Here is a 56,542-nt window from a genome sequence, read left to right as displayed (position 1 = left end):
ACATCGCCCCACGCCAGAACCGACGCCGCCGGGCGCACAACCAACGGCCCCCGGCAGCTTAAAAGCGCCCGAGACCGCGAATGATAAGCTCACCGCCCTCGACGCCTTTCGTAAAGGCAGCGAAAATTATGCGCTGACCACCAATCAGGGCGTGCGCATCGCCGACGATCAAAATTCTCTTCGCGCCGGCAGCCGCGGCCCTACGCTGTTGGAAGATTTTATCCTGCGCGAGAAAATTACCCACTTTGACCATGAGCGTATCCCGGAGAGGATCGTTCACGCCCGCGGATCTGCAGCGCACGGCTATTTTCAGCCATATAAGGATCTGAGCGACATCACGAAAGCCGCGTTTCTGTGCGATCCACAGAAAATTACCCCGGTCTTTGTTCGCTTTTCGACAGTACAGGGCGGCGCGGGGTCTGCTGATACCGTACGTGATATCCGCGGTTTTGCGACCAAATTTTATACCGAAGAGGGAATTTTCGATCTCGTCGGTAATAACACGCCGATCTTTTTTATCCAGGATGCGCATAAGTTTCCGGATTTTGTGCACGCCGTTAAGCCCGAACCTCATTGGGCTATTCCGCAAGGACAGAGCGCGCACGACACCTTCTGGGACTATGTTTCCTTACAGCCTGAGACGCTGCACAACGTCATGTGGGCAATGTCGGATCGCGGTATTCCACGGAGTTATCGGACGATGGAAGGGTTCGGCATTCACACCTTCCGTCTGATCAATGCACAAGGGAAAGCGACCTTTGTCCGTTTCCACTGGAAACCGTTGGCAGGTAAAGCCTCGCTGGTGTGGGATGAGTCACAAAAACTGACCGGTCGCGATCCGGATTTTCACCGCCGGGATCTGTGGGAGGCCATCGAAGCGGGCGATTTCCCGGAATACGAGCTGGGCCTACAACTCATTGCCGAAGAGGATGAATTTAAATTCGATTTTGATCTGCTCGATCCGACCAAACTGATTCCGGAAGAGTTGGTGCCAGTACAACGCGTCGGCAAAATGGTGTTAAACCGTAATCCGGATAACTTTTTCGCTGAAAACGAACAGGCGGCATTTCATCCAGGGCATATTGTTCCCGGCATTGATTTTACCAACGATCCGCTGTTACAGGGGCGTCTGTTCTCTTATACCGACACGCAAATCAGCCGTCTGGGCGGGCCAAACTTCCACGAAATTCCGATTAACCGCCCTACCTGCCCCTACCATAACTTCCAGCGTGACGGTATGCACCGGATGGATATCGACACCAATCCGGCGAACTATGAACCGAACTCCATTAATGACAACTGGCCGCGCGAAACGCCGCCAGCGCCAAAACGCGGCGGCTTCGAATCATACCAGGAACGCGTGGATGGCAATAAAATCCGCGAACGCAGCCCCTCTTTCGGTGAATATTACGCGCATCCTCGCCTGTTCTGGCTCAGTCAGACGCCGATAGAACAGCAGCATATTATTGACGCGTTCAGCTTTGAACTGGGTAAAGTCGCCCGCGCGTATATTCGGGAGCGGGTGGTCGATCAGTTAGCGCATATTGATGTCACGCTGGCTCAGGGCGTCGCGCATAATCTCGGTTTTGCACTCACCCATGAGCAAACGCAAATTGCCCCGCCTCCTGATGTCAACGGTCTGAAAAAAGATCCGGCGCTCAGCCTGTATGCGGTGCCAGACGGCGATGTTAAAGGCCGCGTGGTCGCTATCCTGCTGAACGACAAGGTTAACGCCGCCGATCTGCTGACCATTTTGCAGGCTTTAAAAGCTAAAGGCGTCCACGCAAAACTGCTCTATTCACGGATGGGTGAAGTAACGGCTGATGACGGTTCAACATTAACTATTGCGGCAACCTTTGCCGGCGCGCCGTCGCTAACAGTCGATGCGGTAATAGTACCGTGCGGCAATATTGCCGATATCGAGAGTTGTGGCGATGCCCGTTACTACCTTCTGGAAGCCTACAAACATCTGAAGCCCATCGCACTGGCAGGCGACGCCCGACGGTTTAAGGCGCTTTTAAACATTGATAGCCAGGGGGAAGAAGGACTTGTTGAGGCAGATAACGTTGACCACCACTTTATGGACACTCTATTGACGTTGATGGCGGCACACCGTGTCTGGTCGCGTGCGGGGAAAATTAACGCGATTCCTGCATAAACGGCAAAAAATGCGGCGCATTCTTGCGCCGCAAACTCAGGAGCTAAATATCAAGAAAACTGCCAGGACGATATCCACGTTCCGCAATCGCTGCCTTGAGTGACGCAGACGTCAACACCTCCAGTTCAGTTAAGCGGGGGTAACAATAGGCGCTCTGGCGAATAATGTTGTCCACAAACGCCGGATGACACATCACCTCCAGAGAGGCCTCTCCTCGATGCGCCGAGGCATCCAGAATGCGTAAAAAGCACGCTTCGGTGATCTCCTCGCCGTAAAATTCACTACTAAATCCTTGAGTACTGCGCAAATCCGACGGCAGATCGTCTGCGTTCAACACCGTCTGGCGGTCAATACGTAACGCAATCCCGCGCTGCGCCGCAAAGCGGGCGACGATGGGGAAAATTTGCGGGAACATATGCACATGATGGTGACTGTCGAGATGCGTTGGCTCGCGGCCAAATACGTCGATGAAACGCTGATACTGACACGCCAGCTCATGCGCAATTTCATCCAGCGGAAGCGTATCCTCCTCCGCCATTTGCCAGATCCATTTCCCCAACAGGCCGTCTCGCGTCAGGCCCGGCATCTCTGACACCGGTTTGCCTAACGTCAAAACAAAATGCATTCCCACCCCAAGCGCAGGCAGCTCGCGGCTAAGCTGCGCCGCATGGCCAATAGCCTCGCCATTGACCAGCGCCGTCGTGGAGGTCACAACGCCGTTGCGATATGCTTCAACAATGCCGTAATTTTGCCCTTTACTCAGGCCAAAATCATCGGCATTCACAATCAACACGCGTTCCATAGCCTACCTCTGTCAGTGGTGCTTACCTTTAAGCGCTTCGATGCAAGCGGCAAAATTAGGCAGCCATTTTTCATGCGCCAGAATGAGCTCACGCGCCAGGACTTCTGCGTCGCGGTCGGAATGCACCAGCGGACTCAGGTTAAGCGCCAGCAGCACATCATTAAAGTTTCCGCTCAGCGCCGCATTGCTGGCCGCGACCTCAAATCCTTTAATAGTGTGGATAAGCCCCAGCACTTTTTCGTCAAAACGTGTGATACGCGGGTGCGGCGTCGCGCCATTGCGTCCCAGAATGCAGGTCATTTCCACCGCCCAGTCCGCCGGGATATTCTCGACATGCCCATGATGTGGAATATTAACGTAATGCTCAGTCTGCTTGTCATTATAAATAGCGTTAATGACTTCACAAGCGGCATCGGAATAATAAGCGCCGCCGCGTTGTTCAAGCTCTTTCGGCTTCACGTTTAGCTCAGGATTTTTGTACAAGTCGAAGAGTTGTTTCTCCACTTTCTGTACGACCTGAGCGCGCGCGCCGCCTTTGTAATATTCGCCCATTTCAATCGCCAGCATCTCTTTTTGCTTGAAGTAATACAACAAATAAGAGCACGGCAGCATGTTCAGCGAGCGAATCAATCCTTCACTAAACGGCAGATCAAAGATATTTTTTACGGTTGACGCTTTCAACTGACCGGACGCCACGCCATCCAGTAATTCTGCGAACCGTGAGGTGCCATTCACCAGCACATCTTTAATAAAGACCATATGGTTTAGACCAAACAGGTCAATGGAAAGATCGTCATTCTCATTCAGCGCCAGCACGTCATGAATAAACATTTTCATGCCGACAGGAATATTACATACGCCGATGAATTTTTTAAAGTTGGTATGGCGATAAACCGCTTCCGTCACCATCCCCGCCGGATTAGTAAAGTTAATGACCCACGCATTCGGACATAATTCCTCAACATCCTTAATGATGTCAAAAATAACCGGAATGGTGCGCAACCCTTTAAATAAACCACCAGCGCCGTTGGTTTCTTGCCCCAGATAGCCGTGGCTAAGCGGGATACGCTCGTCCAGTTCACGGGCTTTGAGTTGACCAACGCGCAGCTGGGTAGTAACAAAATTAGCATCTTTCAGCGCTTCCCGACGATCCAGCGTTTTATACAATTTTAGCGGAACGCCTGCTTTATCAATCATTCGCTGGCAGAGATCATAAATAATGTCCAGCTTCTCTTTCCCGTCTTCAACGTCAACCAGCCATAATTCAGTGACAGGTAATTCATGGTAGCGTTTAATAAAGCCTTCAAGTAATTCAGGGGTGTAGCTGCTCCCGCCACCAATAGTGACGACTTTTAATTTCTGGCTCATAATATCTCCCTTCAGTGTATGACACTGATATGTATTACGCTATGCCCGCTCGTAAGAAATAGCGTGACGTTCCCCGCGCTATTGGGGCAAGCGTGAAATGTAATTAATCGAGCAATGCAAACCGTTACTCATTAATTTCCGTCAATCGCTTCCGATAACTATTCGGCGTGAATGAGGTCATCTTCTTAAACGTTTTAATAAACAGACTTGGACTGCTATACCCGGCTTCATAAGCAATATCCGTAACCGAATAGTTGGTCATTTCCAACTGTTTCTTGGCAAAATTAATGCGAATCTCATTAATGATTTGCATCGGCGTTTTGCTGTAATAACGTCGGGTGGCGCGCGTCAGATACTCCTGGGATTTTGCCGACAGGCGCACCATATTTTCCAGCGCATGTTCGCCAAACTGCGTTTTATCATGCATTATCTCCACGGTTGCTTTCAGCCATTGTGGAATATCATCATAAACCTGCTCTTCGCGGTAATGACGTAAGCGGTTTATAATATAAAATGTCACCACTTCAATAAATTCGTCGAGCCCATTACCGCGAAAGTTCAACGACGCAATCACCGTTTCAATATAGGTAAGGAAGGTGCTATTCGCCCTGTATACCTGCGATGCCACAAAACAAAACGGCAGTAACGGAAGATAATGCTGTTCAAAAAAACGTTTACTAATTCCTACGTTCAGAATACGCGTTGCGCCAAACTCATAGAAACTTTGGTGGTTCGACCCCACCGGGATAAAAACAAAATCTCCACGTTCCAGCAGCACACGCTTCCCGTTGATCTCCTGGTAATAACGTCCGGTTAATACCAGGGTAAATTCATAGTAGTCGTGCTGATGCAGCCCGGTGACGCTTTCCGTCTTGTTATAGATAAACACATGGAAATTTTTGCCATTGAAGAGCTGCTGCTCATAAACCGTTTTGATTTCCGTTGCGTTAACCTGTAGCTGCATCATCCGCCCCCTGTTATTTCAGTTTCTCATGGAGCTCAATCAACTCAGCGATCAGTTCACGAGCCAGCATTGAGGTCATCAAATGATCCTGAGCGTGAACCAGGACCAGACTGACTTTCATTTTGCCTTCGCCCTGATCGCCTTCGATGAGTTTTGTCTGCACAAGATGCGCTTCATTGAGCGCTATGCGCGACTGATCCATCATCGCTTTCGCCGCCTCAAAATCGCCTTCTTTCGCTTTTCTGAGCGCGCCATATGCCAGGCTGCGCGCCTGACCAGAATTGATGATAAGCCCCATAACGACTTCTTCGAGTTCCTCAGCCGCTGTCTGGTTATCTACAACATTTTCAAGATCAAACATAGTCTTTCCTCTGATTCAGCCCGGCATGGCATCCCATGCCGGCGCGGAGTTTAGAATTTCAGTGCGTTAGCGATATCTTCTTCGCTTTCTTCCTGCTCGATGGCGTTCTGCGCTTTGTTAGCCACCACCACGAAGGGGAGATAAATCAGGGTAGCGACCGCCAGGTTAAATAGCGCAACCAGCAACGCGGCGACACTGCCGTTGGTGTTAAAGAACGCCCCCAACCCGGTTGGCATGGTCCACGGCGCAATATTGGTAATCGGCGGAATAATACCCAAATAGTAAGCCACCAGCGTAATCGCCGCCAGAATCGGCTGAACCAGAATGAAGGGGATAAACATCACCGGGTTCATAATAATCGGCAGGCCAAACAGGATGGGTTCGTTAATCTGGAAGATACCTGACGGCAGCGCCAGTTTTGCCACCTGGCGATAGTCCGCGCGACGGGATGCCAGGAAGATAGCGATGATCAGACCCAGCGTTGCGCCGCTACCACCGAGGAAGATATAAGAATCCAGCATCGGTTTCGCCCAGATATGGAACGTTTTACCGGCTTCCAGTGCCGCATCGACGGAGCCATACTGCTGGTAAATAGAGATGTTTTCCAGCGCCCAGGGCGTCATGATGCCGCTGTCCAGCGCGGTCAGCGCCAGCGAACCATGAATACCAAAGAACCATAGCAGCGGTACAAAAATGACATATGCCCACCCTACCACGCTACCCAGCGATGCCAGCGGCGTAGAGATAGTGTCCATAATAATCTGATGGAAGTTAGAACCGTAATTAGACAGCGCCCAGGCAATAATCCCCATAATAGAGAGAATAATAAAGCCGGGAATTAATGCTGAGAATGAACGAGACACCGAAGCCGGTACGCTGTCCGGTAGTTTAATCACCCAGTTGCGCCGGACAATAAATGTAAACATCTCCGCGACCACCAGGCCAATAATAATACCGGAGATAATATTCGCGCCGCCCAGCCAGTTAGCGCCTACGGCATAGGCCTCGCCGACACTATACGGCGTTACGGTCATAAATGCCGCCACGGAGAGCAGTCCGGCGGCCAGCGCATCAACCTTGCGCTCTTCCGCCAGCGCCATACCGATAAAAAATGGCGCCATGAGCGACATAATGCCCAATGTGCCGTTATAGACGTTCCCGCCGATGCCTTTCAATCCATTAAGTGTTTCAATGGTTGAGGCATCAAGCCGAATGCCCATGGAATAAAAAAACGACCCCTCCCCAAAGCTCAGGAAAACGTTATTAATTAATACAAACATCGCCCCCGCAAGGGTTAATGGCATTAAACGAATAAAGCCGTTCTTGATTGCATTAACGTGTGGCTGCTTTCCTATTTTTACAGCAAAAGGAAGGAGTACCTTTTCAAGTGAAGCAATGACGTTACTCATAGAAAAATACCCTTAAATACCGCAATAAAATATTGCGGTTAGTGTATGAAATAACTCTTTGACGGGAAAAATTAAAAAATAATTAATTCGCGGCGGCTTTTTTAATTGCCGCTACCGCAGCTTTAAGCACGCCTAAACCATCTACCTTGCCGTACAACATTGAATCAATGACTTCTACCGGTTTACCGGGTAATAAACGCTGAATTTCGGGGAGCATATAAGCAATTTGCGGGCCTAATAACACGACGTCCGCTGCCGGGCCTTTTTCACCGGCCAGGGTTTCAGGGAATGCTTCAATAATCACCGGCACTTCATATTTTTCAGCCTGAGCGCGCATTTTTGATACCAGTAACGATGTTGACATGCCCGCAGAACAAAACAGATAAATGTGTTTCTTTTCCATAAAAACCTTCCTCATGTGCGATTATCTGTCAACCAGATACGCCGCAAGCCTCAACCTGCATCCATACTCTGGGCGACTTGCGTAACCGGATTTACTTTTTTAGGTGGCTGAAATGAGTATACGGGATCGGACCGCCGGATGGTATTTCCTTGACCCACTAAATTGTCTCTCATTGACCTGGCGTTATGACCCCCCTCACATTTCGGGCAAATAATTCGCGATAATAAATAAGGTTATTGCAGGCACAAAAAAACCGGCTCGCAGGCCGGTTTCCTTGAATGTTCAGGCAATGTACAGTTGTTACTGCTTCGGCGCCTGTGGGTCAGTGTCGTACTCCGCACAGGTCTGGTAGCCGGAGTTAATCACGTGCCCGGTATCATCCAGCGCAACAAAGTAGGTTTCCGCTTTACCATCACGTTGACCCAGGATGTAGGTCTGACAGGTACCGCGCGCATGAATCATGCTCACTTCAGATGACGGTTTGCCCGCAATCTGCGCAACCTGTGCCCTGCTCATTCCTTTTTTAACATCTTTAACGACAGGCTCAACAAATTGGTCTTTTGTACGATCATACGCCGTACAGCCTGCCAGCATAGTCATTACCGCCGCTGCGCTTAAAATTCCTGCTACGTTCTTGTTCATTTTCCGTCCTCTTGTTTATCAGCGTGTTATGTAAGCCTGGAATACATCAGAATATTTTTCAAGCCGCGACCCGCCACAAAAAGTCTTTCGGAAAATTCTCTAACGCAGCGACATGTTGTTTTAAACACCGCTTAGCCCGCCAAACCTTGTCGTTTCAGCGGCGAAGGGTTAGCTTTAACAGGGTAAAGATTCATTTTTTTAATGTCGAAGGGGGTTAAATGACTCTGCAGCAAGAGATAATCCAGGCGCTTGGCGCGAAACCGCATATCAACCCTGAAGAAGAAATTCGCCGCAGCGTGGATTTTCTTAAAGCGTACCTGAAAACCTATCCCTTTTTGAAATCGCTGGTGTTAGGCATCAGCGGCGGGCAGGATTCGACGCTGGCCGGGAAACTCAGCCAGATGGCTATCGCCGAATTGCGGGAAGAGACCGGTGATAATGCGCTGCAGTTTATCGCCGTTCGTCTGCCTTATGGCGTGCAGGCCGATGAACAGGATTGCCAGGACGCCATTGCTTTTATTCAGCCGGACAGAGTACTCACCGTCAATATTAAAGGCGCCGTCCTCGCCAGCGAGCAGGCGCTGCGCGAAGCGGGAATTGAGCTGAGCGATTTTGTTCGCGGCAATGAAAAAGCGCGTGAGCGAATGAAAGCGCAATATAGCATCGCTGGTATGACTCACGGCGTCGTGGTGGGCACCGACCATGCGGCGGAAGCGATAACCGGGTTCTTCACCAAATATGGCGATGGCGGCACCGATATTAACCCGCTTCATCGCCTTAACAAACGCCAGGGCAAACAGCTTCTCGCAGCACTGGGCTGTCCTGAGCATCTGTATAAAAAAGTCCCCACCGCCGATTTGGAAGACGACCGCCCTTCACTGCCTGATGAAGCCGCGCTGGGCGTAACGTATGACAATATTGACGATTACCTGGAAGGCAAAACGCTGGACTCCGCCATCGCTAAAACTATCGAAGGCTGGTATGTAAAAACTGAACATAAGCGCCGTTTGCCGATTACGGTATTCGACGACTTTTGGAAAAAGTAATCGTACTTCTACTGTTGTGCCGGATATCGCTCGTCTATCCGGCCTCCTCTCTTCCCAGCCTCTTTTTTAATCACCCACCCGCTGTTATACTGGATGAATAACCAGTTAACGGAGATCACTGTGGTACGGCGTCAATCAGCCCCCCGCCTTGAGTTTGAAGCGGCGGCCATTTACGAATATCCAGAACATTTACGTCCTTTCCTCAGCGAATTGCCAGCCTTACCGGGCGTCTATGTATTTCATAGCGAAAGCGATACGCTGCCGCTTTATATCGGTAAAAGCGTGAATATTCGCAGCCGGGTGCTTTCACATCTGCGAACGCCTGACGAGGCCGCTATGCTGCGACAGGCGCGGCGGATAAGCTGGATCTGCACCGCTGGGGAAATGGGCGCGTTGCTGCTGGAGGCACGGCTGATCAAAGAACAACAGCCGCTGTTTAACAAGCGGTTACGTCGTAATCGCCAGCTTTGCTCGCTACAGTTGAGCGAACAAAAGATTGAGGTCGTTTCCGCCCGCAGCGTCGATTTTTCCCATGAGCCAAACCTGTTTGGCCTCTTCGCCAACCGTCGGGCGGCGCTGCAAAGCTTACAGAACCTCGCCGACGAACAAAAATTGTGTTATGGCCTGCTGGGGCTTGAACCGGTAAGCCGTGGGCGCGCCTGTTTTCGTTTCGCTCTGAAGCGCTGCGCTGGCGCGTGCTGTGGGCAAGAAACCCCGCAGGCGCATTTTCTTCGTCTGCAGGCCTCGCTGGAACGGTTACGTGTGGTTTGCTGGCCCTGGAAAGGCGCTATCGCGTTAAAAGAGAGCCGCCCACAAATGACCCAGTTCCACATTATCAACAACTGGTTATGGTTGGGGGCGGTCCCCTCGCTGGATGAGGCCGCCACCCTGGTGCGCACCCCTGCGGGCTTTGATCAGGATGGCTATAAAATTCTCTGTAAGCCACTAATGTCAGGTCAATATGAGATCATTGAACTGCACACCGACTGTCGCCAGTCATAAAGAAAACCGCCGATCCTGTCCACCTCAACGATTGTGTTGTCGACAAGACCGGCGGTCTTAAATTATGCGGAAAGTTATTCTGCCGCAGCAGGCATTTTACCTTCTTGCGCCGGGCGTTCTGTCAGACGCTTCTCAAAATTAGCGTTATATTGCTTTTTCTGCTCCGGCGTCAGAACGTTATAAATTTTATTCTGGGTTTCCATATGCGCCAGCATATTGGCCTTGCGCTGCGCTTCCATTTTCGTAATTTGCGCTTCGGCTTTGGCTTTATCGAAGGTATCGCTGGCGATAATATCATGCATGGCGCGACGCTCTTCCAGCGGCGGACGTTTCATTTGCTCGCGCTGCGCTTTCATAATGTCGCGAATTTGTTGCTTCTGTGCGTCCGTCAGGTTCAGGTTTTTAAACATCATATCGTGATGTGGGCCAAATTTACCTTTATGCTGCATCATTGGCTTCGCATCCGCTGGCGCGGCGGTGGTAGTCTCAGCGGCATGAGCCAGATTCGCAGCACCCATCGCCAGGGTAGAGGCAACAAATAGAGCAGTCAGTTTACGCATATTTCCATCCTTCCTTTCAGTTATTTTTACGGCATATTTAAAACAGCGCCGTGTTGTCGTGATTAACTTTAACCGTCTTAGCGTCAATTAGTCAGAACAACGGTAAAACAATGAAAGTATAAAAAACACTTTTTCGCCAATTGTGAAGAAAAAAAGAATAAATTGCGCAGAGTTGAAAGAGAAATATACAACAGCATGATATAGCAGAAATTATGCAGAACTATAACGCAGCAACGCTTATTAATAAAGCAATTCTCCAGGAATAATCCGTAATAGCATGAAACTGTGTCCCAAATCATCCCTGTAATCCTAACGTGAGCTTACAGGGACGTTTATCAGGGAAGTCTTTCCAGCATTAATCCAGCCCGCAATCCGCAGGCGACAGAGGGATTAGGAAAGAGAACATATTCAACGTCATGCGTCACCGTCACACGCTTATCCCCCTCCTCGGCCAGCAACGTTCCCTTCGCAAAGGCAGTAAAATTCAGCGTTTGCGCATCCATATAAAGCGCGAACTTGTCGCTGTGACGCGTGATTTGCGACACCACCCGATAGCGTAGCGGCGGCGAAAACGAGGTTGACGTTTCGACACCGCTCAGCAGCGCCGACAACGCCTGCGAGGTTACACTGAACTGCGTCAGATCGTTTTGCCCAAACGGCAACGCCTTTCCCAACTCCAGCGTACAGGAAAGCGCGCCGAAATGTTCAGAGCTAAAGTGCGTAAACGTACCGCCGGGCGCCTGATGAAATACCAACGCCTCCAGTCCTGCCGCGCCCAGCCACGCCAGAAAATCTGTCTCCCACGGGCGGTCGCGCTGCGGCAATACGCCAAAACGCAAATGATGCGAGCCACGAATGGCGGTATGCAGATCCAGATGCCAGCGTACCCGCGCCTGGCCAGATGAAAATAAGGTCTCCAGACTGAGCTCCAGCTCACGCGCCCGCCGCGTTTCATCGCTTTCGGCAAAGGACTGCCAACGCCCGCCAAACATACGGTTCATATCGCTGTGACAATAGCGTATTCCCGCCGCCAGCGCCTGCGGATTGCCGAGTACCACCAGCACTCGCCACGTTAACGTCAAGCTGCCTGAAAACAGCGCCGACAGCAGCCTATCCAGCATCTCGACCGGCGCGGTTTCATTGCCGTGTATCCCCGCAGAAAGAATTAACGCGCGGTCGACCGGCGCATCGGGCGTGAGTTCAAGCAGACCATGGCCTAACCAGCGCCAGCGAAAACCCGCGCTCTTCCCCTGCGTCACCCGTGGTGTCGTGCCGCTTAGCGTCAACGCCAGAAAGTTATCCATCAGCCGCCCCCGTTTGCTGGAAAGGATAAACCGACCCCAAATCCAGCAGACGCGTTAACATATCCAGCGCCTCCCGGCCTTCTCGCAATAATAACGGATCGGCCAGATCGGCGGCGGTCAGGCGATCGCGATAATAACGATCCGCCCACGCGTTAAGGGCCGTAAACAGAGCGTCATTCATCATTACCGCTGGATTCACCGCCCGTCGTTCTTCTTCTGTTAACACCACGCGTAATCGCAGACAGGCCGGGCCGCCGCCGTTGGCCATACTTTCTCGCAAATCAAATACCTGCATCGCGCTGATGGGGTTATCCTCCGCCACCAGCTTATTCAGATAGCGCCAGACGCCGACATGGTCCTGACATTCCCGCGGCAACACTAACAGCATTGAGCCGTCGTCACGGCTTAGCAACTGACTATTAAACAGGTAGGTCGCCACAGCATCTGATACAGAAACCTCGCCGGCGGGCACCTCTATCGCCATAAAACCGTCAACGCGCGTACGCAACTGATTAATGAGCACTTTCTGCCGGGCAAACGCCGCTTCGTGACAAAACAATACCTGTCGATTCGAAACGGCGATGACATCATTATGGAATACGCCTTGATCGATGACCTCCGGGTTCTGCTGAGCGAAGATAACCTGTTGCGGATTCACCTGATTAAGACGCGCCACGGCCTCGCTGGCTTCGCGGCTCTGGCGCGCCGGATAACGAGCGGGTCGTATTTCATTCTCCTCTTCGCGCCCATAGACAAAAAGCTGCACGCCTGCCGAACCATACTCGCCGCCAAGACGGTTATGATTCGCCGCGCCTTCATCTCCCAATAATGCGACCTGCGGTAACGCGCTATGCACTGAAAACTGACTTTCATCGCGAAATATGGCGCGTAGCAGCGCTTCGGTAACAGGCGCCTCAAGAGCGCGATGAAATTTATTGTTTAAATTCGCCACCGTCAGGTGAACTTTCCCGTCCAGCGCGTCTGCCGATGGGCAAACCGTCGCCGCATTCGCAACCCACATTGGCGACGCGGAACTCACACTGGAAAGCCAGCGTGGCGCCTGACGCGCAACCTTATCCAGAATCTGCTCATCGCTACCCGTGAAGCCGAGCTGACGCAACGCCGGAATAAAAGGCCGCTCATGCGGCGGGATCACCGCCTGGGGAAAGCCGGCATCCGCCAAAGCCTTCATCTTTAGCAGCCCCTGCTTTACCGCCAGACGAGGATTCGACACCTGAAAACGGTGGCGGGTCGATGCCTCATTGCCGAAGGATAGCCCGGCATAATGGTGCGTAAGCCCCACCAGACCGTCAAAATTAACTTCATGCGCCGTCATACCGCCTCCCTGCGAGAAAAGTCGAGGCCGGGGCTTAATGTCGCAGGCAACGTCAGTTCGGGAGATTCCAGACTGGCCATCGGCCAGGCGCAATAATCGGCGGCATACCAGGCGCTGGGCCGATGGTTGCCAGACGCGCCGATACCACCAAACGGCGCAGTACTCGCTGCCCCGGTGAGCGGTTTATTCCAGTTAACGATCCCTGCCCGCGCCTCCAGCAAGAGCTGTTCGAACTGCGCGCGATCCGTCGACACCAGCCCACACGACAGACCAAAACGGGTATTATTCGCCAGACGAATCGCCTCATCGAAATGCGCATAACGCCAGACGCTCAGCAGCGGACCAAACACCTCTTCATCCGGCACATCCGCGACGCCCGTCAGCTCAATGATGCCAGGCGTCAGCAGAGAGGTTCCCTCTTTGACCTTCCGCGGCGCCAGTAGCGTGCGACCGCCTAATGCCTCTCGTTGACGCCAGGCCTCCATCACATGCTGTGCCGCCTGCGCTGAAATCAGTCCGCCGATAAACGGCTGCGGATCATCGTCCCATCTGCCGGGCTGCAGACGTCCGGCGACGTCAACCAGCCGCGCCAGAAATGCATCTCCCTGCGCACCCTGTTTTACCAGAAGGCGTCGCGCGCAGGTACAGCGCTGTCCGGCGGTAATAAACGCCGATTGCAGCGTCAGATGTACCGCCGCATCTATATTTGCCACATCCTCAATAATGAGCGGGTTGTTTCCGCCCATTTCAAGAGCCAGGATTTTTTCCGGCTGGCCGGATAGCTGGCGATGAAGCTGATATCCGGTACTGGCGCTGCCGGTAAACAGCAGTCCGTCGAGATCGTCGAGCGAACTCAGCGCTTGTCCGGTCTCCCGGCCGCCCTGCACCAGATTAAGAACGCCTGCCGGTAGCCCCGCCTGTTCCCAGAGTTTTATTACCGTTTCCCCGGTCCATGGCGTTAGCTCGCTAGGTTTGAAAATCAGCGTATTGCCTGCCAGCAACGCGGGCACAATATGGCCATTCGGTAAATGGCCGGGAAAGTTATAAGGGCCGAATACCGCCAGCACACCGTGAGGACGATGGCGCAACGTCGCGGCGCCATCGACAAGTTCGCTTTTTTGTTCGCCTGTTCTGGCATGGTAAGCCTTAATCGAGATGGCAATCTTATTGATCATCGCCGTCACTTCGGTTGCCGCCTCCCAGCGCGGTTTACCGGTTTCACGCGCGATGACCTCCGTGAGCTCGGCTTTATGCGCCTCCAGCAGGGCGGCAAATTTCTCTACGATAGCCTGTCGTGCCGCAAAAGGCTCTCTGGCCCAACGAGGAAACGCCGCGCGCGCCGCCTGACAGGCCTCGGCGACCTGTGCCGCATTAGCGTCATTCCCCTGCCAAAGTATCTCCGCGCTCACCGGGTTCGTTTTGCGGCGGCGTTCGCCCTGACCGGTTATCCAGTCGCCGTTTATCCATAGCGTCATACGGTTTTCTCCTCAGCGCAAAGGCGTACCAGCCGAACGTGGTCGCCCGCGCGACATTTCAGCGCATCCAACTGCGCGGCGGTAAGTACAAGTCGTGAAGTCTGCGGATCGGCACGCACCAGCGCGGCCCGAAAGTGGTGATAGTTTTCATTGGCGACCAGACATGCCGGATAGTCGCCAGGCGCGGGTTGCCCTTCCGCGACTTCCACCAGTCGGCTTTTACGAATGGCCCGCACGCGGTCAATATCACACTCCAGCGTCGGCCCGCCGTCGAAGATGTCGATATAGTGGCGATAGCGAAAGCCTTCCTTTTCCAGCACCGCGCGGGCTGGCGCCGTTTGCGGGTGGACTTCGCCAATTACGGCCTGTGCCTCTTCAGATAAGAAGTGGGTATAAATAGGATGTTTGGGCATCAGCTCGGCGATAAACGCTTTTTGCCCGGTACCGCATAAAAAATCCGCCCGGCTGAAATCCATAGAAAAAAAGCGTTTGCCGAGACTTTGCCAGAAGGGAGAATAACCGTGCTCGTCAATGACGCCGCGCATTTCCGCCACCACTTTCTCATTGAATTTATCGCGAAACGCGGCCATAAACATAAAGCGCGATTTTGACAACAGGTAGCCGTTACCCTCTTTACGCCATTCGGGATCGAGAAACAGCGTGCAAAGCTCACTGCTGCCGGTATGATCATTACTCAGGAATAATGTTGGCAACGCGTTATATACATTCAGCTCTTTGGAGGCATGAACCAGCGTACCGACACGATAGTTATACCAGGGGTCGTTAAGACCGACCGCGACCTCAATGGCGCAGATCCCGCCGACCTCACCCGTTTCACTGTCCTCGAGAACGAATACATACCCTTGTTCGCCTTTTGGCAGCTCGTCGGACCAGGTTTTTAGCGCGCGTTCAATGCGGGCCGCCAGCGTCGCTTCATTTGCCGGTAGCGAGGTTAAGCCGCCGCCCGTTTTGCCTGCAAGCTGCATCAGCGCGGCGATATCCGCATGTTCGACAGGACGAATCACCCGCATGATGCGCCTCCCGTCTGAAGGCGTTCGCACGCCAGGGCAAAACGATCAAGCCCGGTGACTATCTCCTCGTCGCTCACATTTAACGCTGGCGCAAAACGCACCACGTCGCCACCGGCAATGAGCACCATCACGCCTGCTTTTGCCGCTTCTTGGGCGATGAGTTTGGCTTTTCCGGCAAACTCCGTCTGTAGCACACAGCCAAGCAGTAGCCCCAGCCCGCGAATTTCACTGAACATGCCAAAACGCACATTAAGGGTATTTAGACGTTCAATAAACGCATCGTGGCGCTGTCTGACGCCGTTTTGCATCTCCGGCGTATTGATGATATCCAGTACTTTTCCGGCAACTGCCGTCGCCAGCGGATTACCGCCGTAGGTGGTGCCATGCGTGCCTGGCGTCATGACGCTGGCATAGTCTTGCGTGGTCAGCATCGCGCCGATCGGGAAGCCGCCGCCCAACGCTTTAGCGGTCGTCAGGATATCGGGCGTAACGCCATAATGCATATATGCATACAGTTCGCCGGTACGTCCGACGCCCGTCTGCACCTCATCAAAAATCAGTAACGCCTGATGCCGGTCGCACAATTCACGCAGCCCCTGCAAAAAAGCTTTCGTGGCGGGGATCACGCCGCCCTCGCCCTGCACAGGCTCTACGATCACGGCGCAGGTATTGTCATCAATTAGCGCACTGGCGGAATTCAGATCGTTATAGGCTGCATGACGAATATCCGGCGGCAGCGGCGCAAAGTCCTGTGAATAGGTGGGTTGACCGCCAGCGCTGACGGTAAAGAGCGTGCGACCATGGAACGCGTTTTTAAAGGCCACAATGCCGCTTTTATGATTGCCGGCACGATCGTGGGCATATTTGCGCGCCAGTTTTAATGCTGCTTCATTTGCTTCAGCGCCTGAATTACAAAAGAAAACGCGTTCGGCGAAGGTAGCGTCGATCAGTTTTTTCGCCAGTCGCAGCGCCGGTTCATTGGTGTAACCGTTCCCGGTATGCCAGAAGCGATTCGCCTGTTCATTTAACGCCTCGCGCAGCGCCGGATGCGCATGTCCCAATGCGTTGACCGCGATCCCGCCAGCAAAATCAATGTACTCTTTCCCCTGCTGATCCCACAGGCGTGAGCCTTCTCCACGTACAGGAATAAAAGGCGCGGGAACATATACCGGCACCATCCATTCATCAAAGTTTTCACGCGTAACTGACAGAGACATAGCGACCTCTTTTGGTAAAAATAAAGTTATTTATATGTTAATTAATATGAGTGTTTGCGCTGTAAATGTAGATTGCAGCATTCGTGCCAGCCAGCGTTAACATTGCATAAACAGAAGTGATAAACGGTAAATCAATGGGTTACAGCGTAGCGATATTCACTTTTACTGCATGAAAAGTGAATATTTCCGCATAATCGGTGGCTAAAAAGAGGAAAAAGCGAAATATTATTCAGTTGCCAAATATAATTCTGGAATTGTGATCTTATACGAAATTTACTGGAAATTACCGCCCCGTTCTGGCGCATCTGCACGCAAACCGTGCCATTTTCGCGCTATAGAAAACATCATACGCTTCCATTGGCCGAATCTGACGATGAGTGGCAGTCACCCGGTAAAATTTCTGTTACCATCCCAACACGATTCACCTTGCAAAGTGGCAGTGACTATGAAATTTGTCTCTTTTAATATCAACGGCCTGCGCGCCCGTCCCCATCAGCTTGAAGCGATTGTCGAAAAACACCAGCCCGATGTGATCGGTCTACAGGAGACAAAAGTCCACGACGAAATGTTCCCGCTCGAAGAGGTCGCGAAGCTGGGCTATAACGTTTTCTATCATGGACAAAAAGGCCATTACGGCGTCGCGCTGCTAACAAAAGCCACGCCCATTTCCGTCAGACGCGGTTTCCCGGATGATGGCGAAGAGGCGCAACGCCGCATTATCATGGCGGAAATCCCCTCGCCGCTGGGGAATATCACCGTCATTAACGGCTATTTCCCACAGGGGGAAAGCCGGGATCATCCGTTGAAGTTCCCCGCGAAAGCGCAGTTTTATCAGAACTTGCAAAACTATCTTGAAACGGAACTCAAGTGCGATAATCCGGTATTAATTATGGGCGACATGAATATCAGCCCGACCGATCTGGATATTGGCATCGGCGAAGAGAACCGCAAACGCTGGCTGCGTACCGGTAAATGCTCCTTCCTGCCGGAGGAGCGTGAATGGATGTCGCGGTTACTGAAGTGGGGATTAGTGGACACGTTCCGTCAGGCGAATCCGCAAACGATGGATAAATTTTCGTGGTTTGATTACCGCTCAAAAGGTTTCGTGGATAATCGCGGGCTGCGTATCGACCTCTTGCTGGCAAGCGCTCCGCTGGCGGAACGTTGCGCAGAAACCGGTATAGACTACGACATTCGCAGTATGGAAAAACCCTCCGACCATGCGCCGGTCTGGGCGACGTTTCGTGTTTGATTTCGCTTTCTGATTAACCGTAAGTCCGGGATAGCGCGACGCTTCCCGGCAGGAATAACGACCTTAACGACAATGATAAAAAAACTCGATGTTGTTGCCGCCATCATTGAACGCGACGGCAAAATTCTGCTGGCCCAGCGCCCAGATCATGCGGATCAAGCCGGTTTATGGGAGTTTGCCGGCGGTAAAGTCGAGCCCGGCGAAACCCAGCCGCAGGCGCTTATCCGCGAGCTACGCGAAGAGTTAGGGATTGACGCCACGCCCGGCATCTATATCGCCAGCCATCAACGCGACGTGTCTGGCCGACGGATTCATTTGCACGCCTGGCATGTGCCTGCGTTTAACGGTCTGATACGTGCGCTGGAACATCAGGCATTAGCCTGGTGTACGCCGGAAGAGGCGCTGGAGTACCCCCTCGCCCCGGCGGATATTCCGCTATTGCAGGCGTTTATGGCTTTACGCGACGCCAGACTAACGGATTCGTGCTGATGGTTTTTTCGTCACGCTGGCACTGGAGCAAGACGCCTTCCACTTTGATTACCGCGCCTTCGGAGTAATTCTGATCCTGGTAAACGCAGCACTGAATGCAGGGCTGGGATGACTGACCGCGCGTGCTGAAAACTTCCGGCGGGACATTCACCTGAATATCAGGACGACTGTTCTGGTTTGCCAGCCCGACCATTGGCATTATCGCCATCACGGCGACCACGAGGCTTCGGCGCATAGGATTTCCTTATTTTTCTAAGTATATTCTCAGTATAACGGTAAGCCGCCGTGAAAACTTTAATCCTCTTTTGTCATCGCTTTTAGTTATGACCCTCGCCCCGTTATGAATTTACTTAGCAGCGTCATTTTTTTCTTGCTTACCGTCACATTGCTGATGGTATAGTCGAAAACTGCAAATACATATTCTGATAAAACGCAAATACAACCACATTAATATATAAGAGGTTTTTATATCTATGGATCAGACATGTTCTCTGGAATCGTTCCTCAACCATGTACAAAAGCGCGACCCGCATCAAACCGAGTTCGCGCAAGCCGTCCGTGAAGTCATGACCACCCTGTGGCCGTTTCTTGAACAAAACCCCCGTTACCGCCACATGTCTTTACTGGAACGTTTGGTTGAACCAGAGCGCGTAATTCAGTTTCGCGTAGTGTGGCTGGACGACAAAAACCAGGTGCAGGTAAATCGCGCCTGGCGCGTGCAGTTCAACTCTGCTATCGGCCCCTATAAAGGCGGTATGCGCTTTCATCCTTCGGTAAACCTTTCCATCCTTAAGTTCCTCGGCTTTGAGCAAACCTTTAAAAATGCCCTCACCACGTTGCCGATGGGCGGCGGTAAAGGCGGCAGCGATTTCGATCCGAAAGGGAAAAGCGAAGGCGAAGTGATGCGTTTCTGCCAGGCGCTGATGACTGAACTGTATCGCCATTTAGGGCCGGATACCGATGTGCCTGCCGGGGATATCGGCGTGGGCGGGCGCGAAGTGGGCTTTATGGCGGGGATGATGCGCAAGCTTTCCAATAACAGCGCCTGCGTCTTCACCGGCAAAGGGCTTTCCTTCGGCGGCAGTCTGATTCGCCCGGAGGCGACGGGTTATGGCCTGGTCTACTTCACCGAAGCGATGCTTAAACGTCATGGTCTTGGTTTCGAAGGGATGCGCGTCGCCGTGTCCGGCTCCGGCAACGTAGCGCAATACGCCATTGAGAAAGCGATGGCCTTTGGCGCGCGCGTGGTTACCGCGTCGGATTCGAGCGGGACAGTGGTCGATGAAAGTGGCTTCACGCCAGAGAAGCTGGCGCGTCTGTGTGAAATTAAAGCCAGCCGTGACGGTCGCGTCGCTGACTACGCCCGTGAGTTTGGCTTAACCTATCTGGAAGGCCAGCAGCCCTGGAGCGTACCGGTGGATATCGCCCTGCCATGCGCGACGCAGAACGAACTGGACGTTGACGCCGCGCGCGTACTGATTGCCAATGGCGTAAAAGCCGTGGCGGAAGGGGCAAATATGCCAACCACGATTGAAGCGACCGATCTCTTCCTTGAAGCGGGCGTACTGTTTGCGCCGGGTAAAGCCGCCAACGCGGGCGGCGTGGCGACATCAGGGCTGGAAATGGCGCAGAACGCCGCGCGGTTGAGCTGGAAAGCCGAGAAAGTGGATGCCCGTCTGCATCACATTATGCTGGATATCCACCACGCCTGTGTCGAGTACGGCGGCGATAATAAGCATACCAACTACGTTCAGGGCGCCAACATCGCCGGTTTCGTGAAAGTCGCCGACGCCATGCTGGCGCAGGGCGTCATTTAATCCCGTCGTCAGGCCAGATGGCTTTACGCTTATTCGGTCTGACGGCCTGTCTCCTCAGCAGGCGGGCTTTTTTTGCCCGCTCGCTTACGCGGCGCGCTCTTTTTCTTTTCTCCACCGCCTGGCGCGACTATCCCTCTGAAGCGCTTCACCGGCGTGCGCTTAGCCTGATCGATCAGCTGATATAACGTGCCGACCAGCGGTTGCATAAAATCCTGATAACGGCACTGCTTTTCGCTGATTTGCGTCAAAACAGATTCCCAGTGCGCGGTCATATCTGGACGGGCCGCCATTTCCGGCAGCGAATGTATTAACGCTTTGCCAGCATCGGTAGAATGAATGTAGCGCCCTTTTTTGGTCAGGAAGCTACGTTTGAACAGCAGTTCGATAATCCCGGCGCGCGTGGCTTCCGTCCCCAGCCCATCGGTCGCGCGCAGGATCTTTTTCAGATCTTTATCCTGCACGAAGCGGGCAATTCCGGTCATCGCGGAAAGCAATGTCGCATCGGTGAAATGACGCGGCGGCTGGGTTTGGCGCTCGACCACTTCCCCCTTTTCACACAGCAACTCATCACCTTTGGCGACAACCGGCAGCGGCGTACCGTCGTTTTCCTCGTCGCGCTCTTTACTGCCCAGTAACGTCCGCCAACCGGCCTCCGCCAGAAAACGCGCTTTGGCGACAAATTTTCCTTTGGCGATTTCCAGTTCAATAACGCATTTACGAAACACCGCGTCCGGGCAGAACTGCATCAGATACTGACGCGCAATCAGGGTGTACACTTTCGCTTCGTTTTCCGTCAGATGGACAGAAGAACTGCGCGCCGTCGGGATAATCGCGTGGTGCGCATCCACTTTTTTGTCATCCCAGCAGCGATTGCGCGTATCAGGATTAACCACAGGCTGCGGCAGTAAATCCGGGGCGTGGACGCTAATCGCGTTCATGACCGCCTGCCGTCCGGCAAAGTGTTCTTCCGGCAGATAACGGCAGTCGGAACGCGGATAGGTAATCAGTTTGTGGGTTTCATATAGCTTCTGACAAATATCAAGCACGTTTTGCGCGCTCAGGCCAAAACGTTTAGCGGCTTCAATCTGTAGCGTCGAGAGCGAAAACGGCAGCGGCGCGGATTCTGATTCCCGTTTATCATTATAACTGGTTACCAGCGCGGGCTGACCGTTGATTCGGTTCACTACATGCTCCGCCAGCGGACGATGCAGCAAGCGCCCCTCTTCATCCTGATAAGGTTCGCACGCCTCGCTCGGCTGCCAGATAGCGGTAAAACGCTCGTCGGCAGGCGTAACGATGTGCGCCTTTACTTCAAAGAAGTCTTTGGCGACGAAGTTCTCAATCTCTTCGTCTCGCCGCACCACCAGCCCCAGTACCGGCGTCTGCACGCGTCCCACGGATAACACGCCCTGATAGCCGGCATTCCGGCCCAGGATCGTGTAAGCGCGGGTCATATTAATGCCATACAGCCAGTCCGCTCGCGCTCGCGCCAGCGCGGAGACGCACAGCGGCACGAAGTCGCTGTTCGCCCGCAGCCTGTCGATAGCACGCTCGACCGCCTGCGGGTTAAGGTCGTTTATCAGACAACGCCGCACCTGCTGGCGCTTTTCGGCAGGAAGCTGGAGATAATCCAGCACTTCATCAACCAGAAGCTGCCCTTCGCGATCCGGGTCGCCGGCGTGAATAATTTCACCGGCTTGATGCAAAAAGCGCTTAATCACATTGAGCTGTTTGGTGACGGAAGGACGAGGCTGAAGCTGCCATTTTTCCGGCACGATAGGCAGGTCAGCCAGATTCCAGCGCGCATAACGGCTGTCATACGCATCCGGCTGCGCCTGTTCCAGCAAATGACCAATACACCAGGTGACGACCTGCCCGTTTCCGCACTCAATAAAACCATCGCCTTTACGGTGCGGTTTTGGCAGCACATCCGCAATGGCGCGCCCCAGACTCGGTTTTTCGGCAATAAACAACCGCATCAGGTTAACGAATCTCAACCATAGCGCGACCGCCGCGGGCCTCGACCAGTTCGCCAATCGCGGTCAGATCGATACCAAATTCCGCCGCGGTGGCTTTAACATCGTCTTCGGCGTCCGGCGTTACCGCCAACAACAGACCGCCTGACGTTTGCGGATCGCACAGCAGGCTACGAACTTCACGCGACATGTCGCCCATCAAATGACCATAGCTGGCGAAGTTGCGCTCTGTGCCGCCCGGTACGGCGCCCAGAGCAATATACTCTTCCACACCCGGCAGTTTAGGGATGTCCTGATAGCAAAGCAGCGCCTGCACACCTGCGCCCTGGCACATCTCGCTCAGGTGCCCCAGCAGGCCAAAACCGGTAACGTCAGTCATAGCTTTTACGCCGTCGATATTGGCAAACGCCGCGCCAGCAATGTTCATCCGACACATGACTTCCGTCGCCAGCCCCTGATGTTCAGGTTTAAGCAGCGATTTTTTCTCGGCGGTGGTCAACACGCCAATCCCCAACGGTTTGGTCAGAAAGAGCTTGCATCCCGCCTGCGCGGTACTGTTTTTCTTCACCCGTTCGGTCGGCACTACGCCTGTGACCGCGAGACCAAAGATCGGCTCCGGGGCGTCAATCGAGTGTCCGCCCGCCAGCGCGATACCGGCCTGACGGCAGGCAAAGCGCCCCCCCTCGGTCACTTCACGCGCAATATCGGGCGACAGGGTATTAATCGGCCAGCCAAGGATCGCGATCGCCATAATCGGTTTGCCGCCCATCGCAAAAATATCGCTGATGGCGTTTGTTGCCGCAATGCGGCCAAAATCGAACGGGTTGTCGACTATCGGCATAAAGAAGTCGGTGGTGCTGATAATACTGGTGCCATTACCCAGATCGTAAACCGCCGCATCATCGCGGGTTTCATTACCCACCAGCAGGTTCGGGTCGACGAACTTCGCCTGCTCGCTATGCAGGATAGTCTCCAGCACTTTAGGGGAAATTTTACAACCGCAACCAGCGCCGTGGCTGTATTGCGTTAAACGAATGGCTTGCTCGCTCATGGACATCTCCTGTCATTGCATTCGCGCTATGGTAGCGCTCATTCCCTGATGTGGTAAGTATCACTGTCTGAATTACCGCGCCTTTGCTCAGAATCCAGACAGTTTTATCCCTCAGCGTCAGAAATAACGCACAAACGGCGTGGGGTCGGGGGTACTGATCGTCGTTGACGCTTTGAGCTGCGGCGTGCCGAGATAGAGAAAACCAACAATTTTATCCTGCGGGCGACACTCAAAGGCTTCCCGCACGATAGCGCTCTCCGTTAATGCGCCGCTACGCCAGATACCATTAAACCCTTGCGCAATCGCCGCCATTTGCATCGCCATCACCGCGCATCCGGCAGACATCTCCTGTTCCCACACCGGAACCTTATGGTTTTCTTCGCATTTCGCCACCACGGTAATGATCAGCGGCGCGCGAAACGGCGCATTACGCGCTTTTTCGTTCGCTTTCTCATCGCCCCCGGCAGCGGCAGCGCCTCGTTCAAGCACGGCGCTGAAGCGGTCGCGCCCCTCTCCTTCAATCACAAAAAAACGCCATGGCTGTAGAGATTTATGATCGGGAACACGCATTCCCGCCCGCAGAATGTTCTGTAATTGCTCTCCGACAGGCGCCGGTTCTGCGAGACGAGAGGCGCTACGACGGTTGACCAGCAGTTCTAGTGCATCCATTTGATTAACTCCAGCAATGATATTTATTCACAAAATTAACACGAGAGCGGATTTTGTTACAGCGCAGGCAGTGATTCCTGCTGACAACTGCCTGATGGGTCATTACGATAGCCACATCTTAATGCTTTATCCTCACCAAGGTATAAGCGTTGTTACTCAGATAGGGAGAATACATGCGAACCCTGTGGCGATTTATTGCCGGATTTTTTAAATGGACGTGGCGAGTGTTGAACTTCGTCCGTGAAATGGTACTCAACCTGTTCTTTATTTTTCTGGTTCTGGTGGGCGTTGGGATCTGGATGCAGATCGGTAACGGCAGCAACAGTGAGCAAACCGCGCGCGGCGCTCTGCTGCTGGATATTTCCGGCGTCATTGTGGATAAACCGTCCACCAATCACCGTCTGGGCGCGCTGGGTCGCCAGTTATTTGGCGCCAGCTCCGACCGTCTGCAGGAAAACTCCCTGTTTGACATCGTCAACGCTATTCGTCAGGCGAAAGATGACCGTAACATCACTGGTATCGTTCTGGATCTGAAAAACTTCACCGGCGCCGATCAGCCGTCAATGCGCTATATCGGTAAAGCGCTGCGCGAATTCCGCGACAGCGGCAAACCGATTTTTGCCGTGGGTGAAAACTACAGCCAGGGTCAGTATTACCTCGCCAGTTTCGCCAATAAAATTTGGCTTTCCCCACAGGGTCAGGTAGATCTTCACGGCTTCGCTACGAATGGCCTGTACTACAAAACGCTGCTGGATAAGCTGAAAGTCTCTACCCACGTTTTCCGGGTCGGCACCTATAAATCCGCCGTCGAGCCGTTTATCCGCGACGATATGTCGCCCGCCGCCCGCGAGGCCGACAACCGCTGGATAGGCGAACTGTGGCAGAACTACCTGCATACCGTTTCCGCCAATCGCCAGATTTCGCCGCAACAACTCTTCCCCGGCGCCCAGGCTATTATCGACGGGTTAACCAGCGTGGGCGGTGACACCGCCAAATATGCGCTCGACCATAAACTGGTGGACGCCCTCGCCTCCAGCGCAGATGTTGAAAAAGCGCTGACGAAGCAGTTTGGCTGGAGTAAAACCGAAAATAACTATCGCGCGATCAGTTATTACGATTATTCGCTGAAAACGCCTGCGGATACCGGCGGTACTATTGCGGTTATTTTCGCCAATGGCGCGATTATGGATGGCGAAGAAACGCCAGGGAATGTCGGCGGCGACACTACGGCATCGCAGATCCGCGACGCACGTCTTGATCCTAAAGTGAAAGCGATTGTGCTGCGCGTCAATAGCCCAGGCGGGAGCGTCAACGCCTCCGAAGTTATCCGCGCCGAACTGGCGGCGGCAAGAGCGGCCGGCAAACCGGTGGTGGTCTCAATGGGCGGCATGGCGGCCTCCGGCGGTTACTGGATCTCTACGCCGGCAAACTATATCGTGGCCAGCCCCAGCACGCTGACGGGTTCAATTGGCATCTTCGGCGTCATCAATACGGTAGAAAACAGCCTGTCGTCGATTGGCGTACACAGCGACGGCGTTTCCACCTCGCCGCTGGCGGATATTTCGATGACCAAAGCGCTGTCACCGGAAGTGCAGCAGATGATGCAACTCAGTATTGAGTACGGCTACAAACGCTTTATCACGCTGGTGGCAGACGCGCGTAAGCGTACGCCGGAGCAGATTGATAAAATCGCACAGGGCCATGTCTGGACCGGAGAAGACGCGAAAGCCAATGGTCTGGTGGACAGTCTCGGCGACTTTGACGACGCCGTCGCCAAAGCGGCGGAGCTGGCGAAACTGAAACAGTGGCATCTTGATTACTATCAGGACGAACCGACGGTCCTTGATATGGTCATGGACAGTATGACCGGATCAGTACGCGCCATGCTGCCGGAGGCCATTCAGGCGATGCTCCCGGCGCCGCTCGTTTCCGCCGCCAACACGGTGAAGGCCGAGGGGGATAAACTGGCGGCATTTAACGATCCGCAAAACCGTTATGCGTTCTGTTTGACTTGCGCGAACGTTCGCTAATGCTTCATCAATAGCCATACCGGATGGCGGCGTCTGCTCATAGCCGCCATCCGATAATCATTAATACGTCCTTCGCGACACGACTGAACATTATCATGCAAAAGAAATCAATTTACGTTGCCTATACCGGCGGTACTATCGGTATGCAGCGCTCAGATAAAGGGTATATCCCGGTGTCCGGGCACCTTCAGCGCCAGCTGGCGCTGATGCCGGAATTCCACCGCCCGGAGATGCCGGATTTTACCATCCATGAATATGCCCCGCTGATGGATTCATCAGATATGACGCCGGAAGACTGGCAGCATATCGCTGCAGATATCAAAGCGCACTACGATGAGTATGACGGTTTTGTTATTCTGCACGGCACCGACACGATGGCGTTTACCGCATCGGCGCTCTCTTTCATGCTGGAAAATCTGGGTAAACCGGTTATTGTGACAGGGTCACAAATTCCGCTGGCTGAGCTGCGCTCCGACGGGCAAATTAATTTGCTGAATGCGCTTTATGTCGCCGCCAACTATCCTGTTAATGAAGTAACGCTGTTTTTTAATAATCGTCTGTTCCGCGGCAATCGCACGACCAAAGCCCATGCGGATGGTTTTGACGCTTTTGCCTCTCCTAATCTGCCGCCCTTGCTGGAAGCAGGAATTCACATTCGCCGTTTAAATACGCCTCCCGCGCCCTACGGTTCTGGTGAATTAATCGTTCACCCTATTACACCGCAGCCAATAGGCGTAGTGACCATTTATCCGGGGATTTCCGCCGAGGTAGTACGTAACTTTCTGCGTCAGCCGGTAAAAGCGCTGATTCTGCGCTCTTATGGCGTAGGCAACGCGCCGCAAAATAAAGCGTTTTTACAGGAGCTGAAAGAGGCCAGTTCGCGCGGCATCGTGGTGGTTAACCTGACGCAATGCATGTCAGGGCGAGTCAATATGGGCGGGTACGCTACCGGTAATGCACTGGCGCACGCTGGCGTGATTGGCGGTGCCGATATGACCGTCGAAGCCACCTTAACCAAACTGCATTATTTGTTAAGCCAGGGTCTGGACACTCAGGCGATTCGTAGCGCGATGGCGCAAAACTTGCGTGGTGAATTGACGCCGGATGATTAAAAAATCCCGACGACAAGGAGAAGATAATGACAAACCGGGCCTTATTACTGGTCGACTTGCAAAATGACTTTTGCGCCGGCGGCGCGCTGGCTGTAGCGGAAGGCGACAGCACCATCGACATCGCCAACGCTCTTATTGACTGGTGCCAGCCCCGGCAGATTCCGGTGCTGGCCAGCCAGGACTGGCATCCCGCGCAGCATGGCAGCTTCGCCAGCCAGCATCAGGCGGAACCCTATAGTCAGGGAAAGCTGGACGGGCTGCCGCAAACGCTCTGGCCGGATCACTGCGTTCAACATACCGACGGCGCGGCGTTACATCCCCTGCTTAACCAACATGCGATTGACGCCTGCATCTATAAGGGTGAAAACCCGCTGATTGATAGCTACAGCGCGTTTTTTGACAACGAACATCGGCAGAAAACTACCCTTGATACCTGGCTTCGCGAGCATGACGTTACCGAGCTTATCGTGATGGGGTTGGCGACCGATTACTGCGTAAAATTTACGGTGCTGGATGCGCTAGAGTTGGGCTATGCCGTTAACGTTATCACCGATGGCTGTCGCGGCGTGAATATTCACCCGCAGGATAGCGCACACGCGTTTATGGAGATGGCGGCGGCAGGCGCGACGCTGTATACGCTGGCAGACTGGGAAGAGACGCAGGGCCAGGCTGTCGCCAGGTAGCGGAGCAGGTATCGTATCCGGTCAATACATCACGCAACGGTGAGACCATTGCATAGATCTGTGGGCCGGATACATCACGTCAGCGTCGCTACCAGGCAAAGCTCAACGCAGGCTGGAGAGCGCTTCTAACGAAACTCTTCTCGTTTCAATGCCAAAACAAAATAATATCAGCGCGCACGCCGCCAGCAGCATACCCAGCACAACAAAAACGGTGACAGATCCATAGCGGGTCAGCAAAACCGCCACACCGTAGGGGGTAAAGACAGCGACAATCCGCCCTACCGCATTCACAAAACCCGATCCACGTAATCTAAGGTGCGTAGGCCATAATTCGGGAACGTAAACCGCCGAGGCGAAGCAGACGTACATATACAGAAAGGAAATCATGACTAGTCCATAAACCAGAATGGCCCATTCCTCAGTCTGTATTGAGTAAAAATATCCTACTACCGCAATAATGATAAGCAACAGCGAACCAAATAACCGTCTGGGGAAATGATCAATAATGAGCGCGGCGATAAATATGCCCACCGGCGCGCCAATCATAATGATGGCGGTCATGAAAATGGATTTTGTAACATCAATTCCTGAATTAACAAAAATTGTCGGGATCCATACCGTAATGGTATAAAGCGAAATGTTCATCGCAATCAATACAGTGATCGCCACTAACGTGCGCCGCAGCATTTGTCCTTTGAATAATATCCAGAATGTACCGTTTTCAAAGCGCGATTCCATGGATTTATTGCTTTCCTGATGCGGCGGCAAAATAATACTTTTTTCTTTTTCTATTTGCGATTCAATCATGAGAAGCTGTTGTTCAGCCTCGCGTTGCCGCCCTTTACCTGCTAACCACCTGGGCGATTCGATAAAGTACTTCCCCGAAAGAGACCACGCCAGCAGCATCCCTATCCCGCCAAGAAGAAACATCATCCGCCAGCTTAAAAACGCAATGACCACTACGCCAATCCCCGCAGACAGCATCGGTGACCAGTTCCCTACAAAAGAGAGACGCGCGGACCATTTTCCTCGTACAACGGGAGGGATAAACTCGGTAAAAGAAGCATATCCAACCATAATCAATGCCCCCATGCCTGTCCCCATCAGACAACGAAAGAAAATCAGCCAGTACATATTGGGAACAAATGCGGCAGCCGTTGCGGAGATGCCCACAAGCAACAAATTAATGCGAAACGCTTTTCGACGCCCCAGGTAATCCCCAATAAAACCGCCGGTAAGCGAACCAATAAAATAGCCAAGCATCAGTGCCGATGTGAACGCGGCATTAAGATAATTATTCGACCAGCCATTGTTTATCAATTTGGCCAGAACCACATTTCCTGAGTAACTCAAAAACCCCGTTAATAGCAGGCCAAAACTAATTATTCCAAAAATACGAAAATGAAACCGGGATAAAGGTAAGCGGTCTAGTCTGGCGCCGATATGATCATTGTCTTCCATCTGGATGGCCTCTAACGCAGCAAAATAATAAATTATTGTCTCGCGGCAAAGGGGTATTTGCCGCACTTGCTATCATCTGCCGTTTTTTTTTGGCATAGTCCAGGCGAAAACAATCCAGTCAAGGATAATCTATCGATTAATAGACAAGCTGGATATTATTTTTATCGCAAAATGCGATCCATTCATCACCTGGCGTTTTATTCGTTATCAGGTAATGGATATGACTAAAATCGACCAACCGCACGAACGCTTTGCGATCAAATTTTGAGTGGTCCACCAATAACGCCACCTCTGTGGCCTGGCGAATCATCGTTTTTTTGATTTCAGCTTCCGCCTCGTTAGAATCAAGCGCCCCGCTCGCCATATCCAGCCCTTTACAACTCATTACCATAATATCAACATGATAACGGCTGATTATTTCTTTAGTGATACGCCCCTGCAGCGATAGCGTATTTTTATTTAACTCACCGCCCGTAGAAACAAGATTAATGTCCGATTGCGCCAGTTCATGGAAAGCTTCCGCTGAATTAGTTAACAAAGTAAGATCGTTTCGGTCTTTCAGGAGTTTTAGCAATTCCATTACCGTACTGCTGGAGTCGGCGGCCATCGTTGTTTTGTTTTTAATAAACGGAAGCGTATTACGGGCTATAATTTGCTTCTCTTCATAGAACGATTTTGCACGCTTATAAAAATGGATATTGTCAGCCAGCACCGCCGAATTTAATACCGCACCGCCATAAGTTCGAGTCAAAAAGCCTTCATCTTCGAGTTTTTCCAGATCGCGTCGAATTGTCTCTTCGGTTACCTGAAAAATTGAACTCAAGTTAGAGACTGTTACTTTTTTATCATTAGCGACCATTTGTTTGATCGCCTGAATCCTGTCTTTCGCCGCCACGATTACACCTCTGTTTTCGACGTCATGATAAACGTTGAGTATCTCACAGACTATGTTTACTTTCAAAATAAGCCGTTTGAATAACAGATTTTATCTGCATTTCGCCAAAAAAGAGGTGTAATGTATTGCTTATGGATTGTCCAGCGCTTCCGCCATTTGTCTCATCAATAACGCATCGTCATCCGTTAAGGTGATGGACAGCGCAGCGATATTCTCTCGTACCTGCTCCGGCGACGTGGCGCCGCTCAGTATCGAAATCAGTTCGCTTTGTCGCAATATCCACGCCAGCGCCAGCGTCGGAACGGCGCAATGGTATTTGTCGCACAATGGCTGCCACTGCTCCAGCATATCAATAACCCGCAACATATTCTCACGCTGGAACCAGAGTTTATTCGCTCGCGCCCCGCCGGGAACATAGTCACGGGTAATGGTGCCGGTTAACAAGCCCTGCTCCAGTGGCGAATAAACCTGTACCACGATGCCGTGCTCGCGGCATAGCGGCAGCAGCTCCGTTTCCAGCGCCCGGTCAAGAATGCTGTATTTCGCCTGTATGATGTCCAGCTCGCCATGTTTAAGGTATTCGCGGATATGGCTGACATCTACATTCGCCGCCCCGATAGAACGGATTTTCCCCTCTGCTTTCAGCTCATTGAGCACGCCAACGGTTTCTGCAATCGGCGTAAAAAACGGCGGTACCGACTGCCAGTGGGTCATATAGATATCGATATAATCAATCCCTAGTCGCTGGAGACTGGCATCGACTTCTTTACGAATAGAGTCCGGAGAAAGATTTTTATAGAGCTGGCGATCGCCGACTTTATTGAACAGGCTTCCTTCCCGCTCCCAGACGATCCCGCATTTGGTCTCCACCACCATCTCGTTACGCGGTAATTTTTTCAGCGCCTGGCCGACAATCACTTCGCTATTGCCAAAGTTATAGCCCGGCGCCGTATCAATCAGGTTAATACCGCAACGGTGCGCCTCAACGATAGTATCGATGCAGACCTGCATATCGAGGTTGCCATTCCATGCCGGACCGCCGCCGATAGCCCAGGTGCCGAGTCCCATACGGGAAAGCGCTATATCTGTATTACCTAAAGGTATCATTTTCATCTGCCGCTATTACCCTTCGTATTCATTCAGGAGTTGTTCCACTAGCATTCTGTTTTTCACGCCCGTTGTGGCGCCCACGCTGAGTACCGATATCGCGGCCGTCGCATTGGCGAACCGTGCGCATTCACGCAGCGTTTTTCCCTCCAGTAGCGTGGCGATAAATCCCGATGCAAAATTATCGCCGGCGCCAATAGTGTCGATGGCGGTAATGCCTGCCACCGCAGGCACCTCCATTTTTATATCGGCGCTTTTGATAAAGCAGCCTTTCTTGCCAGTTTTAATCACCACTGTTTTTACGCCACATTGCAAAAAACAATCGGCAATATCATCCAGCGTCTCTTTCCCGGTCAGTTTTTTGGCTTCATCAATATTAGGAAACAGATAATCGACAAAACTTAGCGCTTCGCGAATATCGTCCAGAGTTTCATTCAGCCGCGGTTTGATCATGTCAGCGCAGATAACCAGTTGATGCGCTTTCGCCTGCGTAAAAATAGCCGTTAATGCTTTGCCATCCAGCAGCGGGCTGTTAAAGATACTTGCCAGTGATAACAGCCTGACCTGAGAAAAACGGTCAAAATCGACATCGTTAATATTTAGCTTCCACAGACTGCCGTTACGGTTAGTGACAAAGGTGCGCTCACCATCATCAGTCACCAGCCCAACATTAATTGAGGTATCAATATCAGCATCCTGCTTCAGGCTCTGAATATCGATATTCTCCTTCCGACAGTGGTCGAGAATAAAATATCCTGCCGCATCGTCGCCAACGCGACTCATTAGCGCAGTGCGATGCCCGAGACGCGAAATAATCGTGGCTTCATTAATCGCATCTCCCCCTGTGGTCATGGCAATTCGTTCTAATGGATACGAATCGACATCAAAGATATTTTTACTAACCGGTTGCAAAGGAATGTCGACAATGGCCGCCCCTATGCAAAGAACTTCGATTTCGTCCATATCATCATTCCGCTTTACCATCTGAACCAAACAGTTTGATTTTTTCCAGTGCGCGGGCTTTTACCGCTTTGCGTACTTCGCGTTCCAGATGCAGGAACGGCTGATCCTGATTCTCTTTTACCGCTACCATCGCAGCCTGACACAATTCGGTGTGGATATTGATTTTCGAGATGCCCAGCGAAATGGCTTTTTTGATATCCGCGTCGCTAATACCGGAAGCGCCGTGTAACACTAGCGGTACGGAAACTGCCTGGCGCACGCGCTCCACGACCTCAAAATTCAGTTTTGGTTCAGAGGTGTACACGCCATGCTGGTTGCCGATGGCGACCGCCAGCGAGTCACAACCGGTGCGCGCTACAAATTCCGCCGCCTGATCCGGGTCGGTATAGTGATACCCCGCCAACGCCTCTTCATACACCGTTTCGTTCCCTACGTGCCCTAACTCCGCCTCTACCGGAATACCCAGCGGATGAAAGAAATCAACGGCTTCTTTGGTCAGGCGAATATTTTCTTCAAAATCAAAGGATGAAGCGTCACGCATCAGCGAGTTCATGCCGTGCGTCCAGGCATTATGGATAATGTCCATGCTACGTCCATGATCCCAGTGGGTAATTACCGGCACAGAGGCTTTTTTAGCCATGGAAACCATCATATGAGAGAAGTCTTCAAATGAAGTATTGCCCACAAATCCGGTACCAAAGGAGATAATAACCGGCGAATTTGCCTCTTCCGCCGCATCAATCACTCCCCTCAACATTTCCGCATTCCACACGTTAAAGTGCGCAATCGCGTAATGTTTATTTTGTGCATCATTTTCCCAATATTTTATATCTGCCAACATCGCTGTTTCTCCCGTTTTTTATTAATCGCAAACTTTAATAACGCCTTTAATAATGTCGCGTTTGTTATTCACCGACTCTTCAAATGCACGTTGCACGTCTTTGTAATCGTAAATATGCGTCACCATTGATTTCACATCGAAACGCCCGGAGGAGATGGCATCAATAGTCACCGGATAGCGGTTGGCATAGCGGAATACCGTCTGGATGGAGACTTCACGGTTAATTTTGAGGAAATTAATCGCTGAATCTCCCGCGACAGTGCCGACAATCATGATCTTCCCGCCGCGCATGACCAGATACGGCGCTTGCTGAGTTGTGACGGCGGAACCGGCGGTTTCAAACACAATATCGGCGCCCATATCGTCGGTGAACTGCTGGCAGCGCGAGACAGTATCTTCTTTCGCCCCATTGATAACGGTTGTCGCTCCCAGTCGTTCAGCCATTGCTAGCCGTTTTTCCAGTACATCTACTACCGCGATATTGGTCGCCCCCAGACACTTACACGCTTGCAGGGTCATTAAACCAATGCAGCCCGCGCCGAGAATGACGATTTTCTTACCCGGTTTAACATCCGCCAGCATTGCCGCGTGCATTCCAACAGCAGCGGGTTCCACCAGCGCACCTTCCATAGTGTCCATATTGTCCGGAAGCTTGTACGTAAAACTTTCCGGATGGCACAGATAGTGAGTTAAGGCCCCGCGATAATTCGGCTGCGTCGCCATAAAATCAACATCCGGACAAATATTGTATTTTCCTTCCAGACAATAGCGGCAGTGGCCGCACGGCACGCCCGGCTCGATATTAACCCGATCGCCTGGCTTAAATTTGCTTACCCGCTTGCCGACCGCAATGACCGTTCCGGCACACTCATGACCGAGACCAATTTCCTGATTTGGATCCTTCGGCGGAATGAATGGCCCGGATTCAAAACCGTGAACATCTGAACCGCAAATACCGACATATTCCACTTTGATCAATACTTCGTTTTCTTTTGGTACTGGAATATCAGCCGCCATAATTGTCATGGTGCCAGGCGTTTTTAATATCGCTTTTGAATTTTTCATTTTTATTCCTTTATTTACTCGTGACCTTATCAATGCCCAGACTTTCGACCGAAACACCCCTGGTCTCGATTCCGATAGTCGCTATTGCAACAGCGACGATAATCGAGACAGCGCCCAGCAGGACGAAAACGCCCGTCACGCCATAACCGTTGAGTAATACCGCCACTGCATAGGGGGCAGCGATACCGCTGATTCTGCCGACAGCGTTCGCCAGGCCGGAACCGCGAAGTTTCGCTTCTGTTGGCCAGATCTCCGGCACATAGACCGCCGAGGCATAACAGACATACATATAGACAAAGGTAATCAGGAAAAAGCCAATTAAGGTGATAAGCAACATGCTGGTTTGCAGTGAATAAATATATCCCAGCACGGCAATCAGAATTAATAAACCGACACCCATGGTTTTGCGCGGAATTTTATCCATTACCAGCATAGCGATAAATATGCCAAACGGTGCGCCGAACATACTCATGGTATTTAAAACGATCGAATCTTTGAGGTTGATGCCCTGCGTCATAAAGATGGTGGGCAGCCAGTTAATTAACGTGTATTGCACAACGTTCATGGCAATCAGCACGCAGGAACCCAAAATAACGCGTTTCAGTAATACGCCAGTGAGCAACGCTGAATACGGTACGGAACGCGGCGGCTTGCCGCTGCTTTCAATAATAACCGGCGGCAGCGGTTTTCCTGTCTGACGTTCGACGCCTGCTTCAATGGCCTGCATGACCTTTTCGGCTTCCTGATAACGCCCGCGCGATTCCAGCCAGCGGGGAGATTCAGGGAAGTATCGCCAGGCAAGCACAGTAGCAATCAGCGACAGCACAGCCGGGATCAGTAACTGCACGCGCCAGTTCCATTCCGCGCTAATTAGCGGCGTCAGCCCCATTGCAATCAGGGAACACAATGGATATGACCAGTTGCCAATAAACGAAACACGACTCGACCAGGTTCCCCGATTTCTGCCCGGCATATATTCGGTAAAACCAGCAAACAGGGTGACCAGTAGTGCCCCTAATCCCACGCCCATCACAAAACGACAGGCGATCAGAAAGCTCATATTCGGTGAGAATGCGCCAACCACCATCGCGGCGATATGGATTGCCTCATAAAGAATAAAGGCGTTCCTGCGCCCGGTTTTATCGCCGATAATGCCGCCCACCAGCGCGCCGAGAAACATCCCCGCTGTGGTAATGGCGGAGAAGGTGGCTGTCGTGGAATTATCGGTCCAGCCTAACTCCTTGAGCTGGGCAAGAATTAATCCGCCGACGGCATTACTCCAGCAAACAAGCAGACCAAAGGCGACGACGGCAAACATTGATGAATGCCAGCGGCAATCCGGCAGGCGATCCAGCCGGGCGCCGCAGTGCGGTTTTGTTATCTGTTCCATGCGATAACGTTCCTTTAGCAGAAGGGTTATTCATCAAAGTCGTAGGTCATGATCACTTTAATGGCTGTCTTATCGACCATTGCGTCAAACCCTTCGCGCCACTGAGAAAGACCGATACGATGGGTGATCATCGGTTTTACTTTGATAGCGCCGCTGGCAAGCAGGCGAATCGCATTGCGCCAGGATGTGGAGTCATAGGCCATATGCCCAATGATGCTTTTGTTCCAGGAAGTAATGTCGTTGATGGAGAAATCGAGCGGCTTAAATCCCATACCGACGCGAACCACTTCACCATTTGGCCGTAGCATGTCGATGGCCTGTTTAAGCGCAATGTTGGCACCGGAGCATTCGATCACCAGACCGAGGTTGTCTTTGCCGCAAATCTCCCGGCAGCGTGCGACGACATCTTCCGTGGAGCCGTTAACAAACGCCGTCGCGCCGAGTTCTTTGGCCACAGGGAAACGGACAGGAACATCCTCATCCAGACCAACCACCACGATATTTACCGCCCCCATAATGCGGGCCATTTGGACCGAAAACAGACCTAACGGACCGGTGCCGATGACTACCACGTCCTGGCCGGGTAAAAATTTGGATTGCTGGGCGATAGATTTATAGGCGTTGCAGATAGGGTCCAGAACTGCGGCTTCCTCGTAATCCACGCCTTCCGGGATCTCCCACAGGGCATGGCGATGGATTTTCAGGATTTCTCCCGGAACCAGGCAGTATTTGGAGAATCCACCGCCCCAGGTGTTGTTATCCAGACCCAGATTCACTTTTTCTGTACAACACAGAAAATCGCCTTGTTCACAGGCAGGGCAAACGCCGCAAACGTGTCCGCTGTTGTCAGAAACCACGCGCTGGCCGACTTTCCAGTCTTTCACTTTTTCGCCCACCCGCGCGATACGTCCGGCGAATTCATGACCGCGAACGGAGTTAAATTCGTCGGACCCGCTGTCAACGTTATAGTGCTTCATATCCGCGCCGCAGATCGCCGCCGCTTTGATTTCGATAATCACGTCTTCCGGACCGCATACCGGCTCCGGGACATCAATCATTTTGTAGCCGCCAAAGGCCTTGCCAAATCTCGCCAGTGCTTTCATTGCATCTTCCTTTGTGTTTGGTGTGCATCAATGCTCATCATACTTATCCATAAAATCTTTAAGGTCAACAATAAATCTTTAAAACACAGATAATGATCTGTATTTGCCAACCAAGATCACAAACTCAACGAAACAAACGGCGATAAAACCAAAAAGATGGAAGCCGTATCGCGAAAGACGGCGCGAACGCCTGCGCAGGTTTCCATGGATGAAGACGCTAATCTGCTGCGGTTATTTTTTCGCCACCCAATTCTGTGGCGTGTTTCTGTGTTAAATGTCAAAAAGGATCGTTAAAGAAGCCCGCGCGGTGTTTATTAAACCGGCGCAGAAGATTGTCGACAAATATGGTCTCGATGGGATCGCTCTTGACTGGGAATATTCGGTTAACGTCGCATTTAAAAGCGCTTCGTCAGCTAATGAGCCCCAAAAGCGGGTCACCCTCGCCGTCGGCACGAATGCGGAAAATCCGAAAAGCTGGCTGGACGTGAAAGCTATAGCCCCGTAGCTCGACTTTATCAATCTGATGACTTACGACATGGCCTTATGGCACGCAGTATTTCAACGCCAATCCGTATGACTCAAACGCCTGGCCTGCTGCTGACAGTAAAGTCTGCCGGGGGAAGGCACTGTTTGCCCTCTCTTATGAAAATCCGCGCCGGTGGGGATCAACGCGGACCAGATTAAAAAGCGCGGGCTGGCCGGCGCAATGTTCTGGGAATAAGGCACCGATGACAATAACCAGTTAGCAACACAGTTGGCGGACCCGCTGGACATTAAGCGTTATTCGTAAAAATATGGCGGGCCTGTATCTGGCAGCAATGAGCAGGCCCGGTAAGCACAACGCATTGGCAATTAAACCACCGGATGGCGACTACCTCTTATCCGGCTGCCGTTACTGCATTTTCAATGTCGCAATCGGCTTTGACGTAATACCGAAATCCGCTTTGAGCTGCTGCTTGCTTTTCATCACCATCTGACCGTGAGTATCGATCGTCATATGTTGCGCTTCGGTATTGTGCCGCGCCTGCCATAGCATCACCAGCTGTAGGCTGTTTTCTTTCTGTTCCGGCGTCAACGCCACGCCATCCGGCCATTTACCCAGCTCAACGGCGGTGGATAAACGTTGATACACTTCCGGCGTCATGCTGTTAATGATCTCATCAAGATTCATGATGTGTCCGCTCCTGTGGAATAATTTGCTGAATCGTTTTTTCAGCCTTTCAGTTGATCGCCGTTTTTCTCGTCAGAAAAGGCCAGCGAGGCCGAGTTAACGCAATAGCGCTCACCGGTTGGCTGCGGACCATCCGGGAAAACGTGTCCGAGATGCGCATCGCAGTTTCCGCAACGAATTTCGACACGCTGCATGCCATGAGAAAAATCGTCTATGTAACGAATCGCCTCTTCGCTGACAGGCTGGTAAAAGCTAGGCCAGCCGCAGCCTGAATCGTATTTGGTGTGGGAGTGAAAAAGCGGCGTATCACAGACCAGGCAGTGATAAACCCCATCGCGTTTATTATGTAGCAGGCGTCCGGTAAATGGCGGTTCTGTGCCACGATCCTGCGTCACGTAGAATTGCATTTCGGACAATTTTTTCTTGAGTTCTTCTGCTGAAGGTTGGTTAGCCATTTGCTCACATCTCACTTTAAACGTGCTCACATTGCCTGACCGATTCTAACAAAACATTAACACCTCAGTACCAACTTTTGTTCTAAACTTGATCATTGCGAAATGGCGGCTCACGAATCGTGACTGATGTCACATTATTATCTCGGTTGCCCTTTAAAATTCGGGGCGGCGCCCCCATGTGGTTTCAAGCCGAAAGGAAGAGTGAGGCGAATCAGCCGCGCAAAGGTTGTGCAGAGGATTGATTTGTCGCAATGATTGACACGATTCCGCTTGACGCTGCGTAAGGTTTTTGTAATTTTACAGGCAACCTTTTATTCACTAACAAATAGCTGGTGGAATATATGACTATCAAAGTAGGTATCAACGGTTTTGGCCGTATCGGTCGCATTGTTTTCCGTGCTGCTCAGAAACGTTCTGACATCGAGATCGTTGCAATCAACGACCTGTTAGACGCAGAGTACATGGCATACATGCTGAAATATGACTCCACTCACGGCCGTTTCGACGGTACTGTTGAAGTGAAAGACGGTCATCTGATCGTTAACGGTAAAAAAATCCGTGTTACCGCTGAACGCGATCCGGCTAACCTGAAATGGGACGAAGTTGGTGTTGACGTAGTGGCTGAAGCTACCGGTATCTTCCTGACTGACGAAACCGCGCGTAAACACATCACCGCTGGCGCGAAAAAAGTGGTTCTGACGGGTCCGTCTAAAGACAACACCCCAATGTTTGTTAAAGGCGCTAACTTTGACAAATACGAAGGCCAGGACATCGTTTCCAACGCTTCCTGCACCACCAACTGCCTGGCGCCGCTGGCTAAAGTTATCAACGACAACTTCGGTATCATCGAAGGTCTGATGACTACTGTTCACGCGACTACCGCAACCCAGAAAACCGTTGACGGCCCGTCTCACAAAGACTGGCGCGGCGGCCGCGGCGCATCTCAGAACATCATCCCGTCCTCTACTGGCGCTGCTAAAGCAGTAGGTAAAGTACTGCCGGAACTGAATGGCAAACTGACCGGTATGGCGTTCCGCGTTCCGACTCCGAACGTATCCGTTGTTGACCTGACCGTTCGTCTGGAAAAAGCGGCTACCTACGAGCAGATCAAAGCTGCTGTTAAAGCTGCTGCCGAAGGCGAAATGAAAGGCGTTCTGGGTTACACCGAAGACGACGTTGTATCTACCGATTTCAACGGCGAAGTATGCACTTCCGTGTTCGATGCTAAAGCAGGCATCGCGCTGAACGACAACTTCGTGAAACTGGTCTCCTGGTACGATAACGAAACCGGTTACTCCAACAAAGTACTGGACCTGATTGCTCACATCTCCAAATAAGTTGAGATGACACAGTCATTGGTAAGAGCGACTTAGGTCGCTCTTTTTTTTGCTTAAAGATATACCCGTCATACTTCAAGTTGCAGGTGTGTTGGCTATGCTTTCTCACCCGAATCACTGACGGAAGTCGAACTTATCGGGATGAATCAGGGATGTCCCTGGCCGTAGGTTACCTACGGTTGTTCAAATTCGTTCCCGATGAATTTGTCGTTCACTTGCCGCGTTACTCGGCCTGCGGCCCCGCCTCTACGGGCCAGCGCAAGCACTGGTCAAGGCACAAGCGCCTTGTCATGCAACTCGAATTATTTAGGGTTAAGAGGATTGCGTAATGATTAATAAAATTTTTGCCCTCCCGGTTATCGAACAGCTTACCCCTGTCCTTTCCCGTCGTCAGCTTGATGACCTGGATCTGATCGTCGTTGACCATCCGCAGGTTAAAGCCTCTTTTGCATTACAGGGCGCGCACCTTCTCTCCTGGAAACCCGTTGGCGAGGAAGAGGTATTGTGGCTCAGTAATAATACGCCTTTCAAAACCGGCGTGGCGCTACGCGGCGGCGTACCGATCTGCTGGCCCTGGTTTGGACCTGCGGCTCAACAGGGTCTGCCGTCACACGGCTTTGCGCGTAATCTACCGTGGGCGCTAAAAGCGCATAATGAAGATGATAATGGCGTAATGCTGACATTTGAGCTGCAAAGCAGTGAGGCCACCCGGAAATACTGGCCGCACGATTTCACGCTGCTGGCACGTTTTAAAGTGGGCAAAACCTGTGAAATTGAACTGGAAGCGCATGGCGAGTTTGCAACCACATCCGCGCTCCACAGCTATTTTAACGTTGGCGACATCGCCAACGTTAAGGTCAGCGGACTCGGCGATCGGTTTATTGATAAAGTTAACGACGCTAAAGAAGATGTCCTGGCCGACGGTATACAAACCTTTCCGGACCGTACCGATCGCGTTTACCTCAATCCTGAAGCATGTAGCGTGATCCACGATGCGACATTAAACCGCACGATTGATGTGGTCCACCACCATCATCTTAACGTCGTAGGCTGGAACCCTGGCCCGGCGTTGTCCGTCAGCATGGGCGACATGCCGGATGACGGCTATAAAACGTTTGTCTGCGTTGAAACGGCTTATGCTACTGCGCCGCAACAAGCCACAGAAGAAAAACCCTCTCGTCTGGCGCAGACTATCTGCGTCGCAAAACGCTAAAAGTGAATGGATAACGGCGTTGCTATAGGCTCTGGAAGGCGTCAGCCGCCATCAGGCATGACCTGCCGGATGGCGGCACTTACACATTTTATCCGGCGTCACACCATATCCAACGCGGTTTTCCCTTTTGGCGCAGGCCAGGCGTTGTCCAGTAAGGCAAGTTCGTTTGCTGACAAGGTAATCTCAAGCGCCGCCGCATTTTGCTTCACGTGTTCTGTACTTCCGGCTTTCGGGATCGCCATCACGCCCGGATGCGCAATCACCCACGTCAGTAAGATTTGCGCCGCCGTAGCGTTATGCGCTTGCGCAATTTCATTCACCACCGGATGATTCAGTAAACCGCTACGTAATCGGCCAGCCTGCGCCAGCGGGCTATAGGCCATCACTGGCATTCGCTGTTGTTGACACCACGGCAATAAATCATACTCAATACCGCGTGACGCCAGATGATAGAGCACCTGATTTGTCGCGCATTGCTGTCCCCCAGGGATGCGCCACAGCGCCTGCATATCGTCATAAGCAAGATTAGAGACTCCCCAACGGCGAATTTTCCCCTGCGCGATTAGCCGCTCCATACCTTCAACGGTCTCTTCGAATGAAAAGTTTCCGGCCCAGTGCAATAGATAGAGATCGAGATAATCTGTTTTCAGACGACGCAGGCTTTCCTCACAGGCGGCAACTATCTTCTGGCCGCCAGCGTTCCACGGGTACACTTTTGACACCAGAAATGCCTCATCGCGTCGCCCTGCCAGCGCCTCGCCCACGACCTTTTCCGCCCCGCCGTCGGCATACATTTCCGCCGTATCAATAAGGCGTAACCCCAAATCCAGCCCCACGCGCAGCGCCGAAACCTCGCGCTGACGTTGATCCGCGCGCTCGCCCATATACCATGTTCCCTGTCCGATGGCAGGAAGCGTCACCTGCCCGCAAAACGTTACGTTTTTCACTGATTTCATTTCCTTTTCAATGTCACTCGACGGTAAAACAATACAGGACTCTTAGACCCTACGGTAATGTCCGGCATCATACCGCGCAAGGGGGCGATTTTCTTGTCACTGACGAACGTCATCCGCAATCATGTCGACGATGCGGGTAATATGCGCGGCGGGTCGCTGATTCAGTAATAATTGACGCATCACATTCATATAGGGCGTCACATGTTGAAAGAACTCCAGATATCCTTTACAGAGATAATTTTGCCGTTCGCCGCCGTCCATGCAAATTCGATGTTTCGGACAACCGCCGTGACAGGCAAAGCGCCACGTACAGTTCTGGCAGCGTGAGGAAAGGTTTGCTTTAGCCGCGCCAAACTGCTGCTGAAAAGAAGAAGCCGCCATTTCTTCTAAAGAGTGTTGCTGCAGATTGCCCAGTTTATAGGCGGGAAAAACAAAATGGTCACAGCTAAACACGTCGCCATTCTGCTCCACCAGCAAACTTTGCCCGCAGGTCGACTGCATCGTACAAAGCGTGGCGGGCTCCCCCATCCAGACGCCAAGTAAGTTGTCAAAAAGCTGTACGAATATGCGTCCGACATCGTGACGTATCCATTGATCAAAAACATCGCACATAAAGGCGCCCCACCCTTCAGGCGTGACGGAAAAGGGCATCAGCGAAGGCGAATCCTCATTGTCAGATAACGTCAAAGAACGCTGCGTTTTTTGCGCGAGCGGCTCAACAATGGGAATAAATTGCAGGTGTTTACTTTCCAATTCCTGCGTCAAAAAATGATAAATAGCGTTGCCATGACGGCATGACACATCATTCACGACAGTGAGCGTGTTGAACTCGACATCATTTGCCTGCAGAAGGCGGATAGCATTAACGACACGGGAAAAAGACGCCCGCCCTGACGGCGTTTTCCGGTAATTATCATGAACGACTTGCGGCCCATCAATCGATATACCAATCAGGAACTGGTGCTGCGCAAAGAAAGCCGCCCATTCTTCATTGATTAATACGCCATTGGTTTGCAGACTGTTGTAAATAGTTTTGCCGTTGGCATAGCGTTGCTGCAAGCGCACCACTTTTTGGTAAAAAGAAAGACCGCATAGCGTCGGCTCTCCCCCCTGCCAACAAAACGAGACCGCTGAGGATGGCGTATCATCAATTACCCGGCGGATATACGTCTCCAGCACATCGTCAGACATGACGCGCTGGCCCCGGGGTTTATCAAGATAGAAACAGTACTTGCACGATAAGTTACACAGACTGCCGCTGGGCTTGGCTACGGTATTGAATACTATGCTCATTCGTCTTACTCGCTGTGAAGAATGGGTATAGCATAAGCGGGACGTGACAGGGCGATATCAGCCAGCATTGCAACAATTATTACGCTAATTGTTAGCGCAGTTGTAATCACCTGGATTTTTCATATAAAAGGCTAGTTTTTTAAATTGATGTAACAAAGTATAAATCACATAAGGCTGCGCCATACCCGGTCAACAGCGCATTTATGCAAGCCGCCATGTTCGCGTTTCAGACAGCACAAAGCCTGCATAACGCAGGCTTTGTCATGGTTTTTCTGGCAAATTCAATCAATCAGAATCTATAGGTCACGCCAGTAGAAAGGATACCGGTCCAGGATTTATCCACCATCGGGCTATCGGTAATTTCATCCGACAGACGGGTGTAGCGCGCAGTACCATATACGCTCCAGTTACCGGCGAAATTATAGTTAGCGCTCAGTTCAAGATACGGGTTCCAGCTATCGTTCGGGTTATAGCCGCGCAGGCCGCTACGCGAAGATTCTTTACGTGATACGCCGTAATAGTAATCGTTCTGGTTCTCGCTATTCCATTCAACCCCGATACCTGGCGTTAAGGTCAGCCCGCCATTGGTATACCGATAAAGCCAGGCCAGATCCCAGACAATACCGTTACTGTTATCCAACGTATCCCCTGCCAGTGAGGTACGCAGGAATCCATACTGGGTGTGATGCGCGTAAGAAACGCCCGCCATCATAGTACTTTTACGCCTGTCCAGACGACGCAACTGATGGTCATCGCTGTCGCCCGGTTTGAAGTACATCGGGGACCAGTATGCCATGATTGACAACTTATCGGCATTGTCATTCCACAAGTAGTAGCCGCCGCCCAGACCACGGAACCAGAAGTTTTCGCTTTCATAAGCGATGACCGGTATCGGATAAACATCGCTATCGTAATCTTTATAAGGGTGTTCAACCACACCAACGCCTGCGCCCAACGTCAGGTTGCTTTCAGCGTGCGCGACGCTGGCGGATGTTGCAATAAACACGCCAAGAGCCAGAAGTTTAAGTTTGGTCACAATCCATAATTCCTTATTTAAATGTTCTGCGGCAAAAGTGTAACCGCCAATACCTGTAAGCCCAACTATTTTACACAATGTAACCGTTTAATATCACCATCACCGATTATTTTCAGATGATCGGTTGATGATCGTTATGTGACCGGGAACGCTTTTTCTGATATCCACCAGCCTTTTCTACCTGATGAGTTATTGATATGTCATCGAAATCCACTGACGCGTACAGGCAAGTTTTGCAAATGCCATCTACGCTTAATGTTAAGAAGGTGTATCACCGGACACGTTGATCTTCTGGCCAATAAAATGGCATGAGAGTTGCTTTTTTTTCCTTAGCAGAGACGGCGTTCAGTCTACCTCTTCCGGGAGCCTCTACTATTCATATGAACGGCTCTTAACATGTGCGAAAAAACGAAAGGATGGCATATCATGAATATATTCGATCACTATCGCCAGCGTTACGAAGCTGCCAAGGACGAAGAGTTCACACTGCAGGATTTTCTTACCATTTGTCGGCAAGATCGCAGTGCTTATGCCAACGCGGCAGAGCGGCTATTAATGGCTATCGGCGAGCCTAATATGGTCGACACTGCCCAGGAACCCCGACTTTCCCGACTCTTCTCCAACCGGGTTATTGCTCGCTATCCTGCGTTTGAAGAGTTTTACGGCATGGAAGACGCGATTGAACAGATTGTCTCTTATCTGAAACATGCGGCGCAAGGGCTGGAAGAGAAGAAACAAATTCTCTATTTGCTGGGACCTGTGGGGGGTGGCAAATCATCGCTCGCTGAACGGCTGAAATCGCTAATGCAGCGCGTGCCAATTTATGTTTTAAGCGCCAACGGCGAGCGTAGCCCGGTCAACGATCATCCGTTATGCCTGTTTAATCCGCAGGAAGATGCGCAGATTCTGGAAAAAGAGTACGGTATTCCGCGCCGCTATCTCGGTACGATTATGTCCCCGTGGGCGGCCAAACGCCTGCATGAGTTTGGCGGCGATATTACTAAATTCCGCGTGGTGAAAGTCTGGCCCTCCATTCTGGAGCAGATTGCCATCGCCAAAACGGAACCCGGCGATGAAAACAACCAGGATATTTCGGCGCTGGTCGGCAAGGTGGATATTCGTAAACTCGAACACCACGCCCAGAACGATCCGGATGCGTATGGTTACTCTGGCGCGCTGTGCCGCGCTAACCAGGGGATCATGGAGTTCGTCGAGATGTTTAAAGCGCCTATTAAGGTGCTGCACCCCTTGCTGACCGCAACTCAGGAAGGTAACTACAATGGTACGGAAGGTATTTCCGCCCTGCCCTTTAATGGCATCATACTTGCCCACTCAAACGAATCTGAATGGGTGACTTTCCGTAACAATAAAAATAACGAAGCGTTCCTTGACCGTGTCTATATTGTGAAGGTGCCTTATTGCCTGCGAATCTCCGAAGAGATCAAAATCTACGAGAAACTACTTAATCATAGCGAGCTGGCTCATGCGCCCTGCGCGCCGGGCACGTTGGAAACGCTTTCGCGTTTCTCAATTCTTTCTCGCCTGAAAGAGCCGGAAAATTCCAGTATTTACTCGAAAATGCGCGTTTATGACGGTGAAAGCCTGAAAGATACCGACCCCAAAGCCAAATCGTACCAGGAGTATCGCGACTATGCGGGCGTGGACGAAGGGATGAACGGTCTCTCCACCCGATTCGCCTTTAAGATCCTCTCCCGCGTATTCAACTTCGACCATGCGGAAGTGGCGGCAAACCCGGTACATCTGTTCTACGTTCTGGAACAACAAATCGAGCGTGAGCAGTTCCCGCAGGAGCAGGCTGAACGTTATCTGGAGTTCCTGAAAGGCTATCTGATCCCGAAATACGCCGAATTTATCGGCAAGGAGATCCAGACGGCCTATCTCGAATCTTACTCTGAGTACGGGCAGAACATTTTTGATCGTTACGTGACTTATGCGGATTTCTGGATTCAGGATCAGGAGTATCGCGACCCGGATACCGGTCAACTGTTCGATCGCGAGTCGCTGAACGCCGAACTGGAAAAAATTGAAAAACCAGCGGGTATCAGTAACCCGAAAGATTTCCGTAATGAGATAGTAAACTTTGTCCTGCGCGCCAGAGCCAACAATAGCGGCCGTAATCCAAACTGGACCAGTTACGAGAAGCTGCGCACGGTGATTGAGAAAAAAATGTTCTCTAATACTGAAGAGCTGTTGCCGGTCATTTCTTTTAACGCCAAAACGTCGACTGACGAGCAGAAAAAGCATGACGACTTTGTCGATCGGATGATGGAGAAAGGGTATACCCGTAAGCAGGTTCGTTTGTTGTGCGAGTGGTACCTGCGCGTGCGTAAATCGTCGTGATGTTAATGCCCGGTGGCGCTTGCGCTTACCGGGCCTACAAAGTAATGTTCTGTAGACTGGCTAAGCGTTAGCGCTATCCGGCACTGACAGAACAGGCGCTCAGTTGGCAGTACGGGGGGCATATGACCTGGTTCATAGACCGACGTCTTAACGGCAAAAATAAAAGCACGGTGAATCGCCAGCGCTTTTTGCGTCGTTATAAAGCACAAATTAAGCAGTCAATTTCCGAAGCGATTAATAAACGCTCTGTGACCGATGTCGACAGCGGAGAGTCCGTCTCTATTCCAACCGATGATATTAGCGAACCGATGTTTCATCAGGGGCGCGGCGGTCTGCGCCATCGCGTCCATCCGGGTAACGATCACTTTATCCAGAATGATCGCATTGAGCGTCCGCAAGTCGGTGGCGGCGGCGGTTCCGGCAGCGGTCAAGGTCAGGCCAGCCAGGACGGCGAAGGCCAGGATGAGTTTGTTTTTCAGATTTCAAAAGATGAGTATCTGGATCTGCTCTTTGAAGATTTAGCGCTGCCTAATCTGAAGAAAAACCAGCATCGCCAGCTTAACGAGTATAAAACTCACCGCGCCGGTTTCACCTCAAACGGCGTGCCGGCCAATATCAGCGTGGTACGTTCGCTACAAAACTCTCTGGCGCGCCGTACAGCAATGACGGCAGGAAAACGCCGCGAACTGCACGCGCTGGAAACGGAACTGGAGACCATCAGCCATAGCGAACCAGCGCAACTGCTTGAAGAGGAGCGGTTACGTCGGGAGATTGCCGAACTACGGGCTAAAATCGAGCGAGTGCCGTTTATCGACACCTTTGATTTACGCTATAAAAATTATGAAAAACGGCCTGAGCCCTCCAGCCAGGCGGTGATGTTCTGTCTGATGGACGTCTCGGGTTCGATGGACCAGGCAACCAAAGATATGGCCAAGCGTTTTTACATTCTGCTTTATCTGTTTTTGAGCCGAACGTATAAGAACGTAGAAGTGGTTTATATCCGCCACCATACCCAGGCGAAGGAAGTGGACGAACATGAGTTCTTTTATTCGCAAGAGACCGGGGGGACGATTGTCTCCAGCGCGCTTAAACTCATGGATGAAGTGGTTAAAGAGCGCTACGACCCGGGGCAGTGGAACATCTATGCGGCGCAAGCGTCAGACGGTGATAACTGGGCCGACGATTCACCGCTGTGTCATGAGATTCTGGCGAAAAAGCTGCTGCCGGTAGTGCGCTATTACAGCTATATCGAGATTACCCGCCGCGCCCACCAGACCTTATGGCGCGAGTATGAACATCTGCAGGCGACGTTCGATAACTTCGCCATGCAGCATATTCGCGATCAGGAGGATATTTATCCGGTATTCCGCGAATTGTTTCAGAAACAGAGCGCCAATCAAAGTGCATAACCCTAAACCTGCCCGTTGTTATTACGGGCAGGTTTATTAGCAACTTAACGTTCACCCTTCGCGACTGATATCATTATTCGCGTATAGCGTGAATGAAGCTGTTCTGACCTATGTTACAAATTGATTCGTTAGCGCTATGCCTTTGCGTTAATATTACAAACACCACGGCCATTCCATGCCTGGCAACGGCGGCAACTCCATACCATCTGGATCAAAGAGAGTACACCAGTGTACATGTTCACCAACGGGCTTAACTTCAGCTGCTGGAACTCTTTCAGGCGCCTGGTCGTCTGCCATAACCGATGCGGAAAAACCCGCCGCCAATAATGTAAAAAGCGAGATAGCAGCCATTTCTTTCAACTTTTTCATCATTCCCCCTACAGGAATAAGAGAATAACTAAATTATCCTTACCGCTCGACGCTCCTTTCACTGTAATAATAATGGTTTTCCTATTTTTAAAAGAAATAACGTAACATCGTTACCTGAAAATTTACTTTCGCTACCATTAATAACCATTGAAAATATCAACACATCGAATTATTGCCGCAATTAAACCGAGAATGATTTTTATTCCATAACATCAACACGTTTTATTTTTAAACAGTCTATTAGAGGAATTCTCATCGCTATGGTAAACTAACGCATCCGACTTTCAGGGCTGTAGTTCATCATGAATTTGCATCATAAAGCGCTCAGGCACTTTATCTCGGCAAGCGTCATCGTTTTGACATCGTCCTTCCTGATTTACGAACTTATTGCCAGCGACAGGGCAATGAATGCCTATATGCGTTATATCATGGAGAGAGCCGATTCGTCGTTTTTGTACGATAAGTACCAGAATCAGAGCATCGCCGCACATTTGATGCGAACTTTTGAAGCGCCGGGAGACCCCGTCACCGCAGAAAAACGCCGCGCGTTTTGCGACGCCTTTGAGGCTATTAACGGTACGCACGGTGTCAACCTGACCCGGCATAATTACCCGGCGCTACATGGCACCCTGCAAACCGCCGCTACACAATGTACCGATAATCTTGATGACGCCCTTTTACTGCCTGCGTTTGATCAGGCGGTAAGCATCAACCGTTCGCAGGACGACCACAGTCACGGGCTGGGCACACTGGAGCTTAAATTCCGTTATTACGTTGATTTAAATAAACATTATGTCTATTTCTATGATTTAATCAACTCACGGCGCTTCGCCATGCATCGTTGGACTTTTTTACAAAAAGGCACAATGGGTATTAACAGAAAAGATATAGATAAACTTTTTACCGGCCGTACAGTTATTTCAAGTATTTACATGGATGATATTACCCAGGAAAACGTCATGAGCTTTTTAACGCCAGTCTATCTGGCGGGAACGTTAAAAGGTATCGTGATGGTAGATGTTAACCAGGATAATTTAAAAAATATTTTTTATACCCAGGACCGTCCGCTGGTTTGGCGTTATCTTAACGTAACACTAAAGGATATGGACTCCGGAAAAGAAATTATTATTAATCAAAGCAAAAATAATCTGTTTCAATATGTGAATTATAGCCATGATATCCCTGGTGGGCTGCGCGTTTCGTTGTCCCTTGATTTAACCTATTTCCTTGTCTCGTCCTGGAAAGCGCTGGCCTTTTACTTACTGGCAACGGCGCTCCTGCTTAATATGGTACGGATGCACTTTCGGCTTTATCGCAACGTCACACGCGAAAATATTAGCGATGCCATGACCGGGCTTTACAACCGTAAAATATTAACACCAGTGCTGGAACAGCGACTGCAACGCCTGGTCAATACCGGGACGCCGGTGACATTTGTCGCTATTGATTGCGATAGGTTAAAACTGATCAACGATACCCAGGGGCACCAGGAAGGCGACCGAATTATTACCCTGTTGGCGAAAGCGATTAAAACATCGATTCGTAAAAGCGATTACGCCATCCGCCTCGGCGGCGATGAGTTCTGTATTATTCTTGTTGATTACGCGGCGGATTTGGCTATCCATCTGCCGGAGCGTATTATTCGTAACCTGCAAATTATCGCACCGGATAAGACAGTCCATTTTTCTGCCGGGATTTATAATATGCAGCCCAATGATACGATTAATGATGCCTACCAGGCTTCCGATGCGCAGCTCTATCTGAACAAACAACAAAAACAACATCGTTCATCATAGTGCTTCGCAGTAAATGTTCATATTGCACCAGGAGTGAGAAATGGCCGAAATGACTGAAGTCGCGAAGGGTGTCGCTACACACCAACGTTTAGTGGCTTTATTAACCCAGGAGAACGCGCGCTATCGTGTGGTTAGCCATGAAGCGGTAGGGAAATGCGAAGCGGTATCTGAAATACGCGGTACTGCGCTGGGCCAGGGCGCAAAAGCGCTGGTCTGTAAAGTCAAAGGCAACGGCGTCAACCAGCACGTTCTTGCTATTCTGGCGGCCGATCAGCAAGCCGACCTCTCTCAGCTTGCTTCACATCTGGGCGGCTTACGCGCTTCCCTTGCCAGCCCGGCGGAAGTCGATATGCTGACCGGCTGCGTTTTTGGCGCGATCCCGCCTTTCAGTTTTCACCCCAATCTGAAACTGGTCGCCGATCCGCTCCTGTTTGAGCGTTTCGATGAAATTGCTTTTAATGCCGGCCTGCTGGAAAAATCAGTCATTATGAATACACAGGACTATCTGCGCATCGCCCGACCAGAACTGGCAGTCTTCCGCCGCTTTCAGTCATCGCCAACGGCTTAGAGCCTATCCCCTTCAAGGAGCAATACAGACACAACGATAATGATAAAAATGGCGAAAAACGACGCCATTATCATCAGCGCTTCAAGAAACGGTGGATCGTACATAATTGTATCCTCAGGAAGACAACAATGACGGTTCACCTGTTAGCAATACGCGGCGTTGATGGCAATTTAATGACAACGCCGTTTTTCACGTAGAGATTGTCTTTCAGGCAGTTGCCTGAAATTCGCATCAATCGTTAAAAAGGCCTGTGCGCTTTGCCGTTTGGGCGTAAAGTAGTCAGGCTTACTTTTTGGCAAGGAAACCATAATGTTTGATGTCACTCTGCTGATCCTGCTCGGACTGGCAGCTCTGGGATTTATCAGCCACAACACCACTGTCGCCGTCTCAATTCTGGTGCTGATTATTGTCCGCGTAACCCCGTTGAATACCTTTTTTCCCTGGATTGAAAAACAGGGACTCACCGTCGGGATTATCATTCTGACCATCGGCGTGATGGCCCCTATCGCCAGCGGAACCCTACCGCCCTCCACATTGATCCACTCTTTTGTGAACTGGAAATCGCTGGTCGCGATTGCCGTCGGCGTTTTCGTCTCCTGGCTGGGCGGTCGCGGCATTACGCTGATGGGAAACCAACCGCAGCTCGTCGCCGGGCTGCTGGTCGGTACGGTACTTGGCGTCGCGCTGTTTCGCGGCGTGCCGGTCGGCCCACTGATTGCGGCGGGGCTGGTCTCTTTAATTGTGGGGAAGCAGTAACTCGCCCGTCAGATACTGGCCTGGCGTCTGCCCCAGGCCTTTTTTAAACATGGTAATGAATGCCGTGGTGGAATCATAACCCAGCATTTGCGCCGTCTGCTGTACATTACGTCCCGCGATCAGCGCTTGTAGCGCCAGAATTAATTGCAACTGATGACGCCAGCGACGAAAGCTTAGTCCCGTCTCTTTGACGACCAGCCGGGCAAGGTTACGCTCGCTCATCGCGAATACGCTGGCCCACTGCCCTAACGTATTCCATCGCGCGGGCTCCTGCGCCATTGTCTCAACCATTTGGCGAATTTTCGGATGCCCCGATACCGGTAATTGTAATTGTTCCTGCGGCTGCTGCGGCAGTTCATCAAACAACACCTGAATAAGGCGCTGCGTTGGCATTTGCGCTCTTTCGGGATCGGTTCTGCGCGCCAGCGACAAAATCAACTCCCGGCATAACGGCGAAATTTTCAGCGTGCAGCAACGCTCCGGCATGACGACCGCTGCAGGTTCAATAAATAAAAAGCACAGTTCCGCCCCTGCGGTCACATGATTACTGTGCGGCAGCGAGCCGGGGAGCCAGACGGCATACTGGGGCGGAACCATCCACATCGCATTTTCCACCTCGCAGGTAATCGCGCCGTGCAGAGCGAGAATCAACTGTCCCTTGCGATGCTGATGGCGAGGGCTAAACAGTTCATCATCCCTGGCGCGAATACAAAAGGCCACAGCGGCATCGTGGTGAAGGTCGGGATCGTAACCGTCCAGTCTCAGGCCAATCATTATATTGTCCGATTTTAGCGATAAATTGTCATTTTAGCTTGATTCATCCAAACAGTAAAAACTGTTAAGGTATCGCCTCGCCTGACGAGATGAGAAAACGATGACGACAGCCCTTTCACCACGCGGCAAACAGGGCGCTTTACTGATTGCCGGTATTTTGATGATAGCCACTACGCTGCGCGTAACATTTACCGGCGCTGCGCCGTTGCTGGAGACAATCCGTTCGGATTACGGTCTTTCCACCGCCCAGACGGGCCTGCTAACAACCTTGCCGCTTCTGGCGTTTGCACTGGTTTCGCCGCTGGCGGCCGGTATTGCCCGCCGGTTTGGGATGGAACGCAGCCTGTTTGCCGCAATGCTGCTGATTTGCGCGGGTATTGCCCTCCGCTCCCTGCCCTCCGCTACATTATTGTTTGCCGGAACTGCCATTATTGGGTGCGGGATAGCGCTGGGTAATGTGCTGCTACCAGGATTGATTAAGCGCGATTTTTCACAACATGTCGCCAGGCTGACGGGCGCGTACTCATTGACGATGGGCGCCGCCGCCGCGTTGGGGTCTGCGCTGGTGGTTCCGCTGGCGTTGCACGGTTTTGGCTGGCGCGGCGCGCTGTTAATGCTAATGCTGTTTCCGCTGTTGGCGTTTCTTATCTGGTTGCCGCAGTGGCGCACTACCCGCTCAGCTAACCTGAGTAGCTCCCGGGCATTACATGAACGCGGTATCTGGCGTTCGCCTTTAGCCTGGCAAGTTACGTTGTTTCTTGGGCTTAACTCACTGATTTATTATGTGATTATCGGCTGGTTACCAACAATACTCATCAGCCACGGTTACAGCGAAGCACAGGCAGGATCGCTACATGGCCTGCTGCAACTGGCGACCGCGGCGCCTGGGTTAGCCATTCCGCTTATTTTGCATCGCCTTAACGATCAACGCTGGATTGCCGCGCTGGTCTCACTATTGTGCGCAGTGGGCGCGGCGGGGCTTTGGTTTGTGCCGGGCCAGGCGATCATCTGGACGCTACTGTTCGGCTTCGGTTCAGGCGCGACGATGATCCTCGGCCTGACGTTTATCGGCCTGCGCGCCAGTTCGGCGCATCAGGCGGCGGCGCTTTCCGGCATGGCGCAGTCGGTCGGGTATTTACTGGCGGCATGTGGGCCGCCCGTCATGGGAAAACTTCATGATGCCAGCGGTAGCTGGTATCTACCGCTGTCAGGCGTGACGGTTCTGGCTATCATCATGGCGATTTTCGGCCTCTACGCCGGACGCGATCGAGAGATAGCGTCATAAATAAACCTGATACCCACTTGAATGCCTGATGACGCTTCGTTTATCAGGCCTGATCCATTAAAATCATTACCGCTATCCGACAAAAGTACCGTAAGCGACACCAACACAGGAGGGAAAAATGCGAATCCAGTGTAAGCGCGTCTATTTCCCGGCGGAAAAAGACGATGGTTATCGGGTATTGGTTGACAGGCTATGGCCGCGAGGCATTAAAAAATCGGCGCTGGTCTATGATGAATGGAATAAGGCCATTACGCCCTCAACCGAATTGCGCAAAGCCTTTCATAGCGAACTGATTGATTTTAACCACTTCGCGCAGCAATACCGGGCAGAACTTGCGCAACAGCATCAAGAAGGCAAACGGCTGGCGGATATTGCCCGACACCAACCGCTAACGTTGCTATACGCCGCTAAAGATACTCGCCAGAACCATGCCATTGTGCTGGCGGAGTGGCTACGAGAGCTGTGATTGTCGTGCCGCCGCCTGGCCTGGTTGTCTGTCCGGGGACAACGGCATCAAATGTTCTGCCCGCACCCAGGCAAAACCGTGCTGACCATCGGCGGAGGCTACGTCGCCCGTAACCAGCCACAGCGCCCGAGGCGCTTCTTTCGGCAGTAAGGTAACGTGTCCATTTACCGGGTTAATGAATTCATCTCCGGGTTGACACAGGCAAAATAGCTCAACCGACTTACCTATATTCCGCCGTCCGGCGGGTGTTTTAGCGCCAATAACTATTGCCAACGCGCCCGGCTTTAACTGAAACATATTTTCTTGCGCCGCATGAAACTCATTATCAGATTGTTCTTAATCATATCCCGTCGGACCGCAGGTTGTCACTTTTTCGTATCAGGGTGCTCTCTGCGCCATAATGTCCACTCATCAATGATTTCGCCATTGGGCAATTTGCAATCGGAACGCACGCCTTGTGGGGTCTGCACCGGCATCAGCGTACCGCCTTGTTGCTCACAGTAGACGGCTGCCGGATTAGGCATCCCAATGCGCGGCGGCCTGGGGGCGTTGGGTTGCGACGATGAACAAGCGCTCAGCAGCAATACGCCTGGCAACGCAATCCACGTAAATTTCATAACGACTCCTTAAAGCGATATTTTGTCCAGGATAACCTGGCGGGTACGCTATTTCCATACTTTCTGTCAGCGCTTTAGCGGGTGTTTATCCCGGGTTAAGTCAGTAATAGCCACGCCCTGTCACAAAGTAACCGACCTTTTGTCGCTGAGAAAACCCTGCTATTCTGGCACCCCCTGAACAGTGAAGGTAATAGCATGAGAGTGGGTATCCTCTTCCCTGTCGTCATTTTCATTACGGCAATATTATTTTTGGCATGGTTTTTTATTGGCGGTTACGCCGCGCCGGGAGCATAACCATGAGGAAAACAACGATGGTGTTGATGGGCATCGCGCTAATTGCGGCGGCGGGTACCGAACTGGGCTGGTGGTAAATTCATTTTGAATAATAAAGGCTACCTGTCGTAGCCTTTATTATCTCTGAAAGTTCTGCGTTTAGCTTTTGATTTTTCTGTAGATTAACAGCACGACAATCGCGCCGATCACCGCGACTGCAAAGCTGCCGAAGTTGAAACCATCCACTTTGCCAAAGCCAAAGAACGTACTGATCCATCCTCCGACTACCGCACCAACGATCCCCAGAATGATCGTCATAAAGAATCCGCCGCCATCTTTACCTGGCATGATCCACTTAGCCAAAATACCCGCAATAAGTCCAAAAATAATCCATGAAAGAATGCCCATTTTTTCCTCACTTATGTCTTAACGTTAGCGGTTTATTTGCCGTTAAAAAGAATAGCACATCGTCAGGAAAGTGAAGTTTGTGATATCTATCACCTTTTAGCGTCGTGGATAAAAGCGCATAAATATCAGGGTTGCAATCATTAATGATAACGATTATCTTTATCAATACCGAGTAGTTGAGTTTATAACCCACCTGTTCGGTACGACATTGCTCACATTGCTTCCAGTATTATTTGCCCGCCTCACCGAGTGCGGGCTTTTTTTGCTAACCGCTATCTATCCCATGCCGAATTCATGGTCTTTTTCAGCCGCGCTATTTTGCGTGATACGGGGTCATCTCCAGCGCAGTACATTCATCCTGCTTGTCCTGCTGCATAAAACCCACGGTCACCATAAACAAACCGATCATAAATGGCACTTCATAAAGCTCTTCAATCAAATCTGTGTAACGCGCGTTATGCAGGAATATCGGCGACAACCACCGATGATGCTCGACAGTGTCGGAAATCAGATATGAACATGCCGTCACGGCAAACAGCCACAATGGCAGAGAAACGTCCCGCAGACGACGAACAATCTCCTTACGTAGCCCGGCAGAAAACAGGACTGGCAAGACTAACGCAGCAATTAATAGCACTGAAATCATTCTGAACAGTATACGCGGCTCGTCAGGGAAATAGTCACGCCCCCAACTGGTGCTTCTACCCAGCAGTACCAGCCACCAGACAACAGCCCATAGCCAAAACTGCTTTGCCCCTTCGGGACGGGAAAGTGGCCGTATATACCAGGCGGTAAATAGCGCCCCAAACAGTAACCATAACGCTTGTCCGTTTTCAATCCATCGGACCACCACGCCGTTAAGCAAAGGCAATTGCCAGTCCGCCGTAAACGGGATGACCACAGCGGCAAGCGCAAGAGTAAGTGCTGACGAAGTTAATCGGGTATCGAGTTTCATGATCATAAGACTCTTCTGGTTTTTAATACCCAATCATAAGTTTTATGAATACGCCCTCATTA

At 51.6% G+C, this 56,542-nt stretch carries 56 protein-coding genes and 1 pseudogene (1 of these 57 only partly in view); 20 read left to right on the top strand and 37 right to left on the bottom strand.

Translation table 11 applies throughout. From position 1 onward, the window contains the following. Positions 1-2,158: the 3' portion of a catalase HPII gene (katE, locus tag J4645_RS04910; protein WP_000019097.1), read on the top strand. 95 nt of this gene lie to the left of the window's left edge; the window shows 2,158 of its 2,253 coding nt (coding positions 96-2,253); its start codon lies off the left edge, out of view; the stop codon is at positions 2,156-2,158. A gap of 43 nt (positions 2,159-2,201) precedes the next feature. Here katE and chbG read toward each other — a convergent pair whose 3' ends face one another. The 7 genes from chbG to osmE all read right to left on the bottom strand — a co-directional run bounded on the left by chbG (position 2,202) and on the right by osmE (position 8,107). After that, entirely contained in the window at positions 2,202-2,960 is a 759-nt protein-coding gene (gene chbG, locus J4645_RS04905) for a chitin disaccharide deacetylase (RefSeq protein WP_000442743.1), read from the bottom strand. 12 nt (positions 2,961-2,972) lie between these two features. Next, positions 2,973-4,328 (bottom strand): 6-phospho-beta-glucosidase, encoded by a 1,356-nt coding sequence (locus J4645_RS04900; RefSeq protein ID WP_000078772.1) that lies wholly within the window; start codon positions 4,326-4,328, stop codon positions 2,973-2,975. 124 nt (positions 4,329-4,452) lie between these two features. Further along, positions 4,453-5,295 carry a transcriptional regulator ChbR gene (gene chbR, locus J4645_RS04895; RefSeq protein ID WP_000983393.1) on the bottom strand — a complete coding sequence of 281 codons (843 nt, stop codon included), beginning with the start codon at positions 5,293-5,295 and terminating at the stop codon, positions 4,453-4,455. Between the two features lie 10 nt (positions 5,296-5,305). Further along, positions 5,306-5,653 carry a PTS N,N'-diacetylchitobiose transporter subunit IIA gene (gene chbA, locus J4645_RS04890; protein WP_000459883.1) on the bottom strand — a complete coding sequence of 116 codons (348 nt, stop codon included), beginning with the start codon at positions 5,651-5,653 and terminating at the stop codon, positions 5,306-5,308. A gap of 50 nt (positions 5,654-5,703) precedes the next feature. Beyond that, complete coding sequence (gene chbC / locus J4645_RS04885) at positions 5,704-7,062, bottom strand: PTS N,N'-diacetylchitobiose transporter subunit IIC (protein WP_000073063.1); 1,359 nt, start codon at positions 7,060-7,062, stop codon at positions 5,704-5,706. 82 nt (positions 7,063-7,144) lie between these two features. Beyond that, on the bottom strand, positions 7,145-7,465 hold the full coding sequence (gene chbB / locus J4645_RS04880) for a PTS N,N'-diacetylchitobiose transporter subunit IIB (RefSeq protein WP_000412161.1): 321 nt from the start codon (positions 7,463-7,465) through the stop codon (positions 7,145-7,147). Positions 7,466-7,765: 300 nt separating this feature from the next. Next, positions 7,766-8,107, bottom strand: a complete 342-nt coding sequence (osmE, locus tag J4645_RS04875) for an osmotically-inducible lipoprotein OsmE (protein ID WP_001039301.1) — start codon at positions 8,105-8,107, stop codon at positions 7,766-7,768. A gap of 218 nt (positions 8,108-8,325) precedes the next feature. Between osmE and nadE the strand changes: the two genes are divergently transcribed. Together nadE and cho are read left to right on the top strand one after the other, a co-directional pair. Then, positions 8,326-9,153: an ammonia-dependent NAD(+) synthetase gene (gene nadE / locus J4645_RS04870; RefSeq protein WP_000174982.1), complete on the top strand. Its 828-nt coding sequence runs from the start codon at positions 8,326-8,328 to the stop codon at positions 9,151-9,153. A 120-nt stretch (positions 9,154-9,273) separates the two neighbouring features. Next, positions 9,274-10,155: an excinuclease Cho gene (cho, locus tag J4645_RS04865; protein ID WP_001643892.1), complete on the top strand. Its 882-nt coding sequence runs from the start codon at positions 9,274-9,276 to the stop codon at positions 10,153-10,155. A 74-nt stretch (positions 10,156-10,229) separates the two neighbouring features. Here the strand turns inward: cho and spy are convergent, their stop codons facing one another. From spy to J4645_RS04835, 6 genes are all read right to left on the bottom strand, one after another. Further along, complete coding sequence (gene spy / locus J4645_RS04860; protein WP_001229001.1) at positions 10,230-10,715, bottom strand: ATP-independent periplasmic protein-refolding chaperone Spy; 486 nt, start codon at positions 10,713-10,715, stop codon at positions 10,230-10,232. Positions 10,716-11,050: 335 nt separating this feature from the next. Beyond that, positions 11,051-12,019: a succinylglutamate desuccinylase gene (gene astE, locus J4645_RS04855; protein ID WP_000368466.1), complete on the bottom strand. Its 969-nt coding sequence runs from the start codon at positions 12,017-12,019 to the stop codon at positions 11,051-11,053. Further along, positions 12,012-13,355, bottom strand: a complete 1,344-nt coding sequence (gene astB, locus J4645_RS04850) for an N-succinylarginine dihydrolase (RefSeq protein ID WP_023214488.1) — start codon at positions 13,353-13,355, stop codon at positions 12,012-12,014. The genes astE and astB overlap by 8 nt, the downstream gene beginning before the upstream one ends. Then, positions 13,352-14,830: a succinylglutamate-semialdehyde dehydrogenase gene (gene astD, locus J4645_RS04845; protein WP_023376841.1), complete on the bottom strand. Its 1,479-nt coding sequence runs from the start codon at positions 14,828-14,830 to the stop codon at positions 13,352-13,354. Before astD ends, astB begins: the two co-directional genes overlap by 4 nt. Next, positions 14,827-15,861, bottom strand: coding sequence for an arginine N-succinyltransferase (astA, locus tag J4645_RS04840; RefSeq protein ID WP_001263885.1), 1,035 nt, complete (start codon positions 15,859-15,861; stop codon positions 14,827-14,829). The genes astD and astA overlap by 4 nt, the downstream gene beginning before the upstream one ends. Then, positions 15,852-17,078, bottom strand: coding sequence for an aspartate aminotransferase family protein (locus tag J4645_RS04835; RefSeq protein ID WP_023214489.1), 1,227 nt, complete (start codon positions 17,076-17,078; stop codon positions 15,852-15,854). The genes astA and J4645_RS04835 overlap by 10 nt, the downstream gene beginning before the upstream one ends. Positions 17,079-17,523: 445 nt before the next feature. Here J4645_RS04835 and xthA point away from each other — a divergent pair, with 445 nt between their 5' ends. Then, a complete protein-coding gene (gene xthA, locus J4645_RS04830; RefSeq protein WP_000673954.1) occupies positions 17,524-18,330 on the top strand; it encodes an exodeoxyribonuclease III in 807 nt (268 codons plus the stop codon). A 72-nt stretch (positions 18,331-18,402) separates the two neighbouring features. Beyond that, positions 18,403-18,819 (top strand): pyrimidine (deoxy)nucleoside triphosphate diphosphatase, encoded by a 417-nt coding sequence (locus tag J4645_RS04825; RefSeq protein ID WP_000592140.1) that lies wholly within the window; start codon positions 18,403-18,405, stop codon positions 18,817-18,819. Here the strand turns inward: J4645_RS04825 and J4645_RS04820 are convergent. Then, positions 18,779-19,054 carry a YnjH family protein gene (locus J4645_RS04820; RefSeq protein ID WP_001254682.1) on the bottom strand — a complete coding sequence of 92 codons (276 nt, stop codon included), beginning with the start codon at positions 19,052-19,054 and terminating at the stop codon, positions 18,779-18,781. The genes J4645_RS04825 and J4645_RS04820 overlap by 41 nt on opposite strands. A gap of 238 nt (positions 19,055-19,292) precedes the next feature. Here J4645_RS04820 and gdhA point away from each other — a divergent pair, with 238 nt between their 5' ends. Continuing rightward, positions 19,293-20,636: an NADP-specific glutamate dehydrogenase gene (gdhA, locus tag J4645_RS04815; RefSeq protein ID WP_000372865.1), complete on the top strand. Its 1,344-nt coding sequence runs from the start codon at positions 19,293-19,295 to the stop codon at positions 20,634-20,636. Between the two features lie 29 nt (positions 20,637-20,665). On the opposite strand, the gene topB is transcribed toward gdhA, so the two are convergent. The 3 genes from topB to J4645_RS04800 all read right to left on the bottom strand — a co-directional run bounded on the left by topB (position 20,666) and on the right by J4645_RS04800 (position 24,332). Continuing rightward, positions 20,666-22,615 carry a DNA topoisomerase III gene (topB, locus tag J4645_RS04810; RefSeq protein ID WP_001235863.1) on the bottom strand — a complete coding sequence of 650 codons (1,950 nt, stop codon included), beginning with the start codon at positions 22,613-22,615 and terminating at the stop codon, positions 20,666-20,668. Positions 22,616-22,619: 4 nt separating this feature from the next. Continuing rightward, positions 22,620-23,663: a selenide, water dikinase SelD gene (gene selD, locus J4645_RS04805; RefSeq protein WP_001294888.1), complete on the bottom strand. Its 1,044-nt coding sequence runs from the start codon at positions 23,661-23,663 to the stop codon at positions 22,620-22,622. 117 nt (positions 23,664-23,780) lie between these two features. Continuing rightward, positions 23,781-24,332, bottom strand: a complete 552-nt coding sequence (locus tag J4645_RS04800; RefSeq protein ID WP_001629640.1) for an NAD(P)H nitroreductase — start codon at positions 24,330-24,332, stop codon at positions 23,781-23,783. 173 nt (positions 24,333-24,505) lie between these two features. On the opposite strand from J4645_RS04800, the gene sppA reads away from it, so the two are divergent. From sppA to pncA, 3 genes are all read left to right on the top strand, one after another. Then, positions 24,506-26,362, top strand: a complete 1,857-nt coding sequence (gene sppA / locus J4645_RS04795) for a signal peptide peptidase SppA (RefSeq protein WP_001259864.1) — start codon at positions 24,506-24,508, stop codon at positions 26,360-26,362. Between the two features lie 95 nt (positions 26,363-26,457). Then, entirely contained in the window at positions 26,458-27,474 is a 1,017-nt protein-coding gene (ansA, locus tag J4645_RS04790) for an asparaginase (protein ID WP_001170136.1), read from the top strand. Between the two features lie 26 nt (positions 27,475-27,500). Continuing rightward, positions 27,501-28,157 carry a bifunctional nicotinamidase/pyrazinamidase gene (gene pncA, locus J4645_RS04785; protein WP_000184707.1) on the top strand — a complete coding sequence of 219 codons (657 nt, stop codon included), beginning with the start codon at positions 27,501-27,503 and terminating at the stop codon, positions 28,155-28,157. 102 nt (positions 28,158-28,259) lie between these two features. Here the strand turns inward: pncA and J4645_RS04780 are convergent, their stop codons facing one another. The 8 genes from J4645_RS04780 to J4645_RS04745 all read right to left on the bottom strand — a co-directional run bounded on the left by J4645_RS04780 (position 28,260) and on the right by J4645_RS04745 (position 36,982). Then, positions 28,260-29,618, bottom strand: a complete 1,359-nt coding sequence (locus J4645_RS04780; protein ID WP_023214491.1) for an MFS transporter — start codon at positions 29,616-29,618, stop codon at positions 28,260-28,262. 136 nt (positions 29,619-29,754) lie between these two features. After that, positions 29,755-30,513: a DeoR/GlpR family DNA-binding transcription regulator gene (locus J4645_RS04775; RefSeq protein ID WP_000719104.1), complete on the bottom strand. Its 759-nt coding sequence runs from the start codon at positions 30,511-30,513 to the stop codon at positions 29,755-29,757. A gap of 129 nt (positions 30,514-30,642) precedes the next feature. Continuing rightward, entirely contained in the window at positions 30,643-31,626 is a 984-nt protein-coding gene (locus J4645_RS04770) for an aldo/keto reductase (RefSeq protein WP_000782142.1), read from the bottom strand. Positions 31,627-31,635: 9 nt separating this feature from the next. Beyond that, positions 31,636-32,583: a sugar kinase gene (locus J4645_RS04765; RefSeq protein ID WP_023214492.1), complete on the bottom strand. Its 948-nt coding sequence runs from the start codon at positions 32,581-32,583 to the stop codon at positions 31,636-31,638. Between the two features lie 4 nt (positions 32,584-32,587). Further along, the gene (locus J4645_RS04760; protein ID WP_023214493.1) at positions 32,588-33,424 is read right to left on the bottom strand and encodes a ketose-bisphosphate aldolase; all 837 of its coding nucleotides are present in this window, start codon (positions 33,422-33,424) and stop codon (positions 32,588-32,590) included. A gap of 21 nt (positions 33,425-33,445) precedes the next feature. Further along, positions 33,446-34,489: an NAD(P)-dependent alcohol dehydrogenase gene (locus tag J4645_RS04755; protein ID WP_023136859.1), complete on the bottom strand. Its 1,044-nt coding sequence runs from the start codon at positions 34,487-34,489 to the stop codon at positions 33,446-33,448. 10 nt (positions 34,490-34,499) lie between these two features. Further along, positions 34,500-35,879, bottom strand: coding sequence for an MFS transporter (locus tag J4645_RS04750; protein ID WP_023214494.1), 1,380 nt, complete (start codon positions 35,877-35,879; stop codon positions 34,500-34,502). Between the two features lie 26 nt (positions 35,880-35,905). Next, positions 35,906-36,982 carry a zinc-binding dehydrogenase gene (locus J4645_RS04745; RefSeq protein ID WP_000645184.1) on the bottom strand — a complete coding sequence of 359 codons (1,077 nt, stop codon included), beginning with the start codon at positions 36,980-36,982 and terminating at the stop codon, positions 35,906-35,908. A 295-nt stretch (positions 36,983-37,277) separates the two neighbouring features. On the opposite strand from J4645_RS04745, the pseudogene J4645_RS22170 reads away from it, so the two are divergent. After that, a pseudogene (locus tag J4645_RS22170) lies at positions 37,278-37,700 on the top strand (glycosyl hydrolase family 18 protein); the annotation flags it as partial. 174 nt (positions 37,701-37,874) lie between these two features. Here the strand turns inward: J4645_RS22170 and J4645_RS04735 are convergent. Together J4645_RS04735 and msrB are read right to left on the bottom strand one after the other, a co-directional pair. Further along, positions 37,875-38,153 (bottom strand): YeaC family protein, encoded by a 279-nt coding sequence (locus J4645_RS04735; RefSeq protein ID WP_001046864.1) that lies wholly within the window; start codon positions 38,151-38,153, stop codon positions 37,875-37,877. 41 nt (positions 38,154-38,194) lie between these two features. Then, positions 38,195-38,608 carry a peptide-methionine (R)-S-oxide reductase MsrB gene (gene msrB, locus J4645_RS04730; RefSeq protein ID WP_001519539.1) on the bottom strand — a complete coding sequence of 138 codons (414 nt, stop codon included), beginning with the start codon at positions 38,606-38,608 and terminating at the stop codon, positions 38,195-38,197. 341 nt (positions 38,609-38,949) lie between these two features. Between msrB and gapA the strand changes: the two genes are divergently transcribed. Together gapA and J4645_RS04720 are read left to right on the top strand one after the other, a co-directional pair. Next, positions 38,950-39,945, top strand: a complete 996-nt coding sequence (gene gapA / locus J4645_RS04725; RefSeq protein WP_000153505.1) for a glyceraldehyde-3-phosphate dehydrogenase — start codon at positions 38,950-38,952, stop codon at positions 39,943-39,945. Positions 39,946-40,273: 328 nt separating this feature from the next. After that, on the top strand, positions 40,274-41,158 hold the full coding sequence (locus J4645_RS04720; RefSeq protein ID WP_023208119.1) for a D-hexose-6-phosphate mutarotase: 885 nt from the start codon (positions 40,274-40,276) through the stop codon (positions 41,156-41,158). Positions 41,159-41,256: 98 nt separating this feature from the next. Here the strand turns inward: J4645_RS04720 and J4645_RS04715 are convergent, their stop codons facing one another. The 3 genes from J4645_RS04715 to J4645_RS04705 all read right to left on the bottom strand — a co-directional run bounded on the left by J4645_RS04715 (position 41,257) and on the right by J4645_RS04705 (position 44,443). Further along, entirely contained in the window at positions 41,257-42,114 is an 858-nt protein-coding gene (locus J4645_RS04715; protein WP_023263022.1) for an aldo/keto reductase, read from the bottom strand. A gap of 96 nt (positions 42,115-42,210) precedes the next feature. Further along, complete coding sequence (locus J4645_RS04710; RefSeq protein WP_023214496.1) at positions 42,211-43,407, bottom strand: anaerobic sulfatase maturase; 1,197 nt, start codon at positions 43,405-43,407, stop codon at positions 42,211-42,213. A 289-nt stretch (positions 43,408-43,696) separates the two neighbouring features. After that, positions 43,697-44,443 carry a MipA/OmpV family protein gene (locus J4645_RS04705; protein WP_000163762.1) on the bottom strand — a complete coding sequence of 249 codons (747 nt, stop codon included), beginning with the start codon at positions 44,441-44,443 and terminating at the stop codon, positions 43,697-43,699. 426 nt (positions 44,444-44,869) lie between these two features. Here J4645_RS04705 and yeaG point away from each other — a divergent pair, with 426 nt between their 5' ends. Then, the gene (gene yeaG, locus J4645_RS04700) at positions 44,870-46,804 is read left to right on the top strand and encodes a protein kinase YeaG (RefSeq protein WP_001518010.1); all 1,935 of its coding nucleotides are present in this window, start codon (positions 44,870-44,872) and stop codon (positions 46,802-46,804) included. A 122-nt stretch (positions 46,805-46,926) separates the two neighbouring features. Continuing rightward, on the top strand, positions 46,927-48,213 hold the full coding sequence (locus tag J4645_RS04695) for a YeaH/YhbH family protein (protein ID WP_023214497.1): 1,287 nt from the start codon (positions 46,927-46,929) through the stop codon (positions 48,211-48,213). A 153-nt stretch (positions 48,214-48,366) separates the two neighbouring features. Here J4645_RS04695 and J4645_RS04690 read toward each other — a convergent pair whose 3' ends face one another. Then, a complete protein-coding gene (locus tag J4645_RS04690; protein WP_001542634.1) occupies positions 48,367-48,582 on the bottom strand; it encodes a hypothetical protein in 216 nt (71 codons plus the stop codon). 302 nt (positions 48,583-48,884) lie between these two features. Here J4645_RS04690 and dgcJ point away from each other — a divergent pair, with 302 nt between their 5' ends. Together dgcJ and J4645_RS04680 are read left to right on the top strand one after the other, a co-directional pair. Continuing rightward, positions 48,885-50,378, top strand: coding sequence for a diguanylate cyclase DgcJ (dgcJ, locus tag J4645_RS04685; RefSeq protein WP_001048658.1), 1,494 nt, complete (start codon positions 48,885-48,887; stop codon positions 50,376-50,378). A 49-nt stretch (positions 50,379-50,427) separates the two neighbouring features. Next, positions 50,428-50,946 carry a YbaK/prolyl-tRNA synthetase associated domain-containing protein gene (locus J4645_RS04680; protein ID WP_023893413.1) on the top strand — a complete coding sequence of 173 codons (519 nt, stop codon included), beginning with the start codon at positions 50,428-50,430 and terminating at the stop codon, positions 50,944-50,946. On the opposite strand, the gene yoaI is transcribed toward J4645_RS04680, so the two are convergent. Beyond that, on the bottom strand, positions 50,943-51,050 hold the full coding sequence (gene yoaI, locus J4645_RS04675; RefSeq protein WP_023214498.1) for a small membrane protein YoaI: 108 nt from the start codon (positions 51,048-51,050) through the stop codon (positions 50,943-50,945). The two genes, J4645_RS04680 and yoaI, sit on opposite strands and share 4 nt — an antisense overlap. 205 nt (positions 51,051-51,255) lie before the next feature. On the opposite strand from yoaI, the gene J4645_RS04670 reads away from it, so the two are divergent. Then, the gene (locus J4645_RS04670) at positions 51,256-51,702 is read left to right on the top strand and encodes a DUF441 domain-containing protein (protein WP_000460698.1); all 447 of its coding nucleotides are present in this window, start codon (positions 51,256-51,258) and stop codon (positions 51,700-51,702) included. Here J4645_RS04670 and J4645_RS04665 read toward each other — a convergent pair. Further along, positions 51,682-52,476, bottom strand: coding sequence for a helix-turn-helix transcriptional regulator (locus tag J4645_RS04665; protein WP_000579793.1), 795 nt, complete (start codon positions 52,474-52,476; stop codon positions 51,682-51,684). The two genes, J4645_RS04670 and J4645_RS04665, sit on opposite strands and share 21 nt — an antisense overlap. A gap of 100 nt (positions 52,477-52,576) precedes the next feature. Here J4645_RS04665 and J4645_RS04660 point away from each other — a divergent pair, with 100 nt between their 5' ends. Both J4645_RS04660 and J4645_RS04655 read left to right on the top strand, forming a co-directional pair. After that, positions 52,577-53,761, top strand: a complete 1,185-nt coding sequence (locus J4645_RS04660) for a CynX/NimT family MFS transporter (protein WP_023214499.1) — start codon at positions 52,577-52,579, stop codon at positions 53,759-53,761. A 118-nt stretch (positions 53,762-53,879) separates the two neighbouring features. After that, positions 53,880-54,227, top strand: coding sequence for a DUF488 domain-containing protein (locus J4645_RS04655; RefSeq protein ID WP_001222532.1), 348 nt, complete (start codon positions 53,880-53,882; stop codon positions 54,225-54,227). Here J4645_RS04655 and J4645_RS04650 read toward each other — a convergent pair. Continuing rightward, the gene (locus tag J4645_RS04650) at positions 54,213-54,524 is read right to left on the bottom strand and encodes a hypothetical protein (protein WP_000487129.1); all 312 of its coding nucleotides are present in this window, start codon (positions 54,522-54,524) and stop codon (positions 54,213-54,215) included. The genes J4645_RS04655 and J4645_RS04650 overlap by 15 nt on opposite strands. A gap of 68 nt (positions 54,525-54,592) precedes the next feature. Continuing rightward, positions 54,593-54,844, bottom strand: a complete 252-nt coding sequence (locus tag J4645_RS04645; protein ID WP_000673492.1) for a DUF333 domain-containing protein — start codon at positions 54,842-54,844, stop codon at positions 54,593-54,595. A gap of 195 nt (positions 54,845-55,039) precedes the next feature. Between J4645_RS04645 and J4645_RS04640 the strand changes: the two genes are divergently transcribed. Then, positions 55,040-55,138 carry a YoaK family small membrane protein gene (locus J4645_RS04640; RefSeq protein ID WP_001589065.1) on the top strand — a complete coding sequence of 33 codons (99 nt, stop codon included), beginning with the start codon at positions 55,040-55,042 and terminating at the stop codon, positions 55,136-55,138. 138 nt (positions 55,139-55,276) lie between these two features. Here the strand turns inward: J4645_RS04640 and J4645_RS04635 are convergent, their stop codons facing one another. Then, positions 55,277-55,525, bottom strand: coding sequence for a GlsB/YeaQ/YmgE family stress response membrane protein (locus tag J4645_RS04635; protein WP_000512149.1), 249 nt, complete (start codon positions 55,523-55,525; stop codon positions 55,277-55,279). A 313-nt stretch (positions 55,526-55,838) separates the two neighbouring features. Further along, positions 55,839-56,480 (bottom strand): hypothetical protein, encoded by a 642-nt coding sequence (locus J4645_RS04630; RefSeq protein ID WP_023214501.1) that lies wholly within the window; start codon positions 56,478-56,480, stop codon positions 55,839-55,841. Positions 56,481-56,542 lie beyond the last annotated feature (62 nt).

The organism is Salmonella sp. 32082101201600294FB01SM01 (assembly GCF_017572865.1).
GTDB lineage: Bacteria > Pseudomonadota > Gammaproteobacteria > Enterobacterales > Enterobacteriaceae > Salmonella > Salmonella enterica.
The sequence above is the reverse complement of the archived record's forward strand: the minus strand, read 5'-3'. Positions and strand labels throughout refer to the sequence as shown.

Coding starts and splice junctions, on each gene's coding strand:
- chbG (WP_000442743.1), bottom strand. CDS start 2,960: ATGGAACGCGTGTTGATTGTGAATGCCGATGATTTTGGCCTGAGTAAA.
- J4645_RS04900 (WP_000078772.1), bottom strand. CDS start 4,328: ATGAGCCAGAAATTAAAAGTCGTCACTATTGGTGGCGGGAGCAGCTAC.
- chbR (WP_000983393.1), bottom strand. CDS start 5,295: ATGATGCAGCTACAGGTTAACGCAACGGAAATCAAAACGGTTTATGAG.
- chbA (WP_000459883.1), bottom strand. CDS start 5,653: ATGTTTGATCTTGAAAATGTTGTAGATAACCAGACAGCGGCTGAGGAA.
- chbC (WP_000073063.1), bottom strand. CDS start 7,062: ATGAGTAACGTCATTGCTTCACTTGAAAAGGTACTCCTTCCTTTTGCT.
- chbB (WP_000412161.1), bottom strand. CDS start 7,465: ATGGAAAAGAAACACATTTATCTGTTTTGTTCTGCGGGCATGTCAACA.
- osmE (WP_001039301.1), bottom strand. CDS start 8,107: ATGAACAAGAACGTAGCAGGAATTTTAAGCGCAGCGGCGGTAATGACT.
- nadE (WP_000174982.1), top strand. CDS start 8,326: ATGACTCTGCAGCAAGAGATAATCCAGGCGCTTGGCGCGAAACCGCAT.
- spy (WP_001229001.1), bottom strand. CDS start 10,715: ATGCGTAAACTGACTGCTCTATTTGTTGCCTCTACCCTGGCGATGGGT.
- astE (WP_000368466.1), bottom strand. CDS start 12,019: ATGGATAACTTTCTGGCGTTGACGCTAAGCGGCACGACACCACGGGTG.
- astB (WP_023214488.1), bottom strand. CDS start 13,355: ATGACGGCGCATGAAGTTAATTTTGACGGTCTGGTGGGGCTTACGCAC.
- astD (WP_023376841.1), bottom strand. CDS start 14,830: ATGACGCTATGGATAAACGGCGACTGGATAACCGGTCAGGGCGAACGC.
- astA (WP_001263885.1), bottom strand. CDS start 15,861: ATGCGGGTGATTCGTCCTGTCGAACATGCGGATATCGCCGCGCTGATG.
- J4645_RS04835 (WP_023214489.1), bottom strand. CDS start 17,078: ATGTCTCTGTCAGTTACGCGTGAAAACTTTGATGAATGGATGGTGCCG.
- xthA (WP_000673954.1), top strand. CDS start 17,524: ATGAAATTTGTCTCTTTTAATATCAACGGCCTGCGCGCCCGTCCCCAT.
- J4645_RS04825 (WP_000592140.1), top strand. CDS start 18,403: ATGATAAAAAAACTCGATGTTGTTGCCGCCATCATTGAACGCGACGGC.
- J4645_RS04820 (WP_001254682.1), bottom strand. CDS start 19,054: ATGCGCCGAAGCCTCGTGGTCGCCGTGATGGCGATAATGCCAATGGTC.
- gdhA (WP_000372865.1), top strand. CDS start 19,293: ATGGATCAGACATGTTCTCTGGAATCGTTCCTCAACCATGTACAAAAG.
- topB (WP_001235863.1), bottom strand. CDS start 22,615: ATGCGGTTGTTTATTGCCGAAAAACCGAGTCTGGGGCGCGCCATTGCG.
- selD (WP_001294888.1), bottom strand. CDS start 23,663: ATGAGCGAGCAAGCCATTCGTTTAACGCAATACAGCCACGGCGCTGGT.
- J4645_RS04800 (WP_001629640.1), bottom strand. CDS start 24,332: ATGGATGCACTAGAACTGCTGGTCAACCGTCGTAGCGCCTCTCGTCTC.
- sppA (WP_001259864.1), top strand. CDS start 24,506: ATGCGAACCCTGTGGCGATTTATTGCCGGATTTTTTAAATGGACGTGG.
- ansA (WP_001170136.1), top strand. CDS start 26,458: ATGCAAAAGAAATCAATTTACGTTGCCTATACCGGCGGTACTATCGGT.
- pncA (WP_000184707.1), top strand. CDS start 27,501: ATGACAAACCGGGCCTTATTACTGGTCGACTTGCAAAATGACTTTTGC.
- J4645_RS04780 (WP_023214491.1), bottom strand. CDS start 29,618: ATGGAAGACAATGATCATATCGGCGCCAGACTAGACCGCTTACCTTTA.
- J4645_RS04770 (WP_000782142.1), bottom strand. CDS start 31,626: ATGAAAATGATACCTTTAGGTAATACAGATATAGCGCTTTCCCGTATG.
- J4645_RS04765 (WP_023214492.1), bottom strand. CDS start 32,583: ATGGACGAAATCGAAGTTCTTTGCATAGGGGCGGCCATTGTCGACATT.
- J4645_RS04760 (WP_023214493.1), bottom strand. CDS start 33,424: ATGTTGGCAGATATAAAATATTGGGAAAATGATGCACAAAATAAACAT.
- J4645_RS04755 (WP_023136859.1), bottom strand. CDS start 34,489: ATGAAAAATTCAAAAGCGATATTAAAAACGCCTGGCACCATGACAATT.
- J4645_RS04750 (WP_023214494.1), bottom strand. CDS start 35,879: ATGGAACAGATAACAAAACCGCACTGCGGCGCCCGGCTGGATCGCCTG.
- J4645_RS04745 (WP_000645184.1), bottom strand. CDS start 36,982: ATGAAAGCACTGGCGAGATTTGGCAAGGCCTTTGGCGGCTACAAAATG.
- J4645_RS04735 (WP_001046864.1), bottom strand. CDS start 38,153: ATGAATCTTGATGAGATCATTAACAGCATGACGCCGGAAGTGTATCAA.
- msrB (WP_001519539.1), bottom strand. CDS start 38,608: ATGGCTAACCAACCTTCAGCAGAAGAACTCAAGAAAAAATTGTCCGAA.
- gapA (WP_000153505.1), top strand. CDS start 38,950: ATGACTATCAAAGTAGGTATCAACGGTTTTGGCCGTATCGGTCGCATT.
- J4645_RS04720 (WP_023208119.1), top strand. CDS start 40,274: ATGATTAATAAAATTTTTGCCCTCCCGGTTATCGAACAGCTTACCCCT.
- J4645_RS04715 (WP_023263022.1), bottom strand. CDS start 42,114: ATGAAATCAGTGAAAAACGTAACGTTTTGCGGGCAGGTGACGCTTCCT.
- J4645_RS04710 (WP_023214496.1), bottom strand. CDS start 43,407: ATGAGCATAGTATTCAATACCGTAGCCAAGCCCAGCGGCAGTCTGTGT.
- yeaG (WP_001518010.1), top strand. CDS start 44,870: ATGAATATATTCGATCACTATCGCCAGCGTTACGAAGCTGCCAAGGAC.
- J4645_RS04695 (WP_023214497.1), top strand. CDS start 46,927: ATGACCTGGTTCATAGACCGACGTCTTAACGGCAAAAATAAAAGCACG.
- J4645_RS04690 (WP_001542634.1), bottom strand. CDS start 48,582: ATGAAAAAGTTGAAAGAAATGGCTGCTATCTCGCTTTTTACATTATTG.
- dgcJ (WP_001048658.1), top strand. CDS start 48,885: ATGAATTTGCATCATAAAGCGCTCAGGCACTTTATCTCGGCAAGCGTC.
- J4645_RS04680 (WP_023893413.1), top strand. CDS start 50,428: ATGACTGAAGTCGCGAAGGGTGTCGCTACACACCAACGTTTAGTGGCT.
- yoaI (WP_023214498.1), bottom strand. CDS start 51,050: ATGTACGATCCACCGTTTCTTGAAGCGCTGATGATAATGGCGTCGTTT.
- J4645_RS04670 (WP_000460698.1), top strand. CDS start 51,256: ATGTTTGATGTCACTCTGCTGATCCTGCTCGGACTGGCAGCTCTGGGA.
- J4645_RS04665 (WP_000579793.1), bottom strand. CDS start 52,476: ATGATTGGCCTGAGACTGGACGGTTACGATCCCGACCTTCACCACGAT.
- J4645_RS04660 (WP_023214499.1), top strand. CDS start 52,577: ATGACGACAGCCCTTTCACCACGCGGCAAACAGGGCGCTTTACTGATT.
- J4645_RS04655 (WP_001222532.1), top strand. CDS start 53,880: ATGCGAATCCAGTGTAAGCGCGTCTATTTCCCGGCGGAAAAAGACGAT.
- J4645_RS04650 (WP_000487129.1), bottom strand. CDS start 54,524: ATGTTTCAGTTAAAGCCGGGCGCGTTGGCAATAGTTATTGGCGCTAAA.
- J4645_RS04645 (WP_000673492.1), bottom strand. CDS start 54,844: ATGAAATTTACGTGGATTGCGTTGCCAGGCGTATTGCTGCTGAGCGCT.
- J4645_RS04640 (WP_001589065.1), top strand. CDS start 55,040: ATGAGAGTGGGTATCCTCTTCCCTGTCGTCATTTTCATTACGGCAATA.
- J4645_RS04635 (WP_000512149.1), bottom strand. CDS start 55,525: ATGGGCATTCTTTCATGGATTATTTTTGGACTTATTGCGGGTATTTTG.
- J4645_RS04630 (WP_023214501.1), bottom strand. CDS start 56,480: ATGAAACTCGATACCCGATTAACTTCGTCAGCACTTACTCTTGCGCTT.